Here is a 57,156-nt window from a genome sequence, read left to right as displayed (position 1 = left end):
GGCTCCCGGGTCACCGGCGTGCAGGCCGGCACCGTGCTCGCCTACCTCTCGGGCCGCGTCCTCGGCCAGTACGAGGTCTTCTCCGCCGACCCGGGGCAGTTGCTGCTGGTCGCGCCGAACATCGTCGAGGTGGAGCGCAAGCTCGGGGCCGACCCGCGCGACTTCCGGCTCTGGGTCTGCCTGCACGAGGTGACCCACCGCACCCAGTTCACGGCCGTGCCGTGGATGCGCGCGTACTTCCTCAGCGAGGTGCAGGCCTTCGTGGACGCGTCGTCCAGCGGCGGCGAGCACCTGCTGGAGCGGCTGCGCCGGGGCGTCGCCACGCTCTCGGACGCCGTGAAGGACCCGGAGAGCCGCACCAGCGTGCTGGACATCGTCCAGACCCCGGGGCAGCGGGCCGTGCTGGACCGGCTCACCGCGCTGATGACCCTGCTGGAGGGGCACGCCGAGTTCGTCATGGACGGCGTCGGCCCGCAGGTGGTCCCGAGCGTGGATCGGATCCGGGCGGCGTTCAACCGGCGCCGGGAGGCCGGCAACCCACTGGAGAAGGCCATCCGCCGGCTGCTCGGCATCGAGGTCAAGATGCGCCAGTACGCCGAGGGCCGCAAGTTCGTGCACGGCGTCGTCGACCGGGTCGGCATGGAGGGCTTCAACAAGATCTTCGGCTCGCCGCTCACCCTGCCCCGGCTGGAGGAGTTGGGAGACCCGGACGCCTGGGTGGCGCGGGTGCACGGCCCGGTCGGCCCGGCGCCGACCGTCGGCTGACCGTACGCCCGTGGCCGCGCTCGCCCCGCCGGTGGCCGCGATCCGGGTCGCGGTCCGCCGCGCCCTGGCCGACCTGCCGCCCGGCGGACCGGTGCTGGTCGCCTGCTCGGGCGGTGCGGACTCGCTCGCGCTGGCAGCCGCCACCGCGTTCGTGGCGCCCCGCACGGGTCGCGCCGCCGGCCTGGTGACGATCGACCACGGGCTCCAGGAGGGGTCGGCGCAGCGGGCCGCGGCGGTGGCGACGTGGGCCCGCGAGGTCGGCCTGGCGCCGGTCGAGTCGGTGCGGGTCGAGGTGGCCGGCCGGCCGGGCGGTCCCGAGGCGGCCGCCCGCGAGGCCCGCTACCGGGCGCTCGCCGAGGTGGCCCACCGGCTCGGCGCGACGGCCCTGCTCACCGGGCACACCCGCGACGACCAGGCGGAGACCGTGCTGCTCGCGCTCGCCCGGGGCGCCGGCCCGCGCGGGCTCGCCGGGATGCCCGCCCGACGGGACCTCGACGGGGTGCCGCTGCTGCGCCCGCTGCTCGAGGTCGGCCGGGAACAGACCCGTACGGCGTGCGCGGTGCTCGGGCTGAGTCCCTGGGAGGACCCGCACAACGCCGACCCCTCGTACGCCCGGGCCCGGGTCCGGGCCGACCTGCTGCCCGCCCTGGTCCGCGCCCTCGGGCCGGGGGTGCTGGACAACCTGGCCCGGACCGCCCGGCTGGTGGCGGCGGACAACGCCGTCCTCGACGGGTTGGCCGCCGCCGCGCTGGCCGACGTCCGCCACCCGGACGGCGGCCTCGCCGTACGTGGGCTGGCCGACCTGCCGCCGGCGGTACGCGGCCGGGTGCTGCACGCCTGGGCCCGGGAGCTGGGCGCCCCGCCCGCCGCTCTGTCGCACCGGCACGTGACCGCCCTGGACGCGCTGGTGACCGGCTGGCGCGGGCAGGGGGCGGCGCACCTGCCGGGCGGGCTGCGGGTGCTGCGCCGCGACGGCCGGCTCGCCGCCATCGTTCCCCGCTGATCCGTTCCGCCGGACGGTGGTCCCGTGGCGCCCCGGAGCCGGTCCCGTGGCGCCCCGGAGCCGGTCCCGTGGCGCCCCGGAGCCGGTCCCGTGGTCCCGGCAGCCGGTCCCGTGGGCACGGGGCCCGGTTCCGGGGCCGCGGGATCCGCCGGGAGGCGGTAGACATGGCGCATGGCGTACCCCCGACAGCCGCTCTTCGCGCCGCACGGCGCGGTGGCGACGAGCCAGCCGCTGGCCGCGGCGGCTGGCCTGGCCGTGCTGCGACGCGGCGGCAACGCCGTCGACGCGGCCCTGGCCACGGCGATCACCCTGACCGTGGTGCAGCCCCCGTCCAACGACATCGGCGGCGACCTGTTCGCGATCGTCTGGGACGGCGAGCGGCTGCACGGCCTCAACGCCTCCGGCCGGTCCCCGGCGGCCCTGACCCGCGAGCGGGTGCTCGCCGCGACCGGGGGGCGCGGTGCGGCCGCGGTCGACGCGTTGGGCGGCGCGCAGCGGGCGGGCCCGGCGATGCCGGCCCGGGGCTGGCTGCCGGTGACCGTGCCCGGCGCGCCGGCCGGCTGGCGCGACCTGCACGACCGGTTCGGCTCGCTGCCCTTCGCCGACCTCTTCGCCGACGCGATCGGCTACGCCGAGCACGGCCACCCGGTCTCCCCTGGGGTGTCGGCGATCTGGTCCCGCGCGCTCGCCGCGCAGGTCGACCAGAGCGGCCCGGAGTTCGCGGAGTTCGACCGGGTGTTCGCCCCCGGTGGCCGGGCGCCCCGGGCGGGGGAGCGGTGGCGCAACCCGGACGCGGCGCGGACCCTGCGGCTGATCGCCGAGACCGGGGCGGAGGACTTCTACCGGGGCGGGATCGCGGCGGCGCTGGCCGCGCACGCGGCCCGCACCGGCGGCCTGCTCACCGGCGACGACCTGGCCCGGCACGCCTCGACCTGGGTGACCCCCGTGTCCGCCCGCTACCGGGGCCACGAGGTCTGGGAGCTGCCGCCCAACGGGCAGGGCCTGGCGGCGCTGCTGGCGCTGCACATCCTGGACGGTGCGGAGCTGGCCGGGCTGCCGCTCGCCGAGCGGCTGCACCGGCAGATCGAGGCGACGAAACTCGGCTTCGCCGACGCGCACGCCCACGTCGCCGACCCGGAGCGGGTGCCGGTGCCGACGGAGGCGCTGCTCTCGCCGGCCTACGCGGCTGCCCGCCGCGCGCTGATCACCGAGCGGGCCGGGGAGCCGACGGCCGGCGACCCGGAGCGCGGCGGCACCGTCTATCTCTGCACCGCCGACGCCGACGGCATGATGGTCAGCCTGATCCAGTCGACCTACCTGGCCTTCGGCTCCCGCGTGGTGCTGCCCGGGCACGGCTTCGCGTTGCAGAACCGGGGGCTGGGGTTCCGCCTCGATCCGGCCCACCCCAACGTGGTGGGGCCGGCGAAGCGGCCCTACCACACCATCATCCCGGGCTTCCTCACCCGTGACGGGCGGCCCGTGGGCCCGTTTGGGGTGATGGGCGGGCACATGCAGCCGCAGGGGCACGTGCAGCTGGTCTCGGCGACCCTGGACGGCGGGCTCGACCCGCAGGCCGCGCTGGACGCGCCGCGCTGGTACTGGCACGCCGGCCGCTCGCTGCTGGTCGAACCGGAGCTGGTCGCCACCGCCGAGGGGCGCGCCGCCGTCGCCGAGCTGCGGGCCCGGGGCCACGAGATCGCCGTCGCGGAGGAGCCGGCGGTCTTCGGCCACGGGCAGGCGATCTGGCGGCTGCCCGACGGCGGCTACGCGGTCGGCTCGGAGCCCCGGGTGGGCGGCGGAATGCTCGGCTGGTGACCGGCGGGCCGCCGGCCCCGCTCCCGGTGCCGCGGTCCGTCGCCGCGGCTCCGGGGCTCAGGCCTCCACGCGTTCGCGGAAGGTGGTCCGGTAGGTGTGCGGGGTGGCGCCGACCCGGCGGGCGAAGTGGTGCCGCAGCGCCGCCGAGTCGCCGAAGCCGGCCCGGTCGGCGACGGCCTCGACGCTGAGCCCGGTCTCCTCCAGCAGCCGTCGGGCCAGCAGCACCCGCTGGTTGGTCAGCCAGTCGTGCGGCGTGGTGCCGGTCTCGGCGCGGAACCGCCGGGCGAACGTGCGCGGGGACATCTCCGCCCGGGCGGCCAGCTCGTCGACGGTGACCGGGCGGTCCAGGTGCCGCATGAGCCACTCCAGCACCGGTTCCAGGGTCGGCGCCTCGGGGGTCACGGGGATGGGCGCCTCGACGTACTGCGCCTGCCCGCCGTCGCGGTGCGGGGGCACCACCATCCGGCGGGCCAGCCGGGTGGCTGTGGCGGAGCCGTGCTCCTGGCGGACCAGGTGCAGGCAGGCGTCGATGCCGGCGGCCGTGCCGGCGCTGGTGAGCAGCCGGCCGTCCTGCACGTAGAGCGCGTTGCACCGGACCCTGGCGCTCGGGTGGCGGCGTTGCAGCTCGTCGACGTAGCGCCAGTGGGTGGTGCACTCCCGGCCGTCGAGCAGGCCGGCCTCGCCCAGCACGAACGCGCCGGAGCAGACGCTGAACACGTACGCCCCCCGGTCGGCGGCCCGGCGCAGCGCGGCGAGCGCGGTGGCCGGCACGACGGTGCCGTCCTGGTGGGCCGGGACGGCGACCAGGTCCGCCTCCTCCAGCGGGCCGAGGTCGGCGTGCGGGGTCAGGTGGAAGCCCGACGAGGTGCGGACCGGAGCCGCGTCGGGGCTGCACACGTGGAAGCGGTAGCCGGGGAACCCGTCGGCGGTGCGGTCGGTCCCGAAGACCTCCGCGAGGACTCCGAGCTCGAACGTGGCGACCCGGTCCAGGGCGAGGACGGCGACCGATCTGAGCATGTGACGAGGGTAACCGCCCGGTTGGCAGGAAATCGAGGTGAGGTGGCAATCCTGCCACTGTCCGGGCGGCGGAGCCCGACGGAAACTGGTTCCAGTCCGGTGCGCACCGGCGGCGAAACCGACAGCAACCATGCGAAAGCGAGCGCCGCCATGGAGATCCTGCTCTTCCTCTTCTTCCTCGTCCTCCTCGCCCTGGCCTCGGCCGTCGGCCTTACCGCCGACAGCCGGGACTCGGCCGACTGGAAGCCGTCCGACGATGGTCGGCGCTGGCGGTCCCGTCCCTGCTGAGGTGGAAAGCGGCCTTCGTGGCGTTCGTCCGGGGTGGGACCGCGCCCAAAAGGGGCGGCCCCGCCGACGGGGGCCATCGGGCGTACGGCAGGCTAGGAGCCATGGCTGACGGCTCCTGGTACGACGCCGACATCGACCACGTGATCATCTCCGAGGCGCAGATCCGCGAGAAGACCGCGGAACTCGCCAAGCAGGTCTCGGCGGACTACGCCGACGTCGATGACGGGCTCCTGTTGGTCTGCGTCCTCAAGGGCGCGGTGATGTTCATGGCCGACTTCGCCCGGGCGCTGGGCCGCAGCGGGCCGCCCGCCGAGCTGGAGTTCATGGCCGTCTCCTCCTACGGCCAGGGCACCACCTCCTCCGGGGTGGTCCGCATCCTCAAGGACCTGGACCGGGACATCGCCGGCCGGCACGTGGTCGTGGTCGAGGACATCGTCGACTCGGGTCTCACCCTTTCGTGGCTGCTGCGCTACCTGGAGTCCCGCTCGGCCGCGAGCGTCGAGGTGGTGGCGCTGTTCCGCAAGCCCGACGCGGTCAAGGTGCCGGTGCCGGTGAAGTACGTCGGCTTCGACATCCCGACCGAGTTCGTCGTCGGCTACGGCCTCGACTTCGGCGAGCGCTACCGCGAACTGCCCTACGTCGGCGTGCTCAAGCCCGAGGTGTACGCCCGGACCTGAGCCCGCTCCGTCGGGCCCGCCACATCGGCTCCCGTCGAGCGGACGTTCAGCGGGCTTTCAGCGAGCCGGACTACGGTGGAGTCCGGTGGCGTGGAGGCTCCCTCCACGCCCGACCCCCGAACCGCGGGACCGGGCGGACGGGAGGCCGGGCGCGGAGTTCGCGTCACGCCGGCTGGACCCGGTTCGCCCTACGCGTAATTGTTGGGCTCGCAGGCCCGTTCCGCGCGCGCATGATGATCGGATCGTGCGCGTACGCGGGGCTCGCAAGCTCGCGCGGTGCGCGCACAGCTGTTCCCTTTGTGCGTCACTGCGGGGCTCGCAAGCTCACTGCTCGCGTGCACGGTGTACCGTCGAATGACCGCGGCGCGGCAGTTTCGCGCCTCGGGGTCGAGCCGGCCCGCACGGCGGCTCCGGCCGCCGCCGCAGGCGGCGACACCATCAGACGGTCAGGACGTCGATCAGGAGGATGCGGGCGCCTCGGCGCTCGACAACAGCATGGAACGTACGCGTTTCTTCCGCCGACCGGTGGTCTGGATCATCCTGGTCATCCTCGGCGCCGTTGTGCTCAGTCAACTGTTCACCGCTGGTCCCAGCTACCACCGGGTGGACACTTCCGTTGCGCTCGACCAGCTCAACACCGGCCAGCCCAAGATCGAGAAGGTCGTCTTCCAGGACAAGGAACAGACGGTCCGGCTCGACCTGGCTGAGAAGGTCAAGTTCGGCGACACCAACACCGACCGGATCGAGGCGCAGTTCCCCTACGAGGTCGGGGACGAGGTCTGGAACGAGGTCCTCGAGGCCAAGGCGAACAACCGGGTCACCGGCCCGGCCGACGCCGAGGTGTCGTCCGACAGCATCTGGGTGAGCCTGCTGGTCAACCTGCTCCCGATCGCCCTGCTGGTGCTCCTGCTGCTCTTCTTCATGTCGCAGATGCAGGGCGGCGGCTCCCGGGTGCTCAACTTCGGCAAGTCCAAGGCGAAGATGATCACCAAGGACACGCCGAAGACCACGTTCGCGGACGTGGCCGGGGCCGAGGAGGCCGTCGAGGAACTGCACGAGATCAAGGACTTCCTGCAGAACCCGGCGAAGTACCAGGCCCTGGGCGCCAAGATCCCGAAGGGTGTGCTGCTCTTCGGCCCGCCCGGCACCGGTAAGACGCTGCTGGCCCGCGCCGTCGCCGGCGAGGCCGGGGTGCCCTTCTACTCGATCTCCGGCTCGGACTTCGTGGAGATGTTCGTCGGTGTCGGCGCCAGCCGGGTCCGCGACCTCTTCGAGCAGGCCAAGGCGAACGCGCCGGCCATCGTCTTCGTCGACGAGATCGACGCCGTCGGTCGCCACCGCGGCGCCGGCATGGGCGGCGGTCACGACGAGCGCGAGCAGACGCTCAACCAGCTGCTCGTCGAGATGGACGGCTTCGACACCAAGGGCGGGGTCATCCTGATCGCCGCCACCAACCGGCCGGACATCCTCGACCCGGCGCTGCTGCGCCCGGGCCGCTTCGACCGGCAGATCCCGGTGGACGCCCCCGACATGGAGGGCCGCAAGGCGATCCTGCGGGTGCACGCCAAGGGCAAGCCGTTCACCCCCGACGTCGACCTCGACGCGGTGGCCCGGCGTACCCCCGGTTTCAGCGGTGCCGACCTGGCCAACGTGATCAACGAGTCCGCGCTGCTCACCGCCCGCAAGGACCAGCGGGCGATCACCAACGACTCCCTGGAGGAGTCGATCGACCGGGTTATCGCCGGTCCGCAGCGCCGCACCCGGGTGATGAGCGACCAGGAGAAGAAGATCACCGCGTACCACGAGGGTGGGCACGCGCTGGTCGCCTGGGCGTTGCCGCACGCCGCGCCGGTGCACAAGGTGACGATCCTGTCCCGCGGTCGGTCGCTGGGCCACACCCTGGTCCTGCCCACCGAGGACAAGTACACCCAGACCCGCGCCGAGATGGTCGACACCCTGGCGTACGCGCTGGGTGGCCGGGCCGCCGAGGAGCTGGTGTTCCACGAGCCGACCACGGGTGCCGGCAACGACATCGAGAAGGCCACCCAGCTGGCCCGCGCGATGATCACGCAGTACGGCATGAGCTCCAAGCTCGGCGCGATCAAGTACGGCACCAGCGGCGACGAGCCGTTCCTCGGCCGCAACATGGGCCACGAGCGGGACTACTCCGACGCCGTCGCCGCCGAGATCGACGGCGAGATGCGGGCGCTGATCGAGCTGGCCCACGACGAGGCCTGGGAGATCCTGGTGGAATACCGGGACGTCCTGGACAACATCGTGCTGGAGCTGATGGAGAAGGAGACCCTCTCCACCGCCGACATGGCCCGGATCTGCGCCCGGGTGGCCAAGCGGCCGCCGATGGCGCCGTACAACGGCTTCGGCAAGCGCCAGCCCTCCACCGAGCCGCCGGTGCTCACGCCGGCCGAGAAGGACGCGCTGAAGGTGCAGGCCCAGGCCGACGGCGCCCAGGCCACGGTGGGCGGCGGCACCGCGAGCAACTCCAACAACTCGGACGGTACGCACTGAGCACCGACCCGACGGCCAGTTCCCGGGAGCACCGGGAACTGGCCGTCTCCGCGACCGAGCCGGACGGCGACGACACCCTCGACTACGTCGCCGCGCGCCTGATCAGCGGCAGACTCACCGGTCGGCCCATCGAGGAGACCATGGACCTCGGGCGGATCGAGAAGGCGGTCCGCGAGATCCTCATCGCCGTCGGGGAGGACCCGGACCGCGACGGGCTCCAGCAGACGCCGGCCCGGGTCGCCCGCGCGTACGCGGAACTCTTCGCCGGCCTCCGGGTCGACCCGGCCCAGGTGCTCAGCACCACCTTCGAGGCCAACCACGAGGAGCTGGTGCTCGTCCGGGACATCGACGTGATGAGCCTCTGCGAGCACCACCTGCTGCCGTTCCGGGGCAGCGCCCACATCGGCTACATCCCGGGGCCGGACGGCCGGATCACCGGCCTGTCCAAGCTGGCCCGGCTGGTCGAGGTCTTCGCCCGCCGGCCGCAGGTGCAGGAGCGCCTCACCTCCCAGATCGCCGACCTGCTCATGGAGCGGCTCGCGCCGCGCGGCGTGGTGGTGGTGCTCGAGTGCGAGCACATGTGCATGGCGATGCGCGGCATCCAGAAGTCGGGCGCCAAGACCATCACGTCCGCAGTGCGGGGCACCCTTCAGCGCGACGCCAAGTCCCGCGCCGAGGCGATGGCGCTGATCATCCCCCGCTGACACCGCACGGACCGGCCGGCCGCTCCCCGCAACCCAGGGGTGGGCCGGCCGTCGCGTGTCAGCCCGCCGGCGCGGGCCTGCCGGGCGCGGCGCTCAGCCGGCCAGCATCGCGAGCAACAGGCCCGCGCTGACCAGCACCGCCGGGACCAGGCACACCAGGGCGCCCAGCCGGGCCGTGCGCGCCACCCGGCCGCCCTCCGGCGGCGGGAAGAGCCGACCCACGCCGATCCAACCCGCCGCGAACGCCACCGCCGGCATCGGCAGACCGCAGACCAACGCGGCCACGCTGGCCGCCCCGGTGCCGGTCGCCACGAACAACGCCACCTGGATCGCCGGCACCAGCAGCGCCAGCGGCCCGTACACGAGCAGGTTCCGCAGGTGCGGCGGCCAGGCAGCCAGGCGGGGCAGTCCGCGCGCGGAGAGCGTCGCGTCCGCGGCGTCCGCCCGGCCCCGGGCGGCGCGCAACGCGGCCAGCACCGCCGCCGGCCCGCCCGCCATCGCCCGGGCCGCCTCGGTCAGTTCCGGCGGCGTCGGGACCAACGAGATCGGCGGTACGCCCCGCTCGCGCAGCCGGGCCTCCTGCGAGGCCAACCTGGTGCGTACGGCGGTCAGCTCCTCGCGGGCGGCCTGCACCGACCGGGCCTGCTCGCCGGCGGCGGTGGCCGCGTCGCGGCGCACCCCGTCGAGCTGACGGGCGGCGGCGAGGTACTCGGTCCACGCGGCGGCCACCGCGTCGGCATCCCCGCCGGTGCCCGCCTGCCCGCCGGTGCCCGCCTGCCCGGCCGGGTTGGTGCCCTCCGGTGTCGGGTCGGCCCCGGAACGCTGCCGCCCCGGCGCAGACTGTCCCGCCGTGGTCCGTACCCCGCCGCGGGTCATGCCGGCTCCTCCTCGCCGAAGGGGACCAGCACGGTGCCCTGCTCGCCGGGGCCGTCCCAGAGCACCGCCCGGCCGGGGCGGGGCCGCCACTGCACCTGCCGGCCGAAGACCGATGCGAGCTGCGCGCCCGGCAGGTCCACCACGGCCACGGCGGCGAGCTTGTCCACCTCGCCCTCGGGTTCCAGCAGCGCGGCGAACGACGGCACCGTCCGCCAGCGGCCCAGCAGGTGCCGGCCGATGGGCGGCCCCTCCCGCAGCAGCGCGCGGAGCCGCTCCGGGGGCAGTTGCTCCGGCGTCGGCACGTCCAGTCCGAAGACCACCAGGAAGGCCGGCGCGGGGTCGTCCACGGCAGCGAGCAGGCCCGGAAGGTCCACCGTCTCCACCGGGTGGCGCCCCGCCAGCTCGGCCGCCAACGCCTCGACCACCGGGCGGCACTCCTCGTCCGGCGCGGCCAGCACGAAGCGGGCGTCCCCGGGGGCGTGGTGCACGGCCGCGCTGCGTACGGCGGTGACCAGCAGCCGGGCCGCCTCCGGCCCGGGCCCGAGCACGGCCAGGTTCCGCCCCGGGGCCGGCCCGAGTGACACCGCGACGGTGGTCCGGGGCACGTCCACCGCCCGTCCCAGCAGGGCGGCGGGCCCGGGTGCCTGCCCGGCGAGCGCCGCCCGGTACCGGGGATCGTTGCGCAGCAGCGGGCGGGCGTAACCGGCGAAGACCACCGGCGGGGACGCCCTCTCCGGGCGGGCCGACCAGAGCCGGTGCCGCAGCGCCTCGACGGTGTCGGGGTGGTCCTGCGGGTCCGGGAACCGGACCATCCGCTCGTGCCCCCGGATCGCGCCCCGGGGCCCGCCGAGCCCGCCGGCGGTGTTCACCACCGCACTGCCCACCGGCAGGCCGGCGGCCGAGTCGTTCGTCGGCTCCAGCACGGCACCTCCGCCGGGCAGCGCCACCCGCACCGGGAACTGCCCCAGCACCGAGTCCCGGTCGGTACGCGAGCCCAACCCCAGGTCGCCCTCGCCAGCCAACACCAGGTGCACCCCGTACGCACGTCCGGTGCGGGCCAACGCGTCCAGCCGGGCGGCGGCGTCGGCGGCCAGCCGGTCCCGCTCGACGAAGAGCAGCGGCAGGTTGTCGAGCACGCAGACGACCCGGGGCATCGCCCGGTGCTGGCGCAGCTCGGCGAAGCGTTGCCCGCCGGCCCGGGCGCCAGCCTCCTCGCGCCGGCGCACCTCCGCCACGAGCTCGTCCAGCAGACTCAGCACGTACTCCCGGTCGGCCGCCATCGCGGCGGCCCGCACCTGCGGGATCCACGACCGGTCCCGCTCGGTCTGGAGGAACTCCACGAAGGACTCGGCGTCGGCGAGGTCCGCCAGGTAGAGGGCCAGCTCGTCGGGACCGTAGCGGGCGGTCAGGCCGAGCAGCGCGGTGGTGAGGAAGGTGGACCGACCCGCACCCGAACGGCCGCTGACCAGCCAGTGCGGCGTCAACTCCGAGAAACCGAGGGACACCGGCCGCCCGCCGGCGTCCCCGACGGTCGTGGTCAGCCCGCCCACCCCGCTCGCCGTCCACAGGTCCTCGTCGGCCGCCGGCAGCAGGTCGGTCAGCGCCAGCCGGGAACCCGCCTCCACCTGCGCGGCCAGCCGGCGGCAGACCGCGTCGACGAGTTCGCCCGGCGGATCGGTCTCGATGAAGACCGGCGAGTTCAGCCCGCCCGGCGACTCGGCGCCCGGCCCGGCGAACGGGCTGCCCGGCGGATCACCCAGCAGCGCGTACGCGGTGCGGACCGCCAGCGTCGTCGCCCTCGGCAGCGGCTCCCGGCCGCCCGCCGGGGGCCAGCCCGCCACGACGAGATGCAGGCCGGCCGCCCGACCCGACCCGGCCAGGGCCACGATGCGGGCCAGGTCTGTGGGCCCGGTCGACTCGGGCAGTGCGGCCATCACCAGCAGCAGCGTCCGGTCGTGCCGGCGACGCCCGCTCGCCCCGGGGGCCACCCACTGCTCGGCCTCGGTGAGTACGGCCCGCAGCCCCGCCACGTCCACCGCCGGCGGCGGCAGCAGGCCCGCGTCCGCGAGCGGCGCGAACGGCGCGAGGGCCGTGCCGGTCGCATCGACCGCGCGGACCAGCAGCGCGCCGGCCGGGGTCGCGGCCAACAACCGCAGCAGTACGCCCCGCAGCAGCCCCGCCACCCGGGGATCGCGGGCGTCGACGTCCACCGCGAGGTGCCCCGTGCCGAGCAGCGGCACCAGCGCCGGGAACCGGGCGTCGTCCAACGGTGCCGCCGTACCGACCCGGACGAAGGGAGGCGGCCCCTCACCGGCCGGTGTGGTCGGTGCCGTCGTCTCCAGGGGAGCGCCCGCCCAGCCGGGAGCCAGCACCGCCGCCGCGGACCGGAGGCGGTCCGCCAGCTCGTACTGGCGGCGCTGGTCGGCAGGGACGGGCCGGGTGTCGTCGAGGACGCTCGCGGCGGCAGTCGCGGTGGCGGCGGCCCGCCTGTGCAGTGCGGCGGCGCGGTTGGTGCGTGCCTTCGGACCGACCACCGCGTCCACCCCCTCCGCCCGAGGTCGGCAACCCCTCCCCGCGCAGAGACCGTAACCCAGCCGGGCCGACTCGTCCGGGATGCGCGGCGGCACTGCGCCGGGGATGTCGTGGAACTCACCGATGGGGATTGGTCCGTCACGATCCGCTGGATCTGGGGCATTGGGTCTACCGCGTCCAGCCGCTAGCCTCAGAGGGTGGAATCAGTGCAGCCCCCCGCCGGTTCCCAGGTCTCCCGCGTACCGGCGCAACGGCCCCCCTCCGACCACCTGGCGCCGCCCTCGCCGGCCCCGGCACCGGAGCGGCCGCGGCGGCGGCTGCGCACCGTTCTCACGGTGGTCACGAGCGTCGTCGTGGCACTCTGCCTGGGCGGGGTGGCCGCTGGATTCGTGCTCTACAACCGGGCCGCGGCACCCGACCGTGGGTCGCCGGACGTAGCTGTCGTCAGCTACTTGCAGGCCGCGCTTGTTTCGCGTGACCAGAACCGGGCTCTACTCTTCACCTGCGGCGGCCCACTACAGTCGATCGATGATCTGCGGACCCAGGTCGAGCGACGTGAACGAGAACTCGGTACAAGCTTCTCGATCAATATCGAGAACATCGTAGTGGTAATGAACGGCTCATCAGCGGCCACGGTAACGGCCGTCATTCGTCGTAGCGCCACCGTAGACGGGGTGCAACAGAGCCTGACCGACCCCTGGCGCTTCGAGGCCCAGGACAGAGACGGTTGGCGGGTCTGCGCCGGAGCGCCGGAGAGCTAAGTCCTCACTCAATCCAGAGCAGATGCACCGGAACCTCCAAAGTGGTTGGTGCCTGACCCCGCCAGGCCCACCGATACCAGTCCATCTCCGGCGTCACCCGGACGCAGATGTCGCCTTCGGCGCCGGAGTAGGTCTCGGTGACGGCTCGCAGGTCCCGGTGCTCGACGGAGTCGACGACGTGCACCACCCGGCGACCCGTGACGGCGTCCGACTCGAAGACCGGGGTCGGGGCGCGGTGCGCCGGGGCGTCCAGGGAGACCAGGCGCACGCCCGTCTCGCGGTCCGTCGACGCGTCCGGCCGCCGCGCCCCCACCGTCTCCACCCAGACCCGCTCGACCGGAACCAGCGGCGCGAAGACCTCCACCTGGTCGGACTCCGCCCGGTACCACTCGTGTTCGGGGATGACCGGCACGTAGGTTCGACTGCCCTGCACCACCCGGTCGTCCGCCCGAAGGTCAGCGCGCCAGCCCAGTCCGGGCAGGCCGACCAGCACGCGCTGACCGCGCAGCTCGACGCGACCGGTGGCCGGCACGACCTCGATCGGTCGGGGCGGTCGGGGCGCCCAGTCCGGATGGTCGGCGAACGGGTCGGGAAGCGGGTCGTTCATGACGGCGGGCGTCTCATCCCGCGCCCTTGAGCGGCGCGCCACGGGAGCGCATGAAAGGCACAGGGTCGATGGCGCCGCGGCTGCTCCGGTCCTCGTCCTCGTGCACCTCGAAGTGCAGGTGCGGGCCGGAGGAGTTGCCGCTGCTGCCCACCTCACCGATGACCGTACCGGCCTCGACGAGTTGGCCGACCTTGACTCGGGGCTTGCTGACCATGTGGCAGTAGCGGGTGATGAACCCACCGGCGTGCAGGACGTCGACGAACCAGCCGCAGCCGCCCTTGTTCGGCCAGCCGTCGACGTTACAGGTGCGCCGGCCGCTCTTGTCCTGGTCGCACTGGGAGATCAGGACGCGTCCGGTGGCCGCTACCCGGATGTCGGTGCCCTTCGGCGCGGCGATGTCGACCCCGTTGTGCCGGGGCCGGCTCGCGGTGCGAAAGCCCGAACCGACGCCGCCGGGGATGGGAGCCGTCCAGCCGGAGGCGGCGATCTGTCCTCCGGCGGCGCGGTCGCACGCCTTCCTACCGTCGATCAGCGCGATCCGGGCAGCTCCGCCGGCCAGCGCGTTGACGATTTGGGCGGCCACGTCCTCGTGCTTGGCGTACGCGTCCGGGAAGGCGCTGATCTGTACGGCCTGTGCGGCCCGGGTCAGCGGCATCGTCTCCCAGCCGGGTACCTTGACCAGCTTCTCGTAGAACTTCCGGGAGGCGTACTCGGGGGTCATCCGCTGCGCAACAGTGCCCCAACCGGCTCGCTGCTGAAACAGACCGACCGAGTCGTGGTCGGCGCCAATACCTTCGTTCGGCAGGTTCCCGGACTCGGCGACGGTCCGGTTAGCCAGGTTGAGAAGTCTGGATTCCTGCATAGCGGTCGCCACAGCGATTACCCACCCGCGGGGCGGCACCTTCATCTCCTGCCCCACCTTGATGATCCTCGCGGCGTTGCGGAGCTGACGTTCGCCGTACTGGGAGATCCGAGGCATGTCGCCCACCACGTTTACCTGGGATTCCTCCTTGCAGTCCTGACTGGCGAACGTCAAACTGCTGCCCGCCTCACCGCCCAGTTCGGTGAGGAAGAAGGCCCCCGCGCCGCCGGTACAGCAGAGCAGGGCGAGCGTCGCCGTCAACGCGGCGGCCAGTGCGCCGAGTCGGAGCTTTCGACCGCGCGGCCGCGTCCCGTCGCTCATTTCTGCTCCCAGTCCACGGCGTCCACCAGCCAGCGCCCGTCCGGCGCCACCAGTTCGAGGCGGAGCCGTCCCGTGTCGAGCGGAACCAGTACCTCGACGAAGTTCTCGGCCCGGGGCCGGAGCGTGACGTCACCGTCGACCTGACCGATCGGCACCCCAGACGGGTCGACGCCGGCCAGCTTGTCGGTCAGCACCGGGGTGGAGAGGGGGCGTAGGCCCTCCTGCCACTGCTCCGCCGTGGTGCCCGGCTTGCCGAGCCATGCGGCGACGAAGCGTTCGGCGGTCTGCTCTGGCGTGAGTTCGCCGGGGCGGGTGACCGGAGACGGCGGAGAGCCGGTCGAGAACGCCCCGTCGTCTCCGGCGGTCGGATCGACCGTGGTGATCGGCCGGTCGGGGCGGTTGGCCAGTCCGGAGGTGGGATCGCCCGGCCCTGACACGAACCGCGCCGCGCCGATGATCCCGAACACGAGTATGGCGATGCCGACCGCGATGCCGAGCCGGGACCGGAGTACCCGGGTGACCAGGAATTCGACCGACCGCCGCATCGCACTCACCGCGCCTCGGAACGGATCCGCGGGGTGGGCCGGTCAGGCGCGCGTTCAGCGGATCCGGGACGGTAGATGGCGAACGAGGGGTTCTCGTCCGGCACGTCCGGCTCGGTCCAGGTGGCCGGCTGCCGCCGCCGGGGCCGGGGTGCGACCGGGCGCGAGGTCCCCCGGTCCTTGGCCGGCACCGGCTCCTCGTTGGCCTGCTCGCGACCGTCGGGCCGCTGTCGTTCATCCCCGCTGGGGGCGGCGGGGCCGCCACGGGCGGCGGCGTGTGCCGGATCCTCCAGCCGTGCCTCGGGTCGGAGGGTGCGCTGCTCCGCCACCACGGTCCGACGCCGGCCCGTCGTCGGCTCGGCCGTCCCGCCGGGCTCCGCGACGTCGAGCCGGGCGGCGGTGCGCATGTCCCGGAAGAAGCGCCGGTGCCACGAGCCGGCCGAGCTGACCGCCTCGCTGCTGTCCTTGCCCCCGAGTTGGGTGATCCGGCGGTAGGGGCGCAGCAGGAGCCAGCCCACCACGCCGCATAGCCAGACCAGCACCACCTGGAGCCAGCCGGGCAGGGTCGGCGTGCTCATGATGAGGTCGACCGCGAAGAGATAGATGGCGGCGCCGGTGCCGAAGATGGCGATGTTGAAGACGGCGGCGACCACCGCGTTCGCCAACCGTCGCAACCCGGCGCTGGCCGGGCGCATCAGGCCCACCGTGCCGAGGATCGGCGCCGCGATCACCGCCCACCGGAAGATCAGGAAGCCCAGCAGCACCAGCAGCGAGGCGGTCAGGTCGAACATCGCGAAGAGAACCGCAGCCAGCACGGCAATGAATCCGGCACCCACCCGGTCCATGTCCCGGACGCCCTGTAGGTACTCGTACGCCTCCGGGTCTTCCTCCTTGATCTGCTCAGCAACCTTCATCCACTGCTGCTGCTTCGCCTCGATGGTGGCTTGACGTGTCGCCGGATTGGCGCGGATCGACTGCGCCTCACCCCAGGTCAACGACCGGGCGTCGTACAGAGCCTGGCCGTATTTCTTGGCGGTCTCGCTGTCCGCCGACCCAAGGACTCCCCGTAGCCAGTTCCGGTACAGCATAGATTCGGTAGCGGTGTCGCTGGCTCGGACTGCGGGCTTACGGTTGTCCTTACACCGTTCCGGATTGGGATCGATACACCGGCCGGGACCAGGCTCCTTCACCTGGGGACCTACGGCGTCGTGTACCACACCCAGGGTCGTGACGAGGGTGCCGTCGGCGATGTTGGCCGACTTGACCGGCCATGCGGCCAGGGCGGTCACCGCCACCATCACCAGCAGGGCCCAGCCCGCCGTGGTCATCGCGTTGCTCATGTCCGACTGGCGGGAGCGCCAGAGCAGGTACAGTCCGACCACGCAGAGGGTGACGATGCCGAAGACGCTGAACACCTTCTGGTAGACGGCCTTGGTCGCTTGGTCCACCAGTGGATCGGCCCAGCCCCACATCGAGCGCGGATCCCAGGCGCGTTCCCGCAGGGCGTTGGAAGCGCCGATCACCGCAGTGGCAATCATGAATTCGCCGTTTGCGACAGTGGTTGTGAACTTGTAGTCCGGGTGGAGGACTGTGGAGGCACAACCGATGTCGTACGTCGTGTAGCTGTACCCGGCGTATCCATAGAGGCTGTACCTGCCGGTGACGCCCGCAGTTGCTTCGGGTGGCGAGCTGGCAAACCAGCCAGCCAGACCTGCATCGGGGGCGCCGGGCGTTGGTGGCTCGAGACACTCTGCCCGGGCTGCTGACACGTCCTTGAGCTTGGCGACGCAGGCGCGGAAGTCGGCCTGCCACTCCGGGGTGGTGCAGAGGTCGGCGTTCGCCTGGGCCGTCAGCGGTGCGGGGGCGGCCGCCGCGGCACCGATGGCCGGCCAGCCGATGGTCGCCCCGGCGAGTACGCCGAGCGCGAGCAGGAACGCCGCCAGCCGTGCCCGGGCCCGCGCCATGTCACGCCTCCATGTTCGGCAGGATGGCCGGCAGCACCCCGGCCGCCGCGGCGATCGCGGCGGGGGTGGTGTCGAGGTGCTCCAGCAGCCCGTCGACGTACGAGACGTCGACGCGGACCTTCTGCACGCGGCCGTCGACGTCCCGCATGACGAATTCCCGGAAGCCGAGCCGGGTCGCGCTGGTGGCGTCGGCGGTGGAGAGGGATGCCAGCGTGGCCTCGTAGCCGTCGTTGACGGGTACCCGGAGTAGACGGAGCGCTTCGGAGGCGATCTCCGCGTCCTCGGCGATGCGGCCGACGAAGACGGTCGAGACCAGGTTCTGCACGTCGAGGCCGAGGATGTCGCGCGGGTTCTGCGAGGCGACCAGCGCGGCGAGGTTCCACTTGCGGGAGTCGCGGGCGAGCCGGACCAGGAACGACCGCCCGGAGCGCCATCCCTCCATGAAGTGCGCCTCGTCCAGGCCGACCAGCTTCCGCGACGACATGGAGCCGCCGTAGCAGCGGCGTACGGCCAGCCGGTGTGCGGTGTGCAGCATGGGCAGGGCCAGCGACTCCTCGGCGGACCAGTATTCCCGCTCGATCTTCAGGTCGGGCAGTCGCAGCCCGGCCATGGTGATCACGGTGAGGGCGGCGTCCGCGCCGAGCAGCCCCTCCGGCGGCCGGCCGAAGAAGAGCATGGCCAGCGGCATCTCGGCGGTGTCCAGCAGCAGGTTGGCCAGCTCCTTGCCGGCGTCGTCGTCGAGCTGGCTGAGGCAGGCGACCACGTCGTCGAGGGTGGAGGTCTCCTCCGCCGGCACCTGGCGTACGGCGTGGCGGAAGAGGGTGGCGGTGGACGCCTCCCGGGCGACCTGCGGGGGCACCAGCATCATGCAGATGTCCTGCACCAGCATCCGCCGTTCGGCACGGGCGTTGGAGACCGCGATCTCGAACTCCCGGTCGCCGGCGGCCCCGGTGCCGAACTCGCTGCGAAGTGGCGTCGGGATGAGCGAGTACGGGGCCAGGGTGCCGTGCTCGGAGCCGGTCAGGTTCAGCACCCGCGCGTACGGCCGCAGCTCCGGCATGGCGCAGAGGCGGGCGAGCGGGCCGGACGGGTCGAGCAGCGTCACCTGCACCCCGCGCCGTGCGGCGAGGTAGCCGAGTGCGCCGAGCAGGGTCGACTTGCCGCCGCCCGGCTCGGCGACGAAGACGGCGAGCCCGGAGCGTTCGCGTACTTCCATCGGGAAGTGCAGGTCGAGGAAGACCGGCCGGCGGCAGGTGCCGGCGGTGCGCCCGATGAGGTCGCCGCGCCGGTCGCCGACGGTGCTGGCGGCCTGGGGAAGCGCGGCGGCGAGCAGGTTGACCGGCATCCGCCGGACGTAGCCGGTGTTGGCGATCGGCTCGCCGGGGATGAACTCGCGGGCCAGCCAGTCCTGGTTCTTCGGGTGTTGCAGCGAGATCCGCAGCTCGCGCGAGTAGAGCTGGATGAGCCGGCGGGCCCGCTCCAGGCACTCCTCGCGGTTGCGGCCGCCGACGGCGATCCGGTGCCAGCCGTGCGCGCGGGCGGAGTCGACCGGCAGGCCGGTGGTCATCTCGTCGCCGATCACCAGGGCCCGCTTGGCCAGCCGCTCCAGCTCGGGCGGGGCGTCGATGCCGTGCTCGGCGTAGTCGAGCTGCTGGGAGCGGATCATCCGCAGCCGGTGCTCCAGGTTACGGAAGGAGTCGCCGGAGCCGAGGATGTCGACGCGGGTGGAGAGCTCCATCGGCCACGGCAGCCGCTCGTGGAAGTGCAGCCAGGGCTCGTGCCGCTCGGGGATCTCCAGCGGCTCCATCCGGCCGACCGCCAGCACGGCGACGTGCCGTTCCTCGCCGGTCATCCGGTTGACCAGCTTGACGGTCGAGCCGTACGGGGTGCGGTAGCGCTCGACCTGCTCGGTGAGGGCGAGCAGGTCGCCGCGTTCCCACCGGCCGTCGGTGAGCGGGGAGAGTTCCCCGGGTGGCGCCATGCACAGCGCCACCGAGCGGTAGAGCAGCCACTCCAACTCCTGGGCGGTGACGCGCCGGCCGCGCATGCCGAACGCGCCGAGCACCTCGTCGAACTGCTCGACGGTGCGGCCGAGCTTGCGGCGTTCGCCCTCGGCGACGCCCCGGCCGAAGGTGCGCAGCAGCCGTTCGGTGAGCGAGTCGCCGAGGGAGCGCCGGGCGAAGGTGACGCCGAGGTAGGTCTGCCCCTCGGCGTGGTTGACCGAGAGCAGGTGCCGCTGCGCGGCCACGAGGTGGTCGCCCCAGCCGGCGGTGCCGGGCACGTCGGGCAGCGGCGAAGGGGTGTGCGCGTCGATGGTGCGGGCCCACTCGTCGGCCGGGAAGGGCCGGGTGGTGCGTCGCAGGTGCAGCCGGAAGCCGGCGAGCCCGGCGTACTGCTCGGAGATCGCCGACAGCAGCGCCTCCCGTTCCGCGTCCGGGCGGAACGCCCAACGCACCTCCGGCAGCCAGTACCAGGCGGTGACGGTGTTGGGGGTGAAGGTGAGGTGGCCGGCGATCTCGGTGATGGCCAGCTCGACCGCCGGGTCCCGGTCGCCGAACTTGATCTTCGGAGCCTTGACCCGGACGGGCTTGGTGGGCTGGCTGCGCCGGCCGGCGGAGCGCTGCCGGGGCGGCGCCACCTCCCGGCCGGCCCGCTCCGGCGGGCGCTTCCCGGTGCGGCGGGGCGCCGGCTCGGACGCCGGGTCCGGCGCGGACGGGTCGAGCGGTGCCGGCTGTTGGAGAGGTGCCGGATGGGACGACGGCGGTGCCGCCGCGACGGGCGGCACGCCGGCCGTCGCGTCCTCCGCCTCCGCCGGTGGGCGGAGCGTGGGCAGCCGGTCCCCGGACTGGTGCGGCACCCGGGACCTGGCCGGCCGGACGGGCAATTCGTATGCGTCGGCCGAGGGCTGGTCGGCAACCCGTGTGTCCTGCGGGGACGTCCGGTGGGCCGGGTGACCGGTCCGGTGGGTCATGTCTGCCGGATGGCCGGCCCGGGAGGCGTCGGCCGCGTGGCCCGCCCGTGCGGGCGGCGGCAGGGGGGCGGCGGGAACCGGCGGGAGCGCGGCCGGGGCCGGTGCGGAGGTCGACTGCTGCCCGATGGCGGGTTGCTCGCGTCCGCTGGACCGCTGCGGGGGCGCCGCCGGGCGGGTCACGCCGGGGCGCGTGCCGCCGAACAGGTCGAGGAAGGGCGAGTCGATGTCGGCGCCGTCGCCGACGGGCTGCGGCTCGGCCGGCGGCGTCCGGCGCGGCGCCGGACGGGGTGCCTGGAACACGCCCACTCCGCCGTGTCCGGGTGTCGTCACCAGGGCCGGGTCGAGGACGACCTCGTCGGCCTCGGGCTCGTCCGGGTAGTCGAACGACCGCGCACGGTTACCGTGCGGGACGGCCGGACGCCCTGCCGGGGAACCCGGCGTGGAACTGCGATTCATGCGACCGCCTCATCCGCGTCGTTCGACTGCCTGGTCGGGGTGCGACCGGTCATGCCAGTTCCTCCCGGATCCTGATCCGACTGCCGACCAGGCGGGGGTCCCGCTGCTCCGCGGCCGGCTCCCGGGTCCGCCGCCAGTCGGTCAGCGCGGTGCGGATCACCATGCGCGCGGGCCGGTCCGGGTCGACGTACCGGAAGATGAACGAGGTGCTCACGATGGCGAGCGCGATCTCCCAGGCGGGGAAGAGCTCCACCTGCAACGTGAACAGCCAGTGGATGAACATGTAGAGGGGAACGAGCAGCATGAACAGCCCGTACTGGGCGTACGGCAGGTGGACGGGAAGGGTGTAGCCGGGCGGCCCGAGGTAGACCAGGCGAGCCCGGTAGATGTCGTCATCGGTGCGCAGCCGCATCTCGTGCCCGCGCCTATTCGAAGATCAGGTCGATCAGGTAGTCGCCGATGAAGAAGAGTGTGGCGGCTCCGGCGATGAAGGCGAGCCCGACGATCGCGATCGCCGAGCTGGTGAGGACCTTGGAGATCTCACCCCGGCTGGCCCGTCCGATGAAGATGACGCCCAGCACGGCCAGCAGGATCGGTGCGATCTTGCTGGCGAAGAACGTGACGACACCCTCGGTGTCGATGCCCTTGGGCGCGGGCTCGGCGAGTGGAGTCGACGCCAGGGTGGAGAGCGTGTGGGCGGCGGCGGACGTCGCCGTCTCCATCAGCTCGATGGCGATCACTGGAACCTCCCCAAGTCGCGGCCGGCGGCGCCGCGGTGGTGCAGTAGGCATGCCTGGCGGGAACGGTGCTCCCTGTGCGCAGCGTCGGCGACCCTGCGTTCGTTACCCACCACGGAGGGTGGTGAGCTTTGGGCGGATTTTCCCGCTTCGGCCCTCCCTCCAGGCTTCGCCATCTCGATGCCGGGCAATTCCAAAGCGTACGGGCACCCACTGTTTGCGACAAGCCGCGAAGAGTCTGCCCGATCCGACCCGGACGACCGATCGTACACCTGTTCGAATGCGCATGTCACCGCCCTCGACCCGGCCGGTCCGGGGCGGTCCGCGCGACCGGTACCGTCTAGCCGTGACCGATCTGGTACGGGCCTCGGACCCGGTGGTGATGGGCGTCCTCAACGTCACGCCCGACTCCTTCTCCGACGGCGGACGGTACGCCGACCTCGATGCCGCCGTCGGACACGGCGTGCGGTTGCGGGCCGAGGGCGCCCACCTGGTGGACGTCGGCGGTGAGTCCACCCGGCCCGGTTCCGACCGTGTCGACGCGGCGACCGAGACGGCCCGGGTCGTCCCCGTGATCCGGGAGCTGACCGCCGCCGGCGTGCCGGTCAGCATCGACACCACCCGCGCGCGGGTCGCCGAGGCGGCCCTCGCCGCCGGTGCGGCCGTGGTCAACGACGTCTCCGGCGGCCTCGCCGACCCCGACATGGCCCGCGTGGTGCGCGACGCCGGCTGCCCCTGGGTGCTGATGCACTGGCGGGGCCACTCCCGCCAGATGGGGGAGCTGGCCCGCTACGGCGACGTCGTCGCCGACGTGCGCGCCGAGCTGCGCCACCGCGTCGACGAGGCGTTGCGCGCCGGGGTCGGCGCCGACCGCATCGTCATCGACCCGGGCCTCGGCTTCGCCAAGACGGCCGCGCACAACTGGGAGCTGAGCAGGCACCTGTCCGACCTGCTGGACCTGGGGTTCCCGCTGCTCTTCGCGTCCAGCCGCAAGTCGTACCTGGGGCGGCTGCTGGCCGGCCCCGACGGCGCCCCGCGCCCCACGGACGGCCGCGACGTGGCCACCGTCGCCACCAGCCTGCTCGCGGTTGCCGCGGGCGCCTGGGGCGTACGCGTGCACGACGTCCGGGCCACCGTTGACGCCCTCGCCGTCTGGCATGCCACGGGCGCGCCCCGCCTGGCGTCCGCGTCCACCGGCGGGGCCCCGGCGGCCCACGCCGGCGCCGGCCGGGACCGCACCGCCGACCACGGAGGAGACCGATGACCGACCGGATCCAGCTGACGGGCCTGCGGGCGCACGGCCGGCACGGGGTGTACGACTTCGAACGCGAGCAGGGGCAGGACTTCGTCGTCGACGCCGTGCTGGAGATGGACCTAGCCCCGGCGGCCTGCTCCGACGAGGTGGGCGACACCGTCCACTACGGCGAGTTGGCCGAACGGCTGGTCGCGGTGGTGACCGGCGAGCCGGTCAACCTGATCGAGACGCTCGCCGACCGGCTGCTGACCGTGTGCCTGGCCGACCCCCGCGTCGAGGTCGCCACGGTCACCGTGCACAAGCCGGAGGCGCCCGTGCCGCACGTCTTCACCGACGTGGCCGTCACGATGACGCGGCGGCGGGACCGGTGACCCGCGCCGTCCTCTCCCTGGGCAGCAACCTCGGCGACCGGCTGGCCCACCTGCGCTCCGCCGTTGCGGCGTTCGGCGACAGCGTGCTGCTGGTCTCCGGCGTCTACGAGACTCCACCGTGGGGGGACGCGGACCAGCCCGCGTACCTCAACGCCGTGCTGCTCGCCGAGGACCCGGCCGCGGGCCCGTACGACTGGCTGGAGCGGGCCCGGGCGGCGGAGCGCGCCGCCGGGCGGACCCGCGACCCGCAGCGGCGCTTCGGGCCGCGCAGCCTCGACGTCGACGTCGTCGCGGTGTGGCGCGACGGCGACGAGCCGGTGCTCAGCGACGACCCCGAGTTGACCCTGCCGCACCCCCGGGCCCACCTGCGGGCCTTCGTGCTGCGGCCGTGGATCGACCTCCAGCCCTACGGGCGGCTGCCCGGGCACGGCTGGCTGACCGACCTGCTCAACAACGGTCCCGCCGCCGACGACGCGCTGGATCTGCGCCCCCGGCCGGATCTGGCGATAGAGTCGACGGCATGACCCAGTGGAGCCGGCCGGCATGACGCAGGCGCAGTCCCCAGGACCCGGCGGGACGGGCCCCGAGCGGTCCCGGATGGGCCCCACCCGGGCCTCCACCCTGCTCGTGGCCGGCCTCGGCGCCGCCGCGCTGGCCTGGCTGCTGATCAGCACCCTCTACTACGACTACCTGCCGCAGCTGCCCTGGCTGCCGGTGGTCACGCTCGCCGCGCTGGCCGTGCTGGAGGCGTACGCCGCGGCCAACACCCGGGCGCGCATCGAGCGCCGGCCGGGCCGCGATCCGGTCAACCCGCTGCTGGTGGCCCGGTTCGTGGTGCTGGCCAAGGCGTCGGCGCTGGCCGGCGCGATCTTCGCAGGTTTCTACGCCGGGCTGACCGGCTGGCTCTTCGTGGAGCGCACCGACGCCGCGGTGGGCGACCGGCCGGTCGCCGGAGCCGGCCTGCTCGCCGCCCTGGCGCTGGTGGCGGCGGCGCTCTGGTTGGAGCGTTCCTGCCGGGTGCCGGAGCAGGAGGACGACGAGGACCGCGAGCCCGGCAACCGGGAGGGCCGCCCCGGCCCGCGCTGATCCCGGGGGTTACGCCCGGCCTTCCACGCGGGTACGGTGCCTGCGACCGGAGAGCAACGCCGCCCCGGTCCGCCCGTGCGTCGGACCTGGCTGTACGGGCGGCCACGTGGGAGGCGGCGTCATGCGGTACGACGAACCGGGGCGGGAGCCGTCCCCCGAGCCCTCGTCCGGCATCCCCGCCTCCGTCCTGGAGAACGTCTTCGACGACCCCGCGCACGGCGAGCCCGGGCGCGACCGGTTCGCCGTGCACGTCGTCTGGGAACTGCTGCTCCTGGCCGGGCTGGGCGTCCTCGCGTACCTGCTCTGGGCGGAGGAGCCGGCCTCGCTGCGCGGCGACGCGCTGCGTTCCCTGCTCCTCGACGCGGTCGTGCTCGGGCTGCTGGCGCTGGCCGCCGGGCTGACCCTGCGTACGGCGGCGGTGAACCTGGCCGTCGGGCCCGTGGCGGTCGCCGCCGCGCTGCACGTGGCCGAGCAGGGCGACCGGGGCGTCGGCGCCGCCGTCGGCCCGGCCCTGCTGGTCGCCGCGCTGGGCGGGCTCGCCCTGGGGCTGGTGGTGGTGGTGCTGCACGTTCCCGGCTGGGCCGCGTCCCTCGCCGGCGCGGGCGGGGTGATCGTCTACATCCAGCAGCGTTCCGCGTCGGTGCTGCCGCAGGGCGACTACGACCCGGAGCGGGGCGCCCTGCACCTCTTCGTCGGGTTCGCGGCCGTCGCGGTGCTCGGCGGCCTGTTCGGGTCGGTGCGGGCCGTCCGCCGGGTGGTCGGCCGGTTCCGCCCGGTCGTGGATCCGGCCCGCCGCCGGGGCGCGGTGGCGGCGGTGGTCACCACCGGCGCGTTCGTCGGCTCCACGGTGCTGGCCGCGCTGGCCGGCATGCTCGTCGCCAGCCGGGACCTCGCCCCGGTCGCGCCGGACCCCGGGCTCGACTGGACGGTGCTCGCGGTCGGCCTGGCGCTGCTCGCCGGCACCAGCGCCTTCGGCCGGCGCGGCGGCGTCTTCGGCACGCTGCTGGCGGTCTGCCTGGTCACGGTCCTCCTGGCGTACGCGAGCGCCCGCGGCTGGACGGTCAGCCGGTGGGCGGTCGGCGCGGCGGCGCTCGGCGTCGGGCTGCTGGTCACCCGGCTGGTGGAGGCGTACGGGCGGCCTTCGGCCGGCGCGGCGGCGGAACCGGTCCCCGCCGGGGACGCCCGGATCGGCGGGGGCTGGACGGCGCCCCCGGCCGACCCGGTCGGCGACTGGCCGCCCGCCGTGCCGAGGCGACCCTCCGAGAGCCCCGTGGACCCCTGGAGCGACCCGGGCTGGGAGAACGGCCCACGCCGGTGGGACGCCGGTGAGCGGTGAGCCGGCGCCGCGTCCACCGGGCCGGAGGTGATCTCGCCGGTTAGGCTCGGCGACATGACCGACACACCATCGACCTCCGCCGGCCCGTCGTTCGAGGAACTCGACGCGTTGTCCACTGAGGAGCTGCGCGAGCGGGCGTTCGCGGTCGCCCGGGAGCGCCGCGACGTGCGCTTCTTCTGGTCAGTGCTGCGGCACCTGCCGAACGCGGACGAGGCCGCCGCCCTCGACGGCGCACCCAACTCCGTGGGGCCGACGATCGACGAGGCCGCGGCGCTGTGGCGGGAGCTGACCGGGCACGGCTACGAGGAGTCGGCGCCGCTGCTGCGGGCCGCGTTCATCGACTACCTGATGAAGCACCCGCGACGGTGACGGCGACCGACGGCCCCGGGCAGGTTTGCCTCCCACGGTCCGCCGGGAACTGACCCGATCATGGCGCTCACCAACCCGCCCCGGACCGGCGGTCGCTACGGGACGGCGGCGGGCACGGGCGCACTCGCGGCCCTGCTGCTGGTCGCGGTCTGCGGCAGCCCGGCGTACGTCGGCTGGGCCGCCAGCACCGACCCGAACTCCGCCGGCGGCTGGTACCTGCAACTGCTCTCCTGGCCGGCGTGGCGCTTCGACGGCGACGGGGCGACCGGCGGCCTGCTCGTGGCAAACCTGCGGGCCGTCCTGCTGGTCATCCTCGCGGCGCTCTTCCTCTACCTGCTGCCCACCTCGCAGGTGGCCCGGGTGCAGGGGTCGGGGACGCAGTTCTTCTCCGGCTGGGCCGCGTACGTCCTGGCCAGCGGGTTCGCCTCGCTGATCGCCGCCTTCCTCGGCCCGGAACCGGCCCTGCTCACGGCGATCCAGGCGGGCGGCGCCGGCGCGACCTACGGCTTCCTCTCGGGCTGGATCATCGGCGCGGCCAGCCTCGGCGGTCGCGCCTGACCGGCCGCCGTCCACCCGCTCGGGCCCGCACCCTTCGAGGGCGCCTCACCCGGCAGCCCTCACCCCTCGCGGTCGCCCAGTTCGAGCAACCGCGCCCGGCTGAGTACGCCGACCGGCCGTCCCCCGTCGGTCACCACGATGCGCTCCGCGGCCGAGCTGAGCAGCGTCCCCAGCGCGTCGTACGCCGAGCCGCCGAGCGGCATCGTCGGCAGCCCGGCCACCCCGGTCTCGGGCAGCGGCTCGACGGTCTCGCCGGTGACCGGGGTGACGGCCAGCCGGCGGATGCCCCGGTCGGCGCCCACGAACTCGCGTACGAAGGGTGTGGCGGGGGCGCCGAGCACGGCGGCGGGGGTGTCGTACTGCTCCAGCCGCCCGCCCTCGGAGAGCACCGCGATCCGGTCGCCCAGCCGGACCGCCTCGTCCAGGTCGTGGGTGACCAGCACGATGGTCTTGCGCACCTCGGCCTGCAACCGGAGGAACTCCTCCTGCAACCGGGTCCGCGCGATCGGGTCGACGGCCGAGAACGGCTCGTCCATCAGCAGCACGACCGGGTCGGCGGCCAGCGCCCGGGCCACCCCGACGCGCTGCCGCTGCCCGCCGGAGAGTTCGTGCGGGTAGCGGCGGCCGAAGGTGGCCGGGTCGAGCCCGACGAGTTCCAGCAGCTCGTCGACGCGGCGGCGGCTGCGCTCGCGGGGCCAGCCGAGCAACCGGGGCACGGTGGCGACGTTGGCGCTGACCGTCTGGTGCGGAAAGAGCCCGACGTTCTGGATCACGTAGCCGATCCGGCGGCGTAGCCGGACCGGGTCGACCCGGGTGACGTCCTCGCCGCCGAGCAGGATCCGGCCGCCGGTCGGCTCGATGAGGCGGTTGACCATCCGCAGCACGGTGGACTTGCCGCAGCCCGACGGTCCGATCAGCACCGCCAGTTCGCCGGCGGCGATGTCCAGGCTCAGCTCGCGTACGGCCTCGGTGCCGTCCGGGTAGCGCTTGCGGATGCCCTCCAGCACGATCGACGCCGCGCGCGGTTCGGCGGGGGCGGTGCCCTCCGGGGTAACGTCCACACATGTCCTTCCGCCTGAGCTACCGGGCCGACCCGGGTAACCCGTGGTTCTCCTGGCAGTACGTGCGGGACAACTCTGACACGATCCTCGCCGCCGTGCGTGAGCACGCCTCGCTGACTGCTCGCGCGGTGCTGATCGCAGCCCTGATCGCGCTGCCGCTGGCGGTGGCCGCGTACTGGTACCGCTCGCTGGCCGGGCCGGTCCTGGCCCTCACCGGGGTGCTCTACACGGTGCCGTCGCTGGCGCTCTTCGCGTTCATCGCCCCCTACCTGGGCATCGGCGCGCTGACCGCGCTCAGCGTGGTGGTCCTCTACGCGCTGCTGGTGATCGTCCGCAACGCCGTCGCCGGGCTCAACCAGGTGCCCCCCGAGGTCCGCGAGGCGGCCGAGGGCATGGGGTACGGCCGCTGGGGCCGGCTGTTCCGGGTCGAGCTGCCGCTGGCCCTGCCGGGAATCCTCACCGGGCTGCGGCTGGCCACCGTCTCCACCGTGGCCCTGGTGACCGTGGGCGTGGTGATCGGGCGCGGCGGTCTCGGGCAGCTCATCTTCGCCGGCTTCCAGAACAACTTCTACAAGGCGCAGATCATGACGGGGACGCTGCTCTGCGTCCTGCTCGCCCTGGTGCTCGACCTGGTGCTGGCGGGGGCGGGCCGGCTGCTGACCCCCTGGCTGAAGCGGGCCCGGTGAGCGCGAGGAACGCAGCGCAGCGGAGTCCCGCAGTCGCGAACGAGAGGCGGGCCCGGTGAGCGCGAGGAACGCAGCGCAGCGGAGTCCCGCAGTCGCGAACGAAAGGCGGGCCCGGTGAACCCGGTCGAGGCGGCGTTGGTCTGGCTCAACGATCCGCTCAACTGGACGAATCCGGGCGGCATCCTGGACCGGCTCGGCGAGCACCTGTCGATGTCGGCGGCGGCGGTGGCCCTCGGCTGCCTGGTCGCCTGGCCGATCGGGCTCTGGCTCGGGCACACCGGCCGGGGCGGCGGCCTGGTGGTGCTGGTGTCCAACGTGTCGCTGGCCGTGCCCACGCTCGCCCTGCTCACCATCCTGCCGCTGACCTTCCTCGGCTTCGGCCGGCCGTCGGTGGTGGTCGCGCTGGCCGTGTTCGCGGTGCCGCCGCTGCTGGCCAACGCGTACACGGGGGTGCGGCAGGCCGATCCGGAGGCCCGGGACGCGGCGCGCGGGATGGGTTTCTCCGGCTGGCAGTTGCTGCGCCGGGTCGAACTGCCGCTGGCGGTGCCCTACCTGGCGGCCGGTTTCCGCACGGCGGCGGTGCAGGTGGTGGCGACCGCCGCGCTGGCGTCCTTCGTCAACGGCGGTGGCCTGGGCCAGATCATCCGGGCGGGCTTCGGGCTGGACATCGCGGCCGGCGGCGGACAGATCATCGCCGGCGGCGTGCTGGTGGCCGGGCTCGCCATGCTGCTGGAACTGGTACTGGCCCTGGTCGAGCGGCTGGTCACGCCGCGCCCGCTGCGAGCGGACCGCCGTCGGGCGCGCCGCCGGGCGGCGCAAGCGGTGGCCGGCGGCTGAGCGTCTCCGCCCACCCCCGTCGCGGAGACCGAGCGGGCGCGCGGCGGCGAATCCGGTTCACCTCCGGTGACGATCCGGTGACGAACTCCGCCTCGGGTTGTCGGTCCCGCGTGGAAGATGTTGGGGTGGGAAACCGGGCGGTCGCACAGCGGGCGCCCGTGGCAGACAGCGGGCGGCCGGACGAGATCGCCCGTCGGACACGCGGCCGGCCCGGCAGGGTCGCGCCGGGACACGGAAGGCGGGCACTGGATGCGCGCACGTACACGCCTGGCCGTCGGTGCGGTGGGAGCCCTCGCCGCGGCGGGGATGCTGACCGGCTGCGGCGACGCCGGCTCCTCCGGCACGGACGCCCCCGAGCAGGCGGCCTCCGGCGCCGGCTGCGCGCCGGTGGCCGGTGACCAACTCGTCGTGCTCGACGACGACAAGAAGCTCCAGAACACCGACAACGTCATCCCGGCGGTCAACGCCGACGCGGCCAACCCGCAGTTGCTCGCGGCGCTGGACAAGGTCTCGGCCGCGCTCGACACGCCGAAGCTGATCCAGCTCAACAAGGCCGTCGACGTCGACCGCAAGACCGCGCAGAAGGCGGCCGAGGAGTTCGCGGCGGCCAACGGCGTCACCACGGGCATCGCCAAGGGGCCCGGCGGCCAGATCGTGATCGGCGCGGCCAATTTCACCGAGAACCAGATCCTGGCCGAGCTCTACAAGATCGCCCTGACCGCCGCCGGCTACGACGTTAAGGTGCAGCAGATCGGCAACCGCGAGCTCTACGAGCCGGCCCTGGAGAAGGGCGAGATCCAGGTCGTCCCCGAGTACGCGGCGACCATGGCCGAGTTCCTCAACACCAAGGCCAACGGCAAGGACGCCCAGCCGGTGTCCTCGCCGGAGCTGGAGAAGACCGTCGCGGCGCTCAAGGCGGCCGGCGACAAGGTCGGCCTCGTCTTCGGCACGCCGGCCGCGGCCCAGGACCAGAACGCCTTCGCCGTGACCAAGGCGTTCGCCGACAAGTACGGCGTGCGTACCCTCTCCGAGCTGGCCGCCAAGTGCTCGGGCCAGGCCACGGTGCTGGCCGGGCCGCCGGAGTGCCCGCAGCGGCCGAAGTGCCAGGCGGGGCTCGTCCAGGTCTACGACTTCAAGGCCGGCTCGTTCAGCTCGCTGGACCAGGGCGGCCCGCAGACCAAGAACGCGCTGAAGACCGGGGCCGCGAGCGTGGGCCTGGTGTTCTCCTCGGACGGCGCGCTGGCCGTCGGCTGATCCCGGCCCGGCCACCGGCGGCGTTTCGTCGCCGGTGGCCGGCGTGGCGTTCGGCGGTGAAGATGCCGGATGCCCCGTTCACCCTTTCCGTGGCGGCACGACCCTCGGTAGGCTGCGGACCCATGCCAGCCCCGGTCGCCCCCGCCGACAAGCGCAGCCCGTCGCTGCTCACCATCCTCTTCTGGGTCGGTGTCGCCCTGGCGCCGGTGGCGGCGTTGATCCTGCTCGTCGCCGACGGCAACGGCCCGCTGCGGTTCGCCGCCGTGCTCGCCATCATGGCCGTCGTCCTGATCGGCCTGTCGATCGCGCTGCGCGCCGACGGCGAGGGTCCGGCCCGGACCGAGGAGCTGCTGGACGAGATCGAACAGCTCCGCCGCGAGCTGCGCGGGGAGATCGTGGCCGCCGCCCAGCGCGGCAACCAGGCACTCGACGACGCCCGGCGGGCCCAGGAGGAGGTGGCCGCGCTGCGCCGACGGCTGGACGCCAGCAGCGCGGCGCTGGCCGGCGTCGCCGCCCCGGCCGGCGCAGGCCGCGCTCGGGCGGCCGATGACCCGGGCGCCGGCCGGGCGCGGGCAGCCGTCGACGACGCGGGCTTCGGCTGGGCAGCCGTCGACGACGCGGGGGCCGGCCGGGGGCGGATGCCGGACCAGGACGACGTGGCGCCCCGGCGGGGACGCGCCGACCGGGACGACGAGGAACCCGCCCGCAGGCCGCAGCCGGTTCCGCCCGCCGAGCGGTCCGCGCCGGCCGGCGGCTACGGCACCGAACGGACGGCCGGGGCACCGGCTGGCGGGTACGGCCAGGAGGCCCCGGCGCCCACCGGCGGGTACGCGGGCCGGCCGGCGCCCGGCGGCACCGCCGGGGTGTACGGGGCGACCCGGCCGGCGGAGCCGGGCAGCCAGCCCGGGGCCCGCCCGCTCGGCGTGGTGCGGCACACCGAGACCGTGCACGTCACCACCCGGCACACCATCGTCGACGGCTCCGCGTCCGTGCCCGCCGACCGGGGCGCCGGGTACGGCGGCGGGTACGCGGGGCGCTGGTCGCCGGCGCCGGAGGAGCGGCCGTGGTCGGGCGAGCAGGACGACCGTTCCTGGGCCGGTCCCGGGCACGCCGAGGTCGACGACCGGTCCCGCCGTGGCGACCGGCCGCCCCGGGACGACGACGGCCTGCGGCCGGGCCCCGGATCCGCCCCGGACGACCGGAGCCGCCCGGACCAGCCCGGCGGCGGGGAGTGGTCGGCCCAGGGCGACGACCGGGACTGGTCCGCCGCACCCGGTGCGCGGGAGCGGTCCGCCGGGCGTGCCGACCGGGAGCGGCCGGGTCGGCACGACGGGCGCGGGCAGCAGTGGGACGCGCCGGCATCCGCCGGACCGGGCTGGGGGGCGCCGGCCGGACCGTCCGGGCGCGGCCGGGCGTACGCGCCCGACGAGGCGGGCGGGGAGCAATGGTCGCAGCTGAGCGCCGGGGACCGGTGGGCGGCCGTGCGGGACGACGAGCGGGGCCGGGAACTGCGGGTCGGGGAGCGGCGCGCCGAGGTGCACGCCGACGCCAGCGGCACCGAGTACCGGGTCGCGGACCGCTGGGCGGCGGTCCGCCGGGACGAGCCGCGCCGGGGGCCGGAGCGGGGCGACGACGGGTGGCGCGGCGGCTGGTCGGAGACGGACGACGCCCCGGCACTGCCGGCCGGCGGGGTGCCGGTGCCCGACGAGTGGCGCCCGCCCCGCCAGCGGGGACACCAGCCCGAGGCGCGGCACGACGCCCGCCAGCCCGAGGCGTACCGCCCCCGCCGGGCGGAGCCCGAGCCGGAGCGGTACGGCCGGCGGCAGGAGGAGCACTACGGCTACCCGCCGCGGGACGACGAGCCCCGTGGGGGCGGTGCCCGCCCCACCGACCGCTGGCGCTGAGCCCCCGGGTCAGCCCTTCGCCGGCGCCCGGGAGATCGTCGACGTCGGGCGGGGACGGCATGCCCGGCCGGCCCGCCCGCGTCTTGGGGCGGTGCCGGGGCGGGTCACTTGTCGATGTCGCCGACCACGAAGAACATCGAGCCGAGGATGGCGATCAGGTCCGGCACCAGGCAGCCGGGGAGCAGGGTGGCCAGCGCCTGCACGTTCGCGTACGACGCGGTGCGCAGCTTGAGCCGCCACGGCGTCTTCTCGCCCCGGGAGACCAGGTAGTAGCCGTTGATGCCGAGCGGGTTCTCCGTCCAGGCGTACGTGTGCCCCTCGGGGGCCTTGAGCACCTTCGGCAGCCGGGTGTTGATCGGCCCGGTGAGCCGGTCCACCCGGTCCAGGCACTGCTCGGCGAGGTCGAGCGAGGCGTACACCTGGTCGAGCAGCACCTCGAAGCGGGCGTGGCAGTCCCCGGCGGTCTTCGTCACCACCGGCACGTCGAGCTGGTCGTATGCCAGGTAGGGCTCGTCGCGGCGCAGGTCGAAATCGAGGCCGGAGGCCCGGGCGACGGGCCCGGACGCGCCGAACGCGGCGGCGTCGGCCGCCGAGAGCACCCCGACCCCGACGGTGCGGGCCAGGAAGATGTCGTTGCGCCGGATGAGGTTGTCCAGGTCCGGCATCCGCCGGCGGACCTCGGCGATGGCGGCCCGGGCCCGGCCCGTCCAGCCGGACGGCACCTCCTCCTTGAGCCCGCCCACCCGGTTGAACATGTAGTGGATGCGGCCGCCGGAGACCTCCTCCATGACCGCCTGGATGGTCTCCCGCTCGCGGAACGCGTAGAACATCGGCGTGATCGCGCCGATCTCCAGCGGGTAGGAGCCGAGGAACATCAGGTGGTTGAGCACCCGGTTCAGCTCGGCCAGCGCCATCCGCAGCCAGGTGGCCCGCTCCGGCACCTCCATGCCCATCAGCCGCTCGACGGCGAGCACCACGCCCAACTCGTTGGAGAACGCCGAGAGCCAGTCGTGCCGGTTGGCCAGCACGATGATCTGCCGGTAGTCGCGGACCTCGAACAGCTTCTCCGCGCCCCGGTGCATGTAGCCGACGATCGGCTCGCAGGCCACCACCCGCTCGCCGTCGAGCACCAGCCTGAGCCGGAGCACGCCGTGCGTGGAGGGGTGCTGCGGCCCGATGTTGAGCACCATGTCGGTGCCGAGCTGCTCCCCGCCGGCCCCGGTGCCGACGGTCAGCTCGCGGAGGTCGCCGGCGTCCGTGGTCATGTCCGTCATCGTGCCATGAACCGCGCCGGGTCGACGCCGACCGGTTGCCGCAGCCACCAGTGCCCGCCCAACCCGGCCGCGTCGGTCAGTTCGGCCACCGCCGACGCGGCGGCGAGCGCCCGCACGTACCCGGCCGGGTCGCCGACGGCCAGGCTCAGCGGCGGTCGCCCGCCGTCGGCCCCGAGCGCCCGCAGCGCCTCCCGCTGCGACCCCAGGTCGTACGCGCACCGCGCGACCCGGGCGCCGGCGGAGGCGACCGAGTCGACGGCGACGTGCGCGGTGACGTCGCGGCTCCCGTCCGGCACCGGCGGCACCTGCCGCCCGCCCCGGTACCCGGTCAGCGTCCCGTCCACGGGCCGGCCGTCGCGCAGGTGCCCGTAGTCCACGGCCAGCGCCAGCCCCCGGTCGACCCTGCGTACCGCCTCGGCCCAGGCGTCGTCCCGGGTCCGGCCGATCTCGGCTCTGACTGCCGCCCGGAACCCCGACCCGGTCGAACCGGTCCCGTCGGTTCCGGCCGCTGGCAGCGGCCACCATCGGGCCAGCCAGTCCGCGTCGGCGCGGTCGACCGGGTCACCGACGGTCTCCTCGCCGGTGGCCGGGTCGACCAGCAGGTAGCGCCAGCCCTCGGCGGTGTGCACCGCCACGTCGAGCGGCACGTTGTCCAGCCACTCGGTGGCCACCAGCAGCCCGCTGATCCCGTCGGGGATCTCGTCGAGCCAGTCGATCCCGTCGGGCAGGTCGGCCGGTCGGGGAGCCTTCTCGACCGCGGTGAGGCGTACCCGGAGGGCGAGCGGAACCGACGCGGAGGGCGCGGGACCGGCGGACGACGGGCCGGACGAGGCCGAGGGTCGGGCGGCGGCGACCCCCAGCGCGGCGGAGAGCGCGCGCAGCAGCTCGCCCCGCCCCGCGCCCACGTCGACCACGCGGAGGTCGGCGGGGTGGCCGAGGGCGGCGTCGACCTGCTCGACGAGCCGCAGCAGCGCGGCGGCGAAGGCCGGCGACGCGTGCGCGCTGGTGCGGAAGTGGCCGGCGGGCCCCGACCCGGAGACGAAGAAGCCGCCCGGCCCGTAGAGCGCCCGTTGCATCGCGTCCCGCCAGCGGATCGACATCGGTTCCTTCCCCACGCGGCGTGCGGTACCGGGCCGACCCTACGCAACCGGTCGGGCCGATCCGTCGTCCCCGGCCGCCGGTGCCATCGGTGAACGTTTTCACACATCCTTGTCCCGCTTCCGTGGCCCCGGCGCATACTTGCGATCGACCGGTACCCCTTCTCGAGGACTGGATCGTCGCCATGAGCGCACCCCTGCGCCCGCGCCCGGCCGCCCCCCACGGGGCCGCCGTCCCGCCGGCCGCCATCCCCCGTTTCCTCACCGTCGGCGTCGTCGGCTCCGGCCGTGTCGGTGCCGTGCTGGGCGCCGCCCTCGCCGCCGCCGGCCACCGGGTCGTCGCCGCCACGGCCGGCTCCGGTGCCTCCCGGGCCCGGGAGGCGCTGCTGCTGCCCGGCGTGCCCCGCCGGTCCGCCGACGCCGTGGCCCGGGCTGCCACCGACCTGCTGCTGCTCGCCGTGCCCGACGACGCCCTCGCCGGGGTGGTCGCCGCGCTCGCCGGCTCCGGCGCGCTGCGCCCCGGCCAGGTGGTCGCGCACACCTCCGGCGCGCACGGGCTGGCCGTGCTCGCCCCCGCCGCCGAGGCGGGGGCCCGCCCGCTGGCCCTGCACCCCGCGATGACCTTCACCGGTACGCCGGACGACCTCGCCCGGCTGGCCGGCATCTCGTACGGGGTGACGGCCCCGGCGGAGTTGCGCCCCCTGGCCGCCCGGCTGGTCGCCGACCTCGGCGGGGTGCCGGAGTGGGTCGGCGAGGCGGACCGGCCGCTCTACCACGCGGCGCTGGCGCACGGTGCCAACCACCTGGTGACCCTGGTCAACGAGGCCGCCGACCGGCTGCGCGACGCCGGGGTGACCCAGCCGGAGAAGGTGCTCGCCCCGCTGCTGCGGGCCGCCCTGGAGAACGCGCTGCGCCTCGGCGACGACGCGCTGACCGGGCCGGTGTCCCGGGGCGACGCCGGCACGGTCGAGCGGCACCTGGCCCGGCTCGCCGCGACCGCCCCCGAGTCGGTCGCGCCCTACCTGGCGCTGGCCCGGCGTACGGCCGATCGGGCCATCGCGGCGGGCCGGTTGCGCCCGGTCGACGCGGAGTCGCTGCTCGGCGTGCTCGCCGGCGACCGACGGCAGGTGGCGGCGTGACCGGTCCGACGGCAGGTGGCAGCGTGGACGGGCCGACGGTGGACGGAGGGGATCACGTGACGGAACTGGTGCACGGCCGCGCCGAGCTGGCGGCGGTGCGCGACGGGCTGAAGGGCACCGTCGGCGTCGTGATGACCATGGGCGCGCTGCACTCCGGGCACGAGACGTTGCTGCGGGCGGCCCGGGAGCGGGCCGACCATGTGATCGTCACGATCTTCGTCAACCCGCTTCAGTTCGGCCCGAACGAGGACTTCGACCGCTACCCGCGCACCCTCGACGCCGACCTGGAGATCTGCCGGCGGGCGGGCGCGGACGTGGTCTTCGCCCCCTCGGTGACCGACATGTACCCGGACGGGCAGCCCCGGGTGCGGGTCAACCCCGGCCCGCTCGGCGAGGACCTGGAGGGGCAGAGCCGCCCCGGCTTCTTCCACGGGGTGCTCACCGTGGTGCTGAAGCTGCTCCAGCTCACCCGCCCCGACCTGACGTTCTTCGGCGAGAAGGACTACCAGCAGCTGACCCTGGTGCGGCGGATGGCCCGGGACCTCGACGTGCCGGTCGAGGTGGTCGGCGTACCCACCGTGCGGGAGCCGGACGGGCTGGCCCTGTCCAGCCGCAACCGCTACCTCTCCCCGGCCGAGCGGGAGGCCGCGCTGAGCCTGTCGGCGGCGCTGCGGGCCGGGGCCGCGGCGGCCGACGAGGGCGCCGACGCGGGGGCGGTGCTCGCCGCCGCGCACGCGGCCTTCGGTGCCGGTACGCCCGGCGCGCGCCTCGACTACCTGGTGCTCACCGATCCGGACCTGGAGCCGGGGCCGGTCTCCGGGCCGGCGCGACTGCTCGTCGCCGCCTGGGTGGGTGCCACCCGGCTGATCGACAACGCGGCGATCCGGCTCGCCCCGCGTTCCTGAACCCGACCCCGCCACCATCCCGCGAAAGGCACCCCGATGCTGCGCACCATGCTCAAGTCGAAGATCCACCGCGCCACGGTGACCCAGGCCGACCTGCACTACGTCGGCTCGGTGACGGTCGACGAGGACCTGCTCGACGCCGCCGACCTGATCCCCGGCGAGCAGGTGGCGATCGTGGACATCACCAACGGGGCGCGGCTGGAGACGTACGTGATCCCGGGCGAGCGGGGCAGCGGCGTGATCGGCATCAACGGTGCCGCCGCCCACCTGGTGCACCCGGGGGACCTGGTGATCCTCATCTCGTACGGGCAGATGGACGACGCCGAGGCCCGGTCGTACCGGCCGCGGGTCGTGCACGTGGACTCCGACAACCGCGTCGTCGAGCTGAACACCGACCCGACCACCGCCGCTCCCGGCACCGCCGGCGCCCCGGTGCCCAATCCCTTCGCCGCCGCCGTCTGAACGGACCGCTTGTCGTCCGCGCCGCGCCCGTTCGTCCCCTCGTGATCCCTAGGGGCGTCCGGGCCGTCGAAGTGGGCGCCTGTGCGGTCTGTCATCGGAAGGTCGTCCCTGGGTAGTCTGGTTGCCCCGTCGACAGACGCGGGTGGCTGGGGGAGGCCGCGATGCGCCGTGCGATTGCCCTGCTCGCTGCCGTCGTCACGGCATCGCTGCTGGCCGGGTGCGCCGACTCGGGCGGGCTGGACGGTGACCTGGTCGACGACTGGCCGGCCATGGCCGCCCCCGGGCCCTTCACCCCCGCCGCCGGGGTGTGCCAGGTCGCCGACTTCGCCGACGTGGTGACGTTGGCCGCGTACGCGCCGGTGGACTGCGCCGCGCCGCACCGGGTCGAGACGGTGCACGTCGGCGCCTTCCCCGCCGGGCGGCCCGCCCCGCCGCCGGGCGGCTCGGCCGAGCTGCGGGGCGCCTTCGCCGACTGCGACACCCGGGCGACCGGTCACGTCGGCGCCGACTGGCGGGCGGGGCGGCTGCGACTGGCGGTGGCGGTGCCGTCCGGGGCGGGCTGGGCGGCCGGCGCCCGCTGGTACCGGTGCGACCTGACCGAGGTGAGCACCGTCGAGGCCGCCGCCACCGTGGTGTTGCGCACCGGCAGCCTCCGGGACGCCCTGCGGGGGCCGTCCCCGCTGCGCCTGGGCTGCCAGCGGGCCCGCGCCGACGGCGGGTCGGTGCGCACGCTGCTCCCCGTCGACTGCGCCGCCCGGCACGACGCAGAGTTCGTCGGGGTGTGGCGGGCGCCCGACCGCCCGTACCCGACCCGCCCCGCCGACTGGGCCCCGCTGTACGCCGGCTGCCGTTCCGTGCTCGGCCGCTACGTGGGGGTGCCCGACGACGCCGACCTGCGCTTCCGCAGCGGCGTGGTGGTCCGCCCGCCGGGGGCCGGCCGGTGGCGCGTCGGCGACCGGGGCGTCCGCTGCTACCTCTGGCTCGACGACCGTACGGTGACCGGCTCGCTGCGGGGCGCGGGCCCGGCGGCCCTCCCGGTCCGGACGCGGTAGCACCCGCCGGTCCGGGCCGCGCCGCGCCGGGCCGGTCCGGGCCGCGCCAGACCGGGCCGCGCCAGACCGGGCCGCGCCGGCCTGCCGCCGTGCGTGGCGTCGGCCGGCGCGTCCGGACGCGATGGCGCGTACCACTCGTCCCGCCCCGGCCGCCCCTCGCGAGGGTGCTTCGGGTTGACTGTGGGCATGGAGCTTCCGACCGTCGACCTGCCGGCGCTGCCCAGACTGCTGGCCGCCCCCGCGCCCGGCTGGGTGGAGACCACCGACGTGATCGTGGTCGGTTCCGGGGTGGCGGGGCTGACCGCCGCGCTGCACCTGCGCGAGGCGGGGCTGCACGTCACGGTGGTCACCAAGGTCAACATCGACGAGGGTTCGACGCGTTGGGCGCAGGGCGGCATCGCCGCCGTGCTCGACCCGCACGACACCCCGGCCGCGCACGCCTCGGACACCGAGATCGCCGGCGTCGGGCTCTGCGACCCGGCGGCGGTACGGGTGCTGGTCGAGGAGGGCCCGACCCGGCTGCGCGAGCTGATGCGGATCGGGGCGGAGTTCGACCGCAACGCCGACGGCTCGCTGATGCTCACCCGGGAGGGCGGGCACCGGGCCGACCGGATCGTGCACGCCGGCGGCGACGCGACCGGGGCCGAGGTGCAGCGCGCCCTGCACGCCGCCGTACGCCGCGATCCCTGGATCCGGCTGGTCGAGCACGCCCTGGTGCTGGACCTGCTGCGCGCCCCCGGCGACTCCCCGGAAGGGCTCGGCGCGGCGTGCGGCATCACCCTGCACGTGCTCGGCGAGGGCAGCGAGGACGGCGTGGGCGCCATCCTGGCCCGCGCGGTCGTCCTGGCCACCGGCGGGATGGGCCAGATCTACGCGGCCACCACCAATCCGGCCGTGTCGACCGGCGACGGGGTGGCCCTCGCGATGCGGGCCGGCGCGGCGGTGACCGACGTGGAGTTCGTCCAGTTCCACCCGACCGCGCTGATCACCCCGGCCGGTGCCGGCGTTCCGGGCGCCGGGCACGCCCAGCAGCCGCTGGTCTCCGAGGCGTTGCGCGGCGAGGGCGCCCACCTGGTCGACGGCGACGGCAAGCGCTTCATGCTCGGGCAGCACGAGCTGGCCGAGCTGGCGCCCCGGGACGTGGTGGCCAAGGGCATCCACCGGGTCCTGCTGGCCACCGGCGCGGACCACGTCTTCCTCGACGCCCGGCACCTGGGCGGCGACTTCCTGGCCCGGCGGTTCCCGACCATCGTGGCGTCCTGCCTGGCCATCGGCGTCGACCCGGCGACCGACCTGATCCCGGTCGCCCCGGCCGCGCACTACGCCTCCGGCGGCGTCCGCACCGACCTGCGCGGCCGCACGTCCATCCCCGGGCTGTACGCGTGCGGCGAGGTCGCCTGCACCGGCGTGCACGGCGCGAACCGGCTGGCCAGCAACTCGCTGCTGGAGGGGCTCGTGTTCTCCCGGCGGATCGCCGAGGACATCGCGGCCGGGCTGCCCGGACAGGCCCAGCCGGCGCCGACGGGCGCCTGGGTCGGCGGCGAGGGCTGGGTGGTGCCGGCCGAGGCGACGCCGGAGCTGCAACGGGCGATGACCCGGGGCGCGGGCGTGCTCCGCTCGGCCGACACCCTCGCCGGGACCGCCGCCGTACTGGGCCGGCTCGGCGAGGGCCGGGGGCGGCCCCGGACGGCCGACTGGGAGGCGACGAACCTGGTCACCGTGGCGTCGACGCTGGTCGCCGCCGCGTACGCCCGCCGGGAGACCCGGGGCTGCCACTGGCGGGAGGACTTCCCGACGGCCGACGAGCGGTGGCACGGCCACCTGGTCGGCGCCGTCGGGGCGCAGGGCCGGCTGACGCAAGCGTGGGAGGGGACCCGATGACGGAGTCGACGGAACGGGCACTGCGGGACGCGGGCCTGGACCCGGCGCAGGTGCGGCGGGTGATCTCCGGCGCGCTCGCCGAGGACCTGGGGCCGGAACTGCTCGACGTCACCAGCGTCGCCACCATTCCGGCGGAGCAGACCGACACGGCCGACCTGGTGGCCCGCGCCGACGGCGTGGTGGCCGGGCTGGCCGTGGCGGCGGCCGTGTTCGAGCTGGTGGGCGAGGCGACCGGCGCCGGCCGTACGGTCGAGGTGTCGGTGGTGGCCCACGACGGAGCGCGGGTGGCGCGGGGCGACGTGCTGGCCACGGTGGCCGGCCCGACCCGGCTGCTGCTGACCGCCGAGCGGACCGCGCTCAACCTGCTCTGCCGGATGTCCGGGGTGGCCACCCACACCCGGGCCTGGGCGGACGCTTTGGCCGGCACCAAGGCGATGGTGCTCGACACCCGCAAGACCACGCCGGGCCTGCGCGCCCTGGAGAAGTACGCGGTGCGCGCCGGCGGTGGCACGAACAAGCGGATGGGCCTGCACGACGTCGCGATGATCAAGGACAACCACAAGTTCGCGGCGGGCGGCATCACGGCGGCCTTCCGCCGGGTCCGGGAGACCTTCCCGGAGGTGCCGGTGCAGGTCGAGGTCGACACGGTCGCCGAGGCCCTGGAGGCGGTCGAGGCCGGGGCGGACTTCCTCCTGCTGGACAACATGACCCCGGAGATGCTGACCGAGGTGGTGGCGTCGGTGGGGGACCGGGCGGAGCTGGAGGCGACCGGCGGGCTGACCCTCGACGTGGCGGCGCGGTACGCGGCGACCGGCGTCGACTTCCTGTCGGTCGGGGCCCTGACGCACTCCTCGCCGATCCTCGACATCGCCATGGACCTGCGCACCGGGTGAACCGGCGGCCGGCCGTTGTCTAGGCTGCGTGCGTGCTGCTCTGCATCGACATCGGAAACACCAACACCGTGCTGGCGACCTTCGACGGCGACAAGCTGGTGCACTCCTGGCGGATCAAGACCGATGCGCGCTCGACGGCCGACGAGCTGGGCCTGAAGTTCCGCGGGCTGCTCGCCGGGGACGCGGTCGAGATCACCGGCGTCGCGGCCTGCTCCACCGTGCCGGCCGCGCTGCGCTCGCTGCGCACTATGCTGTCCCGCTACTACGCGGACCTGCCGAGCGTGATCGTCGAGCCCGGGGTGCGCACCGGGGTGCAGCTCGCCATCGACAACCCGAAGGAGGTGGGCGCCGACCGGGTGGTGAACACCCTGGCCGCCTACACCCTCTACGGCGGGCCGTCGATCGTGGTGGACTTCGGCACCACCACCAACTTCGACGTGATCAGCGGCCGGGGCGAGTTCCTCGGCGGCGCCTTCGCCCCGGGCATCGAGATCAGCTTCGACGCGCTCGCCGCCCGGGCCGCCCAGCTGCGCAAGGTCGAGGCGACGAAGCCCCGCTCGGTGATCGGCAAGAACACCGTCGAGTGCCTCCAGTCCGGCCTCTACTTCGGCTTCGCCGGGCAGGTGGACCGGATCGTCGAGCGGATGATCGAGGAGATCGGCGAGGTGAGCGCCGTGATCGCCACGGGCGGGCTGGCCTCGCTCGTGATCAACGAGTGCCGCACGATCACCCACCACGAGCCGATGATCACCCTGATCGGCCTGCGGATGGTCTACGAGCGCAACATCTGAACCCCGGCCGCCGGAGAGGGCGTGAGTGGGGCCGGTCATGCGGGCGGGTCATCCCGTAACGCCCTCCGGGCGCCTTGAGTACGCTCGGGGCCTGACCCCGCCCGAAATCTCCTTCTGAGGAAGCGTGCCGTGACCGAGCAGAACCCCGTGCCAGTCGATCCCGCCGACGACCTTCCCGAGCAGATGAAGGTCCGCCGGGAGAAGCGGGACCGGATGCTCGCCGAGGGCGTCGAGCCGTACCCGATCGGTTTCCCCCGGACCAGCACGCTGGCCGACCTCCGGCAGAAGTACGCCGAGCTGCCCACCGACACCGCCACGGGCGACCGGGTCTCGGTCACCGGTCGGGTGATCTTCGTACGCAACACCGGCAAGCTCTGCTTCGCCACGCTGCGCGACGGCGACGGCACGGAGTTGCAGGCCATGCTCTCCCTCGACCGGGTCGGCGCCGACCGGCTGAACGACTGGAAGCGCCTGGTCGACCTCGGTGACCTCGTCGGGGTGACCGGCGAGGTGATCACCAGCCGGCGCGGCGAGCTGTCCGTGCTGGCCGAGCAGTGGGCGGTCACGGCGAAGGCGCTGCGCCCGCTGCCGGTGGCGCACAAGCCGCTGAGCGAGGAGGCGCGGGTCCGGCAGCGCTACGTGGACCTGATCGTCCGGCCGCAGGCCCGCCAGATGGTGCGCACCCGGGCCGCAGCCGTACGCAGCCTGCGCGACTCGCTGCACGGCCGGGACTTCATCGAGGTGGAGACCCCGATGCTCCAGCTGCTGCACGGCGGCGCGGCGGCCCGGCCATTCGTGACCCACAGCAATGCACTGAGCACCGATCTGTATCTGCGAATCGCGCCGGAACTGTTTCTCAAGCGGGCCGTCGTCGGTGGCGTCGACCGGGTCTTCGAGATCAACCGCAACTTCCGTAATGAAGGTGTCGACTCTTCGCACTCGCCCGAGTTCGCGATGCTCGAGGCATACGAGGCCTACGGCGACTACGACACCATGGCCGAGCTGACCCGAAATCTCGTGCAGCAGGCGGCGATCGCCGTCGGCGGGTCGACCGTGGTGACGCACGCCGACGGCCGGGAGTTCGATCTGGGCGGCGAGTGGCGCTCGGTGACCCTCTTCGGGGTGCTTTCCGAGGCGCTCGGCGAGGAGGTCACCGTACGCACCGAGCGCGCCCGCCTCGTGGAGTACGCCGACAAGGTGGGTTTGGCGGTCGACCCCAAGTGGGGGCCGGGCAAGCTGGCGGAGGAGCTGTTCGAGGAACTGGTGGTGCCGGGCCTGACGGCGCCCACCTTCGTCCGCGACTACCCGGAGGAGACCAGCCCGCTGACCCGGGCGCACCGCAGCGAGCCCGGACTGGCCGAGAAGTGGGACCTCTACGTGCTCGGCTTCGAGCTCGGGACCGCGTACTCCGAGCTGGTGGACCCGGTGGTGCAGCGGGAGCGGCTGGTGGCCCAGGCGCAGCTCGCCGCCCGCGGCGACGACGAGGCCATGCGGCTGGACGAGGACTTTCTCCGGGCGATGGAGTACGGAATGCCGCCGGCCGGGGGTATGGGAATGGGAATCGACCGGCTGTTGATGGCCCTCACGGGCCTGGGAATTCGGGAAACCATCCTCTTCCCCCTGGTTCGCCCGGAGTAGTCGCGCATCTCCACCGGGTCGTTACCGCATCCTATTGACGCGGCAAGCGTCGCGCGGGTTATCGTGCTTACAGTTTGCAGGAGCACCCTGCTCGAAAGGAATGTGGGACGTGGCCAAGCAGATCATTCATAAGCTGGTCGATGACCTGGACGGCGGGGACGCTGACGAGACGGTCAAGTTCGCGCTCGACGGCGTTCAGTACGAGATCGACCTGTCGAGCTCGAACGCCGAGAAATTGCGCGACGTATTCGCCCCGTACATCGCCCACGGCAGCAAGGTGGGCAGGGGCGGCGTCGTCGTCGGCGGCCGGGCCGCGCGCGGTCGGGGTGGCGCCACCGCCGACCGGGAGCAGAACAAGGCGATCCGCGCCTGGGCCAAGAAGGCCGGCAAGGACATCTCCGACCGGGGTCGGATCCCCCAGGAGATCGTCGACGAGTACCACGCGAAGGCCGGTCACTGACCGGACCCTCGACGGGCGACCACGACGCCGGGCCGGAGCACGACTCCGGGCCGGCGTCGCCGTATCCGCCCGGCTGGCTCCGGGCCGGGCTCGCCGTATCCGCCCGCGACGGCAGCCGAGCGGGAAGAATTCCGTCCCGACGGTCGTTGTCCACAGCCGGTGGAGAGTCTGTCCACAGCCTGTGGACGACCCTCCGCGCGGTCCGGATCCGGGCCGCGCAGGCACCGGCGCGACCCGCATGACGGGTTCTGCGACCGCGCCGAATTTCGCTCTGCGCGTACAGGTAGGGGTACCGGAACACCCCCTGAGCGCGGACGGTTGTGCAAAACGGCGCGTACACGGCCTCCGGCGGGGACACGCGACCTCAGCGGAGTCGGTTCGCGGCGATAGAGTAAGGAGGCACGGACGCCCGTCCCGGTCGTCCGCGCACCGGCCCCGCCACGACTTCTTGACCATCAAGATCGAGTGCGCACGGCACGTGAGGAGCACGAGGGCATGTTCGAGCGGTTCACCGACCGAGCGCGACGGGTTGTCGTCCTGGCCCAAGAAGAGGCCCGGATGCTCAACCACAACTACATCGGTACGGAACACATCCTGCTGGGCCTGATCCACGAGGGTGAGGGCGTCGCCGCCAAGGCTCTGGAGAGCCTCGGCATCTCCCTGGAGGGTGTGCGACAGCAGGTCGAGGAGATCATCGGCCAGGGTCAGCAGGCGCCGAGCGGGCACATCCCGTTCACGCCGCGGGCCAAGAAGGTGCTGGAGCTGTCGCTGCGCGAGGCGCTTCAGCTCGGCCACAACTACATCGGCACGGAGCACATCCTGCTCGGGCTGATCCGCGAGGGTGAGGGCGTCGCCGCCCAGGTGCTGGTCAAGCTCGGCGCCGACCTCAACCGGGTCCGCCAGCAGGTGATCCAGCTGCTCTCGGGCTACCAGGGCAAGGAGCCGGCCGCGGCGGGCGCCGCGCCGGGCGAGGCCGCGCCGTCCACCAGCCTCGTGCTGGACCAGTTCGGCCGCAACCTGACCCAGGCCGCCCGCGAGGGCAAGCTCGACCCGGTCATCGGGCGCGAGAAGGAAATCGAGCGGGTCATGCAGGTGCTCTCCCGCCGCACCAAGAACAACCCGGTCCTGATCGGTGAGCCCGGCGTCGGCAAGACCGCCGTGGTGGAGGGGCTGTCCCAGAAGATCATCAAGGGCGAGGTGCCCGAGACGCTGAAGGACAAGCAGCTCTACACGCTCGACCTCGGTGCCCTGGTCGCCGGTTCCCGCTACCGTGGTGACTTCGAGGAGCGCCTCAAGAAGGTGCTCAAGGAGATCCGCACCCGCGGCGACATCATCCTCTTCATCGACGAGATCCACACCCTGGTCGGCGCCGGTGCCGCCGAGGGCGCGATCGACGCGGCGAGCATCCTCAAGCCGATGCTGGCCCGCGGCGAGCTGCAGACCATCGGTGCGACCACGCTCGACGAATACCGCAAGCACCTGGAGAAGGACGCGGCCCTCGAGCGCCGCTTCCAGCCGATCCAGGTGGGTGAGCCGTCGCTGGCGCACACCATCGAGATCCTCAAGGGCCTGCGCGACCGCTACGAGGCGCACCACCGGGTGAGCATCACCGACGCCGCTCTCGTGGCCGCCGCGACGCTGGCCGACCGTTACATCTCCGACCGCTTCCTGCCGGACAAGGCGATCGACCTCATCGACGAGGCCGGCGCCCGGATGCGGATCCGCCGGATGACCGCGCCGCCGGACCTGCGCGACTTCGACGAGCGCATCGCCCAGGTGCGTCGCGACAAGGAGTCCGCGATCGACGCGCAGGACTTCGAGCGCGCCGCCCAGCTGCGCGACAAGGAGAAGCAGCTCCTCGGGCAGAAGGCCCAGCGGGAGAAGGAGTGGAAGGCCGGTGACCTGGACGTCGTCAGCGAGGTCGACGACGAGCAGATCGCCGAGGTGCTCGGCAACTGGACCGGCATCCCGGTCTACAAGCTGACCGAGGAGGAGACCTCGCGCCTGCTGCGCATGGAGGACGAGCTGCACAAGCGCGTCATCGGCCAGGAGGACGCGGTCAAGGCGGTCTCGAAGGCGATCCGGCGTACCCGGGCCGGCCTGAAGGACCCGAAGCGCCCCTCGGGCTCGTTCATCTTCGCCGGCCCGTCCGGTGTCGGTAAGACCGAGCTCTCCAAGGCGCTGGCCGAGTTCCTCTTCGGCAGCGAGGACGCCCTCATCCAGCTGGACATGTCCGAGTTCCACGACCGCTACACGGTCTCCCGGCTGGTGGGTGCCCCTCCCGGCTACGTCGGCTACGACGAGGGCGGCCAGCTGACCGAGAAGGTGCGGCGTCGGCCGTTCTCGGTGGTCCTCTTCGACGAGATCGAGAAGGCCCACCCGGACGTGTTCAACACGCTGCTCCAGATCCTGGAGGACGGTCGGCTCACCGACGGTCAGGGCCGGATCGTGGACTTCAAGAACACGGTCATCATCCTGACCACCAACCTGGGCACCCGCGACGTCGCCAAGGCGGTCTCGCTCGGCTTCCAGGCGTCGGAGGACTCCGAGTCCAACTACGACCGGATGAAGCAGAAGGTCAACGACGAGCTCAAGCAGCACTTCCGGCCTGAGTTCCTCAACCGGATCGACGACACCATCGTCTTCCACCAGCTGCGCGAGCTGGAGATCCTGTCGATCGTCGACATCATGATCCAGCGGATCGAGGGCCAGCTGCGGAACAAGGACATGGGCCTGGAGCTGACCGACAACGCCAAGAAGTACCTGGCGAAGAAGGGCTTCGACCCGGTGCTCGGCGCGCGTCCGCTGCGTCGCACGATTCAGCGCGACATCGAGGACAATCTGTCCGAGCGGATCCTCTTCAACGAGCTGACCCCGGGTCAGATCGTGGTGGTGGACTGCGAGGGCGATCCGGAGAACATCGACAAGTCCAAGCTCGTCTTCAAGGGCGCGGACCGGCCGGCCACCGTGCCGGACGCCGTCCCGGCCGACCTCGGCGGCACCGCCGCCGCTGGCGCGGACGAGTAGGGCAGCAACAGCGGAAAGGGCGGCGGCCCGGTGGCACTCCCACCGGGCCGCCGCCCTCTCTGCACTTTCCACCCTTTCCTGGCCGGTCACGTAGTCCTGATGCCGGTTGACGACCCTTTCCGGCGGGCTGGACCCCCAGCACCGGCATGGTCGGCGCCGGTTGACGCTGGTCTGAACGCGGGGCGAGCAGCGCGGCGACGGGCGGGCAGGCCGAGATCGCCGACGCCGCCGGTGGGCGCGGTCACCGGAACCAGCAGACCGGCGTCCACCTCCCGAGCAGCCCGGGCATGGTCCAGTCCAGGATCGCCCACAGGTCGGTCCGTCGACGGGCCTACGGGCAGCGGCGGGCACGGTGCCGGACGTCCGACGGACCTTTCCCGCCGATCCGCGAGCCCCACGCGCCCCGCTGCCATCCACGACGCTCAGCCACGGTGATCAGGACCCCATGGACCGTAAAGCAGCCGGATAACGCCCATGGAGTCCTGATCACCGTGCGGCCATCTCGCGCTTGCGAGGCAACGGCCCGGCGGCGGACGGCGGACCGGCCGGCCCTGGCCGGCAGCCCGGTCAGGTCGGTGCGCAGCGGGAACAGGTTGCTGTGCCGCTCGGGAATGGTGTGCGTTTCGGGCGCGGTGTGCCGTTCGGGAAGGATGTCCGGTTGGGCAGGATGTCCGTTCCAGGCATGCCGGGTGGTTCGGGCACGCCGGGTTCGGGCACGGCGGGTGGTTCGGGCATGGTGGTGCGGTTCGGGCGTGGCGTCCGGTTCACGGTCGGTGCGCTCCGGCCGGCTCGTCCAGTTTCGTGGGGGTTTGGGGGTGGTGCGGGTCACCGGGTCGGTGGGCATGGGTCGGGGGCCCCGGTCGTTGTATCCATCGTGAGCGCGTGACCCCCCGGCAGGCCCTGCGGTGCCCGGGCCGAGTCACCCCCCTGCGGTGCCCGGGCCGAGTCGCCCCTTGCGGTGGCCGGGCGTGAGGCCGGAATGCCGGCCGGGTCCGCGTCGTTGCATCCCCCGGGACGCGCCCCACCCCCCAGCCGTAGGGCGCACCCCTTCTCCCTGGTTTCGACCCTTTCCCCCTTTCGCGGCACACCCGCCCCCCCTTTGGCGTGTGTCCGCGTACCCCCGATCGGAAGGTGCCGACCATCATGCGTACCGACATCCTGCGTAAGACCGCCCTGACCGCTGCCGGACTCGCCGTCACCGGCGGCGCCATCGCCGGCCCCCTCACCACCTTCGCCTCGCCCGCCCACGCCAACCCCGCCTCCGCCTCGGTCGCCCAGGACCGCAAGAACGGCGAGCGCGAACTCGGCGTGCGCTACGAAGCCCAGCCCAACTTCTACTACTGCGGCCCCGCCGCCGCCCGCAACGCCCTGAGCGTGCAGGGCAAGAACATCGACGTCGACGGCATGGCCCAGCGCATGGGCACCACCGAAGCCGGCACCAACTCCATCAACGACATCACCCCCGTACTCAACAAGGAAACCGGCCGCGACGCCTACCAGTCCGTCGAGATCCGCGAACCCAAGGCCGACGACAAGCAGACCGACAAGCTACGCGCCGACATCGTCACCGCCATCGACGAAGGCCACGCCGTCGTCGCCAACATCGCCGGCACCGCCACCGACACCGACGCCACCACCCACTCCTTCGAAGGCGGGCACTACATCAGCGTCGTCGGCTACCGCGACAACGGCAACACCGTCACCATCGCCGACTCCGCCGACCCCAACCAGGCCTCCTACCGCATGAACATCGACAACCTCGCCGACTGGATCGCCACCCGCGGCTACACCGCCTGACCACGACACCACCCACCACGCACCACGCAACGACGACAAGGGCCGGCCCCACCCGGGGACCGGCCCTTTCGTCATGCCGCCGAGCCGGGCGTAGAGCGAACCGGGGACGCCACGCCGCCGAGCCGGAGCGTTGCGCCGAGTCCGGGGCGAGCCGAGGGCGTCGGCGCACCGGATCGGCCCGAGTCCGGCGTTGCGCCGAGCCCGGCCCGCGTCGAGGGGCCTCGGCCCATCGGGCCGGCGCAAGCTCGTGTTGCGCCGAGCCGGGCGATTCGAGGGCCTATCGGGCCGGCCCGAGCCCGGCGTCGAGCCCGGGGCGAGTCGAGGTGCGTCAGCCCACCGGGACCGGCGGTCCGTCGCCGACGAGGCGGAACGAGGATTCGCCGACCGGCTCCACGAGGCCGTCCCGCACCAGCCCGGCGAGGGCCCGGGACCGCTGGACGTCGTCGGCCCACACCTGGTCGAGCCGTTGGTGCGGCACCGGCCCGGTGGCCTCGCGCAGTACGCCGAGCAGCAGCCCGCGTACCTGCCGGTCGGTGCCGGCGTACCGCTGGGGGCGGCGGGTCGGACCCGCGGGCGCCTCGCGGCCGGACGCGCGCCAGGCGCAGACCGACTCGACGGGGCAGGCCCCGCAGCGGGGCGACCGGGCGACGCAGATCACCGCGCCCAGCTCCATGAACGCCGCGCTGGCCAGGGCGGCGGCGGCCGGTTCGGTGGGGAGCAGTTCCTCGGTGGCGACCAGGTCGGCCGGGCGGGTGACCGGGCCGGCGTCCGGTTCGCCGGCGATGGCGCGGCAGACGACCCGTCGTACGTTGGTGTCGACCACCGGGTGCCGCTGACCGTACGCGAACGCGGCGACCGCCCGGGCCGTGTACGTGCCGACGCCCGGCAGTGCCAGCAGTTGGTCGAGCCGGTCCGGGACGTGGCCCCCGTGGCGCTCGACGATCGCCACGGCGCAGCCCCGCAGCCGTACCGCCCGGCGGGGGTAGCCGAGCCGTCCCCACATCCGGATCGCCTCGGCGGGGCTGTCCGCCGCCAGGGCGGCCGGCTCCGACCAGCGCGCCAGCCAGGCCTCCCAGGCGGGGAGCACGCGGACGACCGGCGTCTGCTGGAGCATGACCTCGCTGACCAGGATGGCCCACGGGCTCACGTCGGGCCCGCGCCAGGGCAGGTCGCGGGCGTTCTGCTCGTACCACCGGCTGACCAGGGTGGCGAAAGTGGGCTCAGTCATCGCGCCGCCGATGATGTCACGCGGCCCACGACCGGAGCGGCGCGGGCGACGACGCGCCGCCGGCTCGCCCCGGCCTGCGGTGGCCCGGCTGCCCGCCTCGCCCCGGCCTGCGGCGGCCCGGCCGCCCGCCGCGTCGCGTCCCGGTCGAGGCCGGGGCCGCACCCCGGCGCCTCCCGCCCGCCGCATAGCGTCCCGCTGGCTGGGCGGTGCGGGCGGGGCGCTAGCGGCGGCGGCGGACGGATCGGGCAGAATGCCCGGATGAACGAGCTCGCGATCACCGTCATCGGCCGGGACCGGCCGGGCATCGTGGCCGACGTCGCCGAGGTGCTGGCCCGGCTCGGCGCGAACCTCACCGACAGCACGATGACCCGGCTGCGGGGGCACTTCGCGATGACCCTGATCTGCGTGGGCCCGGCCGCCGCCGACGTCGAGGCCGCGCTGGCGCTGCTCTCCGCCGACGGCCAGCTGCTGGCGACCGTACGCGCGGTCACCCCCGACGGTGAGACGGCTCCCGCCGGCGAGCCGTACGTGATGGCGGTGCATGGCGCGGACCGGATGGGCATCGTGGCGGCGATGACCCGGGTGCTCGCCGACGCCGGCGGCAACGTCACCGACCTGAGCACCCGGCTGGCCGGTGCGCTCTACGTCGTGGTGGCCGAGGTGGAGTTGCCGCCCGGTACGGCGGACGAGCTGGCCGGACGGTTGACCGCGACGGCTGCGGAACTGGGCGTCGGGGTGACCCTGCGCCCGGCAGATCCGGACGTGCTGTGACCGGCGGCGAACGCGGCCCGGACAGCGAGGCGTACGCGGGCCTCGGCGACTGGACCCCGGATTCGCTGGGCGTGCCGGGGGAGGTGCGGCCCGTGGTGTCCGCCCCGGAGCCGGTGCTCACCTACGTCGGCGGCGAGGTGGACCCGACCGCCGAGGAGACCGTACGGCTGGCCGCCGACCTGATCGCCACCATGCGGGTGTCGCCGGGCTGCGTCGGGCTGGCCGCCCCGCAGATCGGTGTGGCCGCGCGGGTCTTCGCGGTGGACGTGGTCGGCCACCCGAAGGCGCTCACCGTGCACGGCACCTTCGTGCTCTGCAACGCGCGGGTCGTCGAGGCGAGCCGGTGGAAGGTCGCCCGGGAGGGCTGCATGTCGGTGCCCGACCTGACGGGGGACGTCAAGCGGGCGAGCCGGCTGGTGGTGGAGGGCGTGCTGCCGGGCACCGGCCGGCCCGTACGGCTGGTGACGGACGGGTTCGAGGCGCGGGCCCTCCAGCACGAGATCGACCACTGCGCCGGCCTGCTCTTCCTGGACCGGGTCGCCGGCGCCCACGCCATCTACCAGCGCAAGGTGTACCTCTGAGTGGCGCCGGCACGTCGACCGAGCGTCGCCGACGGGACACGGTCGGCAGGCACAACCGTCGCAAGTGGAGGGTCGGCGCGGTGAGCCGCGGCGGCCTCGGCGCGTCGCGCGGTGCTGGCGTGCTCCGCGCCGCTACGGTGGGGGCATCATGCGTCTGACGGTCGGCCCCCTGCCCCCCGCCGTTTACTGGCGGCGTCGCGCCGTCGTACTCGGAGCGGGGCTTCTCTTCCTGATTGTCCTGCTCTATTCGTGCACCGGTTCGAGCCGGAACGCGAACAAGAACGGCGACGCGCAGCCCTCTGCGGGCGCGACGTCGTCCGGTGCCTCGCCGGAACCCACCGGCTCGGTGCTCACCCCGCAGACCGGGGCGCCCGCGCCGGGCGCGCCGGGCGGTCCCGACGCCGGTGAACCGTCGGGTGGTTCCGCCGGTGACCCGCCGGGTGGCTCGGGCACCACCGATACGCCGCCGGTGGCGCCCGTGGTGCCGGCCGTCGACGAAGGCACCTGCACGGACGCCGAGATCACGGTGACCCCGGTGGCCCAGCCCGCCTCGGTGGTGCGCGGGGCCGTCGTGGACCTGCAACTCAAGATCAAGAACCGGTCGGAGCGGACGTGCAGCCGCGACGTCGGCGCCTCCGTACAGGAGTTGTTCATCAAGTCGGGGGCGGAGAAGATCTGGTCGTCCGACACGTGCGGCACCGCCCAGGGCGCCGACGTGCAGTCCTTCACCCCGGGCTTCGAACGCTCCTACCAGGTGGGCTGGAACGGCCGCGACACCACCAAGTGCGCCAACGGGGTGGCGGCGGGCCCGCACCCGCCGGCCGGCACCTACCAGGTCTTCGCCCGGGTCGGCACCAAGCTCAGCGAGCCGGTCAAGCTCACCGTCACCAACTGACCGCCCGCACGCCCCGCGCTGTCCTCCGCCCGACCGTCAGCGGGTGCCGGGCGGTCAGGAACGGCCCGCCTCGGCCGTCTGGCTCGCCCAGTGCCGTCCAGCGCCGCCCACTGCTCGACGCAGCCGGTGCCGGGCCTCGGACGGTGTGCACCACGGCCTGGGCCCGCCCGGGACACGGGTCGCTCCGGTACGCGCACCGGTCGCCGCCGGGGCGGGTCGAGGTGCCCAGGCCCGGCCGGGGTCAGACGTAGCGTTCGAGGATCGACGCCTCGGCGAGCCGGGACAGCCCCTCGCGTACGCCCCGGGCGCGGGCGTCGCCGACCCCCTCGACGGCCTGGAGATCCTCGACCGTGGCCCCCAGCAGGCGCTGGAGACTGCCGAAGTGCACGACGAGGCGGTCGACCACGGTCACCGGCAGCCGGGGCACCTTGGCCAGCAGCCGGAAGCCGCGCGGGCTGACCGCCGCGTCGAGGGCGTCGGACGCGGCCGGGTAGCCGATCGCCTTGGCGACCGCGACCAGGTCGATCAGCTCGGTGGCGCCCAGCAGATCGAGCTCCACCAGCGCCTCGTCGAGGGTGCGGGACTTCCGGCCGGCCGGCAGGTAGTCCCGGATCACCAGGGTGCGGTCGGCGTCGACGCCGGCCATCAGCTCGTCGAGCTGGAGGGCGAGCAGCCGGCCGTCGGTGCCCAGTTCCACCACGTAGCCGGCGATCTCGTCGGCGATCCGGCGGACCATCTCCAGCCGCTGCACGACGGCGACCGCGTCCCGTACGGTGACCAGGTCCTCGATCTCCAGGGCCGAGAGGGTGCCGGAGACCTCGTCCAGCCGGAGCTTGTAGCGCTCCAGCGTGGCGAGCGCCTGGTTGGCGCGGGACAGGATCGCCGCCGAGTCGTCCAGCACGTGCCGCTGGCCGTTGACGTAGAGGCTGATGATCCGCATCGACTGGCTGACCGAGATCACGGGGTAGCCCGTCTGCCGGGCGACCCGCTCGGCCGTGCGGTGCCGGGTGCCGGACTCCTCGGTGGGGATGGTCGGGTCGGGCATCAGGTGCACGGCGGCCCGCACGATGCGCGTGCCGTCGCTGGAGAGCACGACCGCGCCGTCCATCTTGCACAGCTCCCGCACCCGGGTGGCGGAGAACTCGACGTCGAGCGGGAACCCGCCGGTGCAGAGGCCCTCGACCACCTTGTCGTAGCCGAGGACGATCAGCGCGCCCGTCCGGCCGCGCAGGATGCGCTCGAGACCGTCGCGCAGCGCGGTGCCCGGGGCCATCAGGGCCAGGTTTGCCCGCAGCGGGTCGCCAGCGCCCCCGGCGCCCCCGGCGCCGCCGGTCACGGTCACGCTGATCGCGCGGGCGGGGGACACGGCGCCGGTGCGGGCGTGGGGTGTCGCGCCAGCAGGCTTGGCGGTGTCGCGGTCGGTCGGCACGGGCACAGTCTACGGACTGCCCTGCGGTGGGTGCTGTCGTGGTTACTGTGATGTGTCACGATGCCCCACCTCGCCCGGACCGTGGGCCGGCGTCCGAGCTGTCCGGTATCACGGCATAAGCTCCGTCGGGCGCCACCGGCGGTCACTCGGCGGACACCCGGGCGACGGCCTGGAGCGCCGCGCGCACGTCGGTCACCTCGATCACCCGCATGTCCCCGGGGGTGACGCCGGTGCTGTCGGGGCCGCAGCCGGTCGGCACCAGCGCGAGCCGGAACCCGAGCCGGGCCGCCTCGGCCAGCCGGCGCGGCACCGCCCCGACGCGGCGCACCTCGCCGGTCAGGCCGACCTCGCCGATCGCCACCAGGTGCGGCGCGATGGCCAGGTTGAGCCCGCCCGAGGCGACGGCGAGGGCGACGGCGAGGTCGGCCGCCGGCTCCACCACCCGGATGCCGCCGACGGTGGCCGCGAAGACCTCCCGGTCGTGCAGGGTCAGCCGCTCGGTGCGGCGCTGGAGCACCGCCAGCACCATCGCCAGGCGGGCCGAGTCGAGCCCCGAGACCGTCCGCCGGGGCGAGCCGGCCACGGTCGCGCCGATCAGCGCCTGCACCTCGGTGACGAGCGCCCGGCGGCCCTCCATGGCCACCGTGACGCAGGTGCCGGGCACCGGCTCCGAGTAGCGGGTCAGGAAGAGCCCGGAGGGGTCGGCCAGGCTGCTGATGCCGCCCTCGTGCATCTCGAAGCAACCCACCTCGTCGGCGGCGCCGAACCGGTTCTTCACCCCGCGCACCATGCGCAGCGAGGAGTGCTTGTCGCCCTCGAAGTGCAGCACCACGTCGACCAGGTGCTCCAGCACCCGGGGGCCGGCCACCTGGCCGTCCTTGGTGACGTGACCGACCAGCACCGTGGCGATGCCGCGCTCCTTGGCCACCGACACCAGGGCGGCGGTGACCGCCCGCACCTGGGTCACCCCGCCCGAGACCCCCTCGGCGTTGCTGGTGGAGATGGTCTGCACCGAGTCGAGCACCAGCAGGCCCGGCTTGACCGCGTCGAGGTGGCCGAGCACGGCGGCGAGGTCGCTCTCGGCGGCGAGGTAGAGCTGGTCGTGCAGGGCGCCCATCCGCTCGGCGCGCAGCCGGACCTGGCTGACCGACTCCTCGCCGCTGACCACCAGGGAGGGGCTGCCCGCGCCGGCGGCCCACTGCTGGGCCACGTCGAGCAGCAGGGTGGACTTGCCGACGCCCGGCTCCCCGGCGAGCAGCACCACCGCGCCGGGGACCAGGCCGCCACCGAGGACCCGGTCGAGCTCGCTGACGCCGGTGGGGCGGGCCCGGGCCGGCGCGGCGCTGATGGTGGCGATCGGCCGGGCCGGCTCGGCCGGCATCCGGGAGCTGACCACCTTTCCGGAGACCGTGGGGCCGGTGACCGTGCACTCGACCACCGAGCCCCACTCGCCGCACTCCGGGCAGCGCCCGACCCACTTCGGCGGCTGGTGGCCGCAGGCGTCGCACTCGTAGGCCGGCCGGGGCTCGCGCGCGGCGGCGCGGCCGCGCCCGCCGGCCCCGCCGGCGCGGGGGGAGGTCGATCGGGAGGTGGTCACATTGGGACGTTAGTCCCCGGGTACGACGAAGACACCGTCGGCGTGGCGGTCACCACGCCGACGGTGTCGTCGGTCGTCGGGGGCGGGTCAGTGCCCGCCGTCCTCCTGGCCCTCGTAGCCGCCCTCGCGCTCGATGATCGGCGACGGGGGCGCGGCCGGGGTGAGCGGCACGGCGACGGGCGCCGGGCCGGTGACGGTGACGCCGTTGCCGAAGTCGAAGGTCACGAAGACGTTCTGGCCGGAGCGCAGCGACTCGTTCAGGCCGATGAGCTGGAGCACCCGGTCGGCCTCGGTGTTGAGCTGCACGTAGCTCAGCGGCGGGATCTCGATCCGGGCCGGCTCGCCGGCCGGCGCGGCGGGGCTCTCCGGGGCCGACGGGCTCTCCGGGGCGCCGGGGCTGGCGGAGCCCGAGGGGCTCTCCGAGGTGCCCGGGGCGGGCGAGCCCGAGGGGCTCTCGGAGGTGCCGGGGCTGGCCGGCTGCGACGCGGACGGGTCGGGCGACGGCGACCCGCTCGGGGACGCCGACGGGCTGGCGGCCGCACCGGTGCCGGTGATCACCACCTCGCGGGCGCTGTCGGTGGTCACGGTCACGGTGACCGGGTTGCGCGAGTCGTTGTAGATGACGGCGTTCAGGACGGCGTTGGCGCCCGCCTGGTAGCCCTCGGTGCCGGGGAAGTCGACCAGCAGGCCACGGACCGCGTACTCGCCGTTGCCGGCCGACAGGTTGACGCCCTGGACCGACGGCTCCTTGTTGGCGGTCTCGGAGACCTGGCCGGCGCCGCAGCCGGACAGCAGCAGCCCGGTCGCCGCCGCCATCCCGGACAGCAGCAGGGCCGCCCGCCGGGAACCCCTGATCGAGCGCGTCACGTCGGTCCTCCTCGTCACGATCCCACCCGGTGCTCACGCCGGGCATGGTGGCCATGCCCGCGCAGACCGCGCTCCAGGGTAGTTGGGCCTGATCGACCGCCGCACGCCGACCCGGAGATGCCACCCGAGGGGGCGCGGCTCACACCAGTCGGCCGCTCGTGACCAGCAGGACGACGTCGATGAGGGCGACCAGCATCACGGCCCGGAAGGCGGCCACCTGCCGGCCCCCGGGGCGGGCGGCCGCGCGCCCGGCGTACCAGCTCAGCGGCGGCACCACGACGGCGGCCGCGACCGCCGCGACGCCGACCCCCGACGGCGGCCCGGGCGGCCCGAGGACCAGCGTGGCGGTCGCCGCGAGCAGCAGCAGCGTGGCGGCCGCCCGGCTGCCGGCCGGACCCAACCGGTGCGGCAGCCCGCGCACCCCCGTCCGGGCGTCGTCGGCCAGGTCGGGCAGCACGTTGGCGAAGTGCGCCCCGGCGCCCAGGCAGGCCGCGGCGGCGACGAGCCAGACCGGGGGGAGGACCGCCCCGGGCAGCGCCAGCACGACGAAGGCCGGCAGCGAGCCGAAGGACACCGCGTAGGGCAGCACCGAGACGGGGGTCGACTTCAGCGGCCAGTCGTAGAGCAGCGCGGAGACCAGCCCGAGGGTGGCGCAGAGGGCGGCGGTCGGCCCCGTGGCCAGGGCCAGCGCCGGGGTGGCGAGCGCGGCCACCGCGGCGGCCACGGCCGTCGCGCGGCGGCCGACCGCGCCGGCGGCGACCGGCTTGTCGGTACGCCCCACCGTGGCGTCCCGGTCGGCGTCGAGCGCGTCGTTGGCCCAGCCGACGGCGAGCTGGCTGGCCGCCACGGTGAGCACCACGGCGAGGATCCCGGCGGGCCGGTGCCCGACACCCCACGCCAGCAGCCCGGCCACCGTGGTGACCGCGGCGGCCGGCTCCGGGTGACTCGCCCTGACCAGCCCTAGCACCGTTGGCGACATGAGGGAAGTCTGGTCGTTACCGGGCAGTCGTGCCACGCTCGGTCCATGCCAGACGCGGGCCGTACCCTGCCACGCAACGATCCCCGCCAGTACGACGACCTGGCCGGCGAGTGGTGGCGGCCCGACGGCGCGTTCGCGATGCTGCACTGGCTGGCCGAGGCCCGCGCGGCGCTCGTGCCGCCGGCGTCCCGCCCCGGCGCCCTCCTGGTCGACCTCGGCTGCGGCGCCGGGCTGCTCGCCCCGCACCTGGCG

The 57,156-nt window shown here is 74.2% G+C and carries 52 protein-coding genes (2 of these 52 cut by a window edge); 34 read left to right on the top strand and 18 right to left on the bottom strand.

Translation table 11 applies throughout. The features are described from left to right. The 3 genes from CLT72_RS19820 to CLT72_RS19810 all read left to right on the top strand — a co-directional run. Positions 1 to 765, top strand: the 3' portion of a protein-coding gene (locus CLT72_RS19820) for a zinc-dependent metalloprotease (RefSeq protein WP_089003074.1). The gene continues 306 nt to the left of window position 1, outside the view; 765 of the gene's 1,071 nt are visible here — the last part of the coding sequence; the start codon falls outside the window, past its left edge; the stop codon is at positions 763 to 765. Positions 766 to 775: 10 nt separating this feature from the next. Continuing rightward, positions 776 to 1,768, top strand: coding sequence for a tRNA lysidine(34) synthetase TilS (gene tilS / locus CLT72_RS19815; RefSeq protein WP_101413073.1), 993 nt, complete (start codon positions 776 to 778; stop codon positions 1,766 to 1,768). Positions 1,769 to 1,939: 171 nt separating this feature from the next. Further along, positions 1,940 to 3,583 carry a gamma-glutamyltransferase family protein gene (locus CLT72_RS19810; RefSeq protein WP_101413072.1) on the top strand — a complete coding sequence of 548 codons (1,644 nt, stop codon included), beginning with the start codon at positions 1,940 to 1,942 and terminating at the stop codon, positions 3,581 to 3,583. 57 nt (positions 3,584 to 3,640) lie between these two features. Here the strand turns inward: CLT72_RS19810 and CLT72_RS19805 are convergent, their stop codons facing one another. Next, the gene (locus CLT72_RS19805; protein ID WP_101413071.1) at positions 3,641 to 4,600 is read right to left on the bottom strand and encodes a GlxA family transcriptional regulator; all 960 of its coding nucleotides are present in this window, start codon (positions 4,598 to 4,600) and stop codon (positions 3,641 to 3,643) included. 150 nt (positions 4,601 to 4,750) lie between these two features. On the opposite strand from CLT72_RS19805, the gene CLT72_RS32345 reads away from it, so the two are divergent. From CLT72_RS32345 to folE, 4 genes are all read left to right on the top strand, one after another. After that, on the top strand, positions 4,751 to 4,888 hold the full coding sequence (locus CLT72_RS32345; protein WP_199184607.1) for a hypothetical protein: 138 nt from the start codon (positions 4,751 to 4,753) through the stop codon (positions 4,886 to 4,888). A 101-nt stretch (positions 4,889 to 4,989) separates the two neighbouring features. Beyond that, on the top strand, positions 4,990 to 5,565 hold the full coding sequence (gene hpt / locus CLT72_RS19795; protein ID WP_089003078.1) for a hypoxanthine phosphoribosyltransferase: 576 nt from the start codon (positions 4,990 to 4,992) through the stop codon (positions 5,563 to 5,565). A 495-nt stretch (positions 5,566 to 6,060) separates the two neighbouring features. Further along, positions 6,061 to 8,091 (top strand): ATP-dependent zinc metalloprotease FtsH, encoded by a 2,031-nt coding sequence (gene ftsH, locus CLT72_RS19790; protein WP_101413069.1) that lies wholly within the window; start codon positions 6,061 to 6,063, stop codon positions 8,089 to 8,091. A 38-nt stretch (positions 8,092 to 8,129) separates the two neighbouring features. Further along, a complete protein-coding gene (gene folE / locus CLT72_RS19785; protein WP_101413068.1) occupies positions 8,130 to 8,795 on the top strand; it encodes a GTP cyclohydrolase I FolE in 666 nt (221 codons plus the stop codon). A gap of 93 nt (positions 8,796 to 8,888) precedes the next feature. Here folE and CLT72_RS19780 read toward each other — a convergent pair whose 3' ends face one another. Together CLT72_RS19780 and CLT72_RS19775 are read right to left on the bottom strand one after the other, a co-directional pair. After that, positions 8,889 to 9,671: a hypothetical protein gene (locus CLT72_RS19780; protein ID WP_101413067.1), complete on the bottom strand. Its 783-nt coding sequence runs from the start codon at positions 9,669 to 9,671 to the stop codon at positions 8,889 to 8,891. After that, positions 9,668 to 12,214, bottom strand: a complete 2,547-nt coding sequence (locus CLT72_RS19775; protein WP_101413066.1) for an FtsK/SpoIIIE domain-containing protein — start codon at positions 12,212 to 12,214, stop codon at positions 9,668 to 9,670. Before CLT72_RS19775 ends, CLT72_RS19780 begins: the two co-directional genes overlap by 4 nt. A 324-nt stretch (positions 12,215 to 12,538) precedes the next feature. Here CLT72_RS19775 and CLT72_RS19770 point away from each other — a divergent pair, with 324 nt between their 5' ends. Beyond that, the gene (locus tag CLT72_RS19770) at positions 12,539 to 12,964 is read left to right on the top strand and encodes a hypothetical protein (protein ID WP_486484285.1); all 426 of its coding nucleotides are present in this window, start codon (positions 12,539 to 12,541) and stop codon (positions 12,962 to 12,964) included. Positions 12,965 to 12,968: 4 nt separating this feature from the next. Here CLT72_RS19770 and CLT72_RS19765 read toward each other — a convergent pair whose 3' ends face one another. From CLT72_RS19765 to CLT72_RS19735, 7 genes are read right to left on the bottom strand one after another with little or no spacing between them, the layout of a single operon-like run. After that, complete coding sequence (locus tag CLT72_RS19765; protein ID WP_101413064.1) at positions 12,969 to 13,571, bottom strand: hypothetical protein; 603 nt, start codon at positions 13,569 to 13,571, stop codon at positions 12,969 to 12,971. 13 nt (positions 13,572 to 13,584) lie between these two features. Further along, a complete protein-coding gene (locus CLT72_RS19760; protein ID WP_101413063.1) occupies positions 13,585 to 14,754 on the bottom strand; it encodes a M23 family metallopeptidase in 1,170 nt (389 codons plus the stop codon). Beyond that, positions 14,751 to 15,308, bottom strand: a complete 558-nt coding sequence (locus CLT72_RS19755) for a hypothetical protein (protein WP_101413062.1) — start codon at positions 15,306 to 15,308, stop codon at positions 14,751 to 14,753. The genes CLT72_RS19760 and CLT72_RS19755 overlap by 4 nt, the downstream gene beginning before the upstream one ends. Further along, positions 15,305 to 17,260, bottom strand: a complete 1,956-nt coding sequence (locus tag CLT72_RS19750) for an MFS transporter (protein WP_101413061.1) — start codon at positions 17,258 to 17,260, stop codon at positions 15,305 to 15,307. Before CLT72_RS19750 ends, CLT72_RS19755 begins: the two co-directional genes overlap by 4 nt. Position 17,261: 1 nt before the next feature. Continuing rightward, positions 17,262 to 20,687, bottom strand: coding sequence for an ATP-binding protein (locus CLT72_RS19745; RefSeq protein WP_101413060.1), 3,426 nt, complete (start codon positions 20,685 to 20,687; stop codon positions 17,262 to 17,264). A 49-nt stretch (positions 20,688 to 20,736) separates the two neighbouring features. Beyond that, a complete protein-coding gene (locus CLT72_RS19740; protein ID WP_089003089.1) occupies positions 20,737 to 21,099 on the bottom strand; it encodes a hypothetical protein in 363 nt (120 codons plus the stop codon). Positions 21,100 to 21,112: 13 nt separating this feature from the next. Continuing rightward, a complete protein-coding gene (locus CLT72_RS19735) occupies positions 21,113 to 21,427 on the bottom strand; it encodes a hypothetical protein (RefSeq protein ID WP_089003090.1) in 315 nt (104 codons plus the stop codon). A gap of 343 nt (positions 21,428 to 21,770) precedes the next feature. Here CLT72_RS19735 and folP point away from each other — a divergent pair, with 343 nt between their 5' ends. The 7 genes from folP (at position 21,771) to CLT72_RS19700 (ending at position 26,399) form a co-directional block, all read left to right on the top strand. Continuing rightward, on the top strand, positions 21,771 to 22,688 hold the full coding sequence (folP, locus tag CLT72_RS19730) for a dihydropteroate synthase (RefSeq protein ID WP_101415271.1): 918 nt from the start codon (positions 21,771 to 21,773) through the stop codon (positions 22,686 to 22,688). Continuing rightward, a complete protein-coding gene (gene folB, locus CLT72_RS19725; RefSeq protein ID WP_101413059.1) occupies positions 22,685 to 23,050 on the top strand; it encodes a dihydroneopterin aldolase in 366 nt (121 codons plus the stop codon). The genes folP and folB overlap by 4 nt, the downstream gene beginning before the upstream one ends. Beyond that, positions 23,047 to 23,574: a 2-amino-4-hydroxy-6-hydroxymethyldihydropteridine diphosphokinase gene (gene folK, locus CLT72_RS19720; RefSeq protein WP_101413058.1), complete on the top strand. Its 528-nt coding sequence runs from the start codon at positions 23,047 to 23,049 to the stop codon at positions 23,572 to 23,574. Before folB ends, folK begins: the two co-directional genes overlap by 4 nt. Before the next feature lie 19 nt (positions 23,575 to 23,593). Next, positions 23,594 to 24,136 carry a DUF3180 domain-containing protein gene (locus CLT72_RS19715; RefSeq protein ID WP_101415270.1) on the top strand — a complete coding sequence of 181 codons (543 nt, stop codon included), beginning with the start codon at positions 23,594 to 23,596 and terminating at the stop codon, positions 24,134 to 24,136. 121 nt (positions 24,137 to 24,257) lie between these two features. Further along, positions 24,258 to 25,472: an ABC transporter permease gene (locus tag CLT72_RS19710; RefSeq protein ID WP_101413057.1), complete on the top strand. Its 1,215-nt coding sequence runs from the start codon at positions 24,258 to 24,260 to the stop codon at positions 25,470 to 25,472. A 54-nt stretch (positions 25,473 to 25,526) separates the two neighbouring features. Beyond that, positions 25,527 to 25,841 carry a hypothetical protein gene (locus CLT72_RS19705; RefSeq protein ID WP_089003095.1) on the top strand — a complete coding sequence of 105 codons (315 nt, stop codon included), beginning with the start codon at positions 25,527 to 25,529 and terminating at the stop codon, positions 25,839 to 25,841. A 60-nt stretch (positions 25,842 to 25,901) separates the two neighbouring features. Then, positions 25,902 to 26,399 (top strand): hypothetical protein, encoded by a 498-nt coding sequence (locus tag CLT72_RS19700; RefSeq protein ID WP_101413056.1) that lies wholly within the window; start codon positions 25,902 to 25,904, stop codon positions 26,397 to 26,399. A gap of 59 nt (positions 26,400 to 26,458) precedes the next feature. Here CLT72_RS19700 and CLT72_RS19695 read toward each other — a convergent pair whose 3' ends face one another. Next, entirely contained in the window at positions 26,459 to 27,460 is a 1,002-nt protein-coding gene (locus tag CLT72_RS19695) for an ABC transporter ATP-binding protein (RefSeq protein WP_101413055.1), read from the bottom strand. A gap of 2 nt (positions 27,461 to 27,462) precedes the next feature. Here CLT72_RS19695 and CLT72_RS19690 point away from each other — a divergent pair, with 2 nt between their 5' ends. From CLT72_RS19690 to CLT72_RS19675, 4 genes are all read left to right on the top strand, one after another. After that, positions 27,463 to 28,146, top strand: a complete 684-nt coding sequence (locus CLT72_RS19690) for an ABC transporter permease (RefSeq protein WP_089003098.1) — start codon at positions 27,463 to 27,465, stop codon at positions 28,144 to 28,146. Positions 28,147 to 28,260: 114 nt separating this feature from the next. Then, positions 28,261 to 28,983 carry an ABC transporter permease gene (locus tag CLT72_RS19685; RefSeq protein ID WP_101413054.1) on the top strand — a complete coding sequence of 241 codons (723 nt, stop codon included), beginning with the start codon at positions 28,261 to 28,263 and terminating at the stop codon, positions 28,981 to 28,983. 249 nt (positions 28,984 to 29,232) lie between these two features. Continuing rightward, a complete protein-coding gene (locus CLT72_RS19680) occupies positions 29,233 to 30,237 on the top strand; it encodes a glycine betaine ABC transporter substrate-binding protein (RefSeq protein WP_101413053.1) in 1,005 nt (334 codons plus the stop codon). A gap of 122 nt (positions 30,238 to 30,359) precedes the next feature. Beyond that, the gene (locus tag CLT72_RS19675) at positions 30,360 to 32,141 is read left to right on the top strand and encodes a hypothetical protein (protein ID WP_101413052.1); all 1,782 of its coding nucleotides are present in this window, start codon (positions 30,360 to 30,362) and stop codon (positions 32,139 to 32,141) included. Positions 32,142 to 32,245: 104 nt separating this feature from the next. Here the strand turns inward: CLT72_RS19675 and CLT72_RS19670 are convergent, their stop codons facing one another. Beyond that, positions 32,246 to 33,415, bottom strand: a complete 1,170-nt coding sequence (locus CLT72_RS19670; RefSeq protein ID WP_199184604.1) for an NADH-quinone oxidoreductase subunit D — start codon at positions 33,413 to 33,415, stop codon at positions 32,246 to 32,248. Beyond that, positions 33,412 to 34,515: an SAM-dependent methyltransferase gene (locus CLT72_RS19665; RefSeq protein ID WP_101413051.1), complete on the bottom strand. Its 1,104-nt coding sequence runs from the start codon at positions 34,513 to 34,515 to the stop codon at positions 33,412 to 33,414. Before CLT72_RS19665 ends, CLT72_RS19670 begins: the two co-directional genes overlap by 4 nt. 182 nt (positions 34,516 to 34,697) lie before the next feature. On the opposite strand from CLT72_RS19665, the gene CLT72_RS19660 reads away from it, so the two are divergent. From CLT72_RS19660 to CLT72_RS19610, 11 genes are all read left to right on the top strand, one after another. Further along, a complete protein-coding gene (locus CLT72_RS19660; protein WP_101413050.1) occupies positions 34,698 to 35,651 on the top strand; it encodes a Rossmann-like and DUF2520 domain-containing protein in 954 nt (317 codons plus the stop codon). Positions 35,652 to 35,707: 56 nt separating this feature from the next. Then, a complete protein-coding gene (gene panC, locus CLT72_RS19655; RefSeq protein ID WP_101413049.1) occupies positions 35,708 to 36,556 on the top strand; it encodes a pantoate--beta-alanine ligase in 849 nt (282 codons plus the stop codon). Between the two features lie 36 nt (positions 36,557 to 36,592). Beyond that, positions 36,593 to 37,018, top strand: a complete 426-nt coding sequence (panD, locus tag CLT72_RS19650) for an aspartate 1-decarboxylase (RefSeq protein WP_101413048.1) — start codon at positions 36,593 to 36,595, stop codon at positions 37,016 to 37,018. A gap of 161 nt (positions 37,019 to 37,179) precedes the next feature. After that, positions 37,180 to 38,070 carry a septum formation family protein gene (locus CLT72_RS19645; RefSeq protein ID WP_101413047.1) on the top strand — a complete coding sequence of 297 codons (891 nt, stop codon included), beginning with the start codon at positions 37,180 to 37,182 and terminating at the stop codon, positions 38,068 to 38,070. A gap of 186 nt (positions 38,071 to 38,256) precedes the next feature. Next, positions 38,257 to 39,951 (top strand): L-aspartate oxidase, encoded by a 1,695-nt coding sequence (locus CLT72_RS19640; protein ID WP_101413046.1) that lies wholly within the window; start codon positions 38,257 to 38,259, stop codon positions 39,949 to 39,951. Next, entirely contained in the window at positions 39,948 to 40,844 is an 897-nt protein-coding gene (gene nadC, locus CLT72_RS19635; protein WP_101413045.1) for a carboxylating nicotinate-nucleotide diphosphorylase, read from the top strand. The genes CLT72_RS19640 and nadC overlap by 4 nt, the downstream gene beginning before the upstream one ends. Before the next feature lie 32 nt (positions 40,845 to 40,876). Beyond that, entirely contained in the window at positions 40,877 to 41,635 is a 759-nt protein-coding gene (locus CLT72_RS19630; RefSeq protein WP_101413044.1) for a type III pantothenate kinase, read from the top strand. Between the two features lie 129 nt (positions 41,636 to 41,764). Beyond that, a complete protein-coding gene (lysS, locus tag CLT72_RS19625) occupies positions 41,765 to 43,273 on the top strand; it encodes a lysine--tRNA ligase (protein WP_101413043.1) in 1,509 nt (502 codons plus the stop codon). A gap of 109 nt (positions 43,274 to 43,382) precedes the next feature. After that, a complete protein-coding gene (locus tag CLT72_RS19620) occupies positions 43,383 to 43,733 on the top strand; it encodes a histone-like nucleoid-structuring protein Lsr2 (RefSeq protein WP_308220812.1) in 351 nt (116 codons plus the stop codon). 495 nt (positions 43,734 to 44,228) lie between these two features. Continuing rightward, positions 44,229 to 46,760: an ATP-dependent Clp protease ATP-binding subunit gene (locus CLT72_RS19615; RefSeq protein ID WP_101413042.1), complete on the top strand. Its 2,532-nt coding sequence runs from the start codon at positions 44,229 to 44,231 to the stop codon at positions 46,758 to 46,760. A gap of 1,143 nt (positions 46,761 to 47,903) precedes the next feature. After that, entirely contained in the window at positions 47,904 to 48,557 is a 654-nt protein-coding gene (locus tag CLT72_RS19610; protein ID WP_101413041.1) for a C39 family peptidase, read from the top strand. 328 nt (positions 48,558 to 48,885) lie between these two features. Here the strand turns inward: CLT72_RS19610 and CLT72_RS19605 are convergent, their stop codons facing one another. After that, the gene (locus CLT72_RS19605) at positions 48,886 to 49,785 is read right to left on the bottom strand and encodes an HhH-GPD family protein (RefSeq protein ID WP_101413040.1); all 900 of its coding nucleotides are present in this window, start codon (positions 49,783 to 49,785) and stop codon (positions 48,886 to 48,888) included. 258 nt (positions 49,786 to 50,043) lie between these two features. Between CLT72_RS19605 and CLT72_RS19600 the strand changes: the two genes are divergently transcribed. From CLT72_RS19600 to CLT72_RS19590, 3 genes are all read left to right on the top strand, one after another. Beyond that, complete coding sequence (locus CLT72_RS19600; protein WP_101413039.1) at positions 50,044 to 50,556, top strand: ACT domain-containing protein; 513 nt, start codon at positions 50,044 to 50,046, stop codon at positions 50,554 to 50,556. Continuing rightward, on the top strand, positions 50,553 to 51,137 hold the full coding sequence (locus tag CLT72_RS19595) for a peptide deformylase (protein WP_101413038.1): 585 nt from the start codon (positions 50,553 to 50,555) through the stop codon (positions 51,135 to 51,137). The genes CLT72_RS19600 and CLT72_RS19595 overlap by 4 nt, the downstream gene beginning before the upstream one ends. Positions 51,138 to 51,285: 148 nt before the next feature. Then, positions 51,286 to 52,032 (top strand): hypothetical protein, encoded by a 747-nt coding sequence (locus CLT72_RS19590; protein ID WP_101413037.1) that lies wholly within the window; start codon positions 51,286 to 51,288, stop codon positions 52,030 to 52,032. A gap of 241 nt (positions 52,033 to 52,273) precedes the next feature. Here the strand turns inward: CLT72_RS19590 and disA are convergent, their stop codons facing one another. From disA to CLT72_RS19570, 4 genes are all read right to left on the bottom strand, one after another. Then, on the bottom strand, positions 52,274 to 53,461 hold the full coding sequence (gene disA / locus CLT72_RS19585) for a DNA integrity scanning diadenylate cyclase DisA (RefSeq protein WP_101413036.1): 1,188 nt from the start codon (positions 53,459 to 53,461) through the stop codon (positions 52,274 to 52,276). Between the two features lie 142 nt (positions 53,462 to 53,603). Beyond that, complete coding sequence (gene radA, locus CLT72_RS19580; RefSeq protein WP_101413035.1) at positions 53,604 to 55,058, bottom strand: DNA repair protein RadA; 1,455 nt, start codon at positions 55,056 to 55,058, stop codon at positions 53,604 to 53,606. 87 nt (positions 55,059 to 55,145) lie between these two features. Beyond that, positions 55,146 to 55,925, bottom strand: coding sequence for a hypothetical protein (locus CLT72_RS19575; RefSeq protein WP_101413034.1), 780 nt, complete (start codon positions 55,923 to 55,925; stop codon positions 55,146 to 55,148). Between the two features lie 139 nt (positions 55,926 to 56,064). Then, a complete protein-coding gene (locus tag CLT72_RS19570; protein WP_101413033.1) occupies positions 56,065 to 56,904 on the bottom strand; it encodes a UbiA family prenyltransferase in 840 nt (279 codons plus the stop codon). Positions 56,905 to 56,949: 45 nt separating this feature from the next. On the opposite strand from CLT72_RS19570, the gene CLT72_RS19565 reads away from it, so the two are divergent. Continuing rightward, on the top strand, positions 56,950 to 57,156 hold the 5' end (the start) of the coding sequence (locus tag CLT72_RS19565; RefSeq protein ID WP_101413032.1) for a methyltransferase domain-containing protein. Its footprint extends 567 nt past the window's final position; only the first 207 of its 774 coding nucleotides appear in the window; its start codon is at positions 56,950 to 56,952; the stop codon falls past the right edge of the window.

The organism is Micromonospora sp. CNZ309 (assembly GCF_002846525.1).
This window is presented reverse-complemented; position numbering and strand designations above follow the sequence as displayed.

Coding starts and splice junctions, on each gene's coding strand:
- CLT72_RS19810 (WP_101413072.1), top strand. CDS start 1,940: ATGGCGTACCCCCGACAGCCGCTCTTCGCGCCGCACGGCGCGGTGGCG.
- CLT72_RS19805 (WP_101413071.1), bottom strand. CDS start 4,600: ATGCTCAGATCGGTCGCCGTCCTCGCCCTGGACCGGGTCGCCACGTTC.
- CLT72_RS32345 (WP_199184607.1), top strand. CDS start 4,751: ATGGAGATCCTGCTCTTCCTCTTCTTCCTCGTCCTCCTCGCCCTGGCC.
- hpt (WP_089003078.1), top strand. CDS start 4,990: ATGGCTGACGGCTCCTGGTACGACGCCGACATCGACCACGTGATCATC.
- ftsH (WP_101413069.1), top strand. CDS start 6,061: ATGGAACGTACGCGTTTCTTCCGCCGACCGGTGGTCTGGATCATCCTG.
- CLT72_RS19780 (WP_101413067.1), bottom strand. CDS start 9,671: ATGACCCGCGGCGGGGTACGGACCACGGCGGGACAGTCTGCGCCGGGG.
- CLT72_RS19765 (WP_101413064.1), bottom strand. CDS start 13,571: ATGAACGACCCGCTTCCCGACCCGTTCGCCGACCATCCGGACTGGGCG.
- CLT72_RS19760 (WP_101413063.1), bottom strand. CDS start 14,754: ATGAGCGACGGGACGCGGCCGCGCGGTCGAAAGCTCCGACTCGGCGCA.
- CLT72_RS19750 (WP_101413061.1), bottom strand. CDS start 17,260: ATGGCGCGGGCCCGGGCACGGCTGGCGGCGTTCCTGCTCGCGCTCGGC.
- CLT72_RS19745 (WP_101413060.1), bottom strand. CDS start 20,687: ATGAATCGCAGTTCCACGCCGGGTTCCCCGGCAGGGCGTCCGGCCGTC.
- CLT72_RS19740 (WP_089003089.1), bottom strand. CDS start 21,099: ATGCGGCTGCGCACCGATGACGACATCTACCGGGCTCGCCTGGTCTAC.
- folB (WP_101413059.1), top strand. CDS start 22,685: ATGACCGACCGGATCCAGCTGACGGGCCTGCGGGCGCACGGCCGGCAC.
- CLT72_RS19715 (WP_101415270.1), top strand. CDS start 23,594: ATGACGCAGGCGCAGTCCCCAGGACCCGGCGGGACGGGCCCCGAGCGG.
- CLT72_RS19710 (WP_101413057.1), top strand. CDS start 24,258: ATGCGGTACGACGAACCGGGGCGGGAGCCGTCCCCCGAGCCCTCGTCC.
- CLT72_RS19705 (WP_089003095.1), top strand. CDS start 25,527: ATGACCGACACACCATCGACCTCCGCCGGCCCGTCGTTCGAGGAACTC.
- CLT72_RS19700 (WP_101413056.1), top strand. CDS start 25,902: ATGGCGCTCACCAACCCGCCCCGGACCGGCGGTCGCTACGGGACGGCG.
- CLT72_RS19690 (WP_089003098.1), top strand. CDS start 27,463: ATGTCCTTCCGCCTGAGCTACCGGGCCGACCCGGGTAACCCGTGGTTC.
- CLT72_RS19680 (WP_101413053.1), top strand. CDS start 29,233: ATGCGCGCACGTACACGCCTGGCCGTCGGTGCGGTGGGAGCCCTCGCC.
- CLT72_RS19675 (WP_101413052.1), top strand. CDS start 30,360: ATGCCAGCCCCGGTCGCCCCCGCCGACAAGCGCAGCCCGTCGCTGCTC.
- CLT72_RS19670 (WP_199184604.1), bottom strand. CDS start 33,415: ATGACGGACATGACCACGGACGCCGGCGACCTCCGCGAGCTGACCGTC.
- CLT72_RS19665 (WP_101413051.1), bottom strand. CDS start 34,515: ATGTCGATCCGCTGGCGGGACGCGATGCAACGGGCGCTCTACGGGCCG.
- CLT72_RS19660 (WP_101413050.1), top strand. CDS start 34,698: ATGAGCGCACCCCTGCGCCCGCGCCCGGCCGCCCCCCACGGGGCCGCC.
- panD (WP_101413048.1), top strand. CDS start 36,593: ATGCTGCGCACCATGCTCAAGTCGAAGATCCACCGCGCCACGGTGACC.
- CLT72_RS19645 (WP_101413047.1), top strand. CDS start 37,180: ATGCGCCGTGCGATTGCCCTGCTCGCTGCCGTCGTCACGGCATCGCTG.
- CLT72_RS19640 (WP_101413046.1), top strand. CDS start 38,257: ATGGAGCTTCCGACCGTCGACCTGCCGGCGCTGCCCAGACTGCTGGCC.
- nadC (WP_101413045.1), top strand. CDS start 39,948: ATGACGGAGTCGACGGAACGGGCACTGCGGGACGCGGGCCTGGACCCG.
- CLT72_RS19615 (WP_101413042.1), top strand. CDS start 44,229: ATGTTCGAGCGGTTCACCGACCGAGCGCGACGGGTTGTCGTCCTGGCC.
- CLT72_RS19610 (WP_101413041.1), top strand. CDS start 47,904: ATGCGTACCGACATCCTGCGTAAGACCGCCCTGACCGCTGCCGGACTC.
- CLT72_RS19605 (WP_101413040.1), bottom strand. CDS start 49,785: ATGACTGAGCCCACTTTCGCCACCCTGGTCAGCCGGTGGTACGAGCAG.
- CLT72_RS19600 (WP_101413039.1), top strand. CDS start 50,044: ATGAACGAGCTCGCGATCACCGTCATCGGCCGGGACCGGCCGGGCATC.
- CLT72_RS19590 (WP_101413037.1), top strand. CDS start 51,286: ATGCGTCTGACGGTCGGCCCCCTGCCCCCCGCCGTTTACTGGCGGCGT.
- CLT72_RS19570 (WP_101413033.1), bottom strand. CDS start 56,904: ATGTCGCCAACGGTGCTAGGGCTGGTCAGGGCGAGTCACCCGGAGCCG.